The organism is Marinobacter zhejiangensis (genome assembly GCF_900114775.1).
Taxonomy (GTDB): domain Bacteria; phylum Pseudomonadota; class Gammaproteobacteria; order Pseudomonadales; family Oleiphilaceae; genus Marinobacter; species Marinobacter zhejiangensis.
On sequence record NZ_FOUE01000002.1, the window covers coordinates 685,853 to 742,102 of the forward strand.

A 56,250-nucleotide genomic window follows, 5' to 3' on the forward strand; every position below is an offset into this window, starting at 1 on the left:
TGTCAGCGGCCATCTACCTGATGATGTCCCAGGAAGTGCTGCGGATGCCGCTTATTGTGGATTTCTCACTGGACTATCTGCGAGCTGGCCTCGACCGGGAAACCTTTGCCGAATGCAGGCTCACCCGTCAGGGTAACCGGGTGGCCAACGTGATGATCACCGCCTGGCAAAAGTCCCGCAACGAGCCGATTGCCACCGCCCGAGCGCATTTCCTGCTGGAAGACTGACACGTCCATTTTGCCAGCCAGGGGCCTTGAAATGCCTGAGTGAGGCCCCACTTCTGAGTGCATGACCAAATTTAGCCGGCCAGTCCTTAAGCTGACCGGCGTAATGTGTTCCATTGCAGTCAGGAGAATTCCAAGCCATGACGGTTGAATCACAGAAAGAAACCCTGGGCTTTCAGACCGAAGTGAAGCAGCTGCTTCACCTGATGATCCACTCCCTCTATTCCAACAAGGAAATCTTCCTCCGGGAGCTGATCTCCAACGCGTCTGACGCTGAAGATAAACTGCGCTTTGCCGCCCTCAAGGACGATAGCCTGTATGAGGGTGTGTCCGACCTGAACATCCGCATCGACTTTGATGAGGAAGCCAACACCGTCACCATCACCGATAACGGTATTGGGATGAACCGTGACGATGTCATCAATAACCTGGGCACGATTGCCAAGTCCGGAACCGCGGAATTTCTTAAGCAACTATCTGGCGACGAAAAGAAAGACAGCAAGCTGATCGGCCAGTTTGGTGTTGGCTTCTACTCCGCCTTTATTGTGGCGGACCGGGTGGAAGTCTTTACCCGTAAGGCAGGTGCGTCTGCCGAGGACGGTATCCGCTGGGAGTCCAAGGGCGACGGTGAGTTCAGTATTGAGCCGGTTACCCGTGAAGCCCGTGGTACCCAGATTGTCCTGCACCTGAAGGCGGATGAAAAAGAATTCGCCAACGGCTGGCGCTTGCGCTCCCTGGTCAAGAAATACTCTGACCACATTTCGTTCCCGGTGGTGATGAAAGCCGAAGGCGGGGAAGATGGTGAGGAAGCGAAAGACGAAACCGTGAATGACGCGACCGCGTTGTGGACTCTGCCTCGTAACGAAGTGAAGGACGAGGAATACAAAGAGTTCTACAAGCACATTGCCCACGACTTTGAAGACCCCCTGAGCTGGTCCCACAACAAGGTGGAAGGCAAGCTGGATTACACCAGCCTGCTGTACCTGCCAGCACGGGCGCCTTTTGACCTGTACAACCGGGAAGCCCCGCGGGGCCTGAAACTGTACGTGCAACGCGTGTTCATCATGGACGATGCCGAACAGTTCCTGCCGCTGTACCTGCGCTTCACCAAGGGTGTGATCGATTCTAATGACCTGTCCCTGAACGTCTCCCGTGAGATCCTTCAGAACGACAGCACCGTTGAGAGCATCAAGTCGGCACTCACCAAGCGGGTACTGGACATGATGTCCAAGCTGGCGAAGAAAGACCCGGAGCAATACCAGAAATTCTGGGACGAGTTTGGCCAGGTTCTGAAGGAAGGTCCGGCAGAAGACTTCGGTAACCGTGAAAAGGTCGCCGGCCTGTTGCGCTTTGCCTCCACCCACACCGGAGAGGCCACCCAGAACGTTTCCCTGGACGACTACATTGGCCGCATGAAAGACGGCCAGAAAAAGATCTACTACATCACTGCTGACAGCTTTGTGGCCGCCAAGAGCAGCCCGCACCTGGAAGTGTTCCGCAAGAAAGGTATCGAGGTACTGATTCTGTGTGACCGCATCGACGAGTGGATGATGGGTTACCTCAACGAGTACGACAGCAAGCAGTTCCAGGATGTCGCTCGTGGTGAGCTGGATCTCGGCGATACCGAGACCGAAGAAGACAAGAAGCAGCAGGAAGAAGCCACCAAGACCCACAAGGAACTGCTGGAGCGCATCCAGAAGGCCCTTGAAGGGCGGGTTCAGGAAGTCCGGGTGACCAACCGCCTGACCGACTCTCCGGCCTGTCTGGTGGTGGGTGATCACGATATGGGCGCCCAGATGAAAAAAATCATGGAAGCGGCCGGTCAGACCGTGCCTGACAGTAAGCCGATCTTTGAGATCAACGTAGAGCATCCGCTGGTTCAGCGCCTCGAAACCGAGCAGGGCGAGGAGCGCTTTGGTGAACTGTCTGCGGTGCTGTTCGACCAGGCCACCCTGGCCAGCGGTGAACAGCTGCAGGACCCGGGTGCTTACGTTGCCCGCCTGAACCGTCTGTTGCTGGAACTGTCTCACTGATCCGGACCCGGCTCAGGCGACACTATGCAGCACATCATCGTGGACATCTCGATCACCCCTGAGGAGTGGGTAAAGCTCTATCAGGGGGTCGCACGGGATGTCCATGCCCGGGCCAGGGACGGACGCAGTGTCCGTTTCCCGGCCCGAATACTTTCTCCCTTCTTTCTCCGTGACGGTATTCACGGTGCCTTTCGTATTTCCTTCGATGCCAACGGCAAGTTCCAGACGGTAGACCGTCTGTAAGTTCCATTTCGCTTACGCCTTCGATAACCAAAAGCTTTTAAGGCGGTTTTTTTAATTAATTGTATCTCTCGTTCCGGGGGTTGCTATCGTAGTCCTGTACCGAATGAAACACAGGAGACGCACCATGCCCCTTAGGGAATCTGGCTCGTGGAACTCCAGATTCGGTGTTGTCGAGCTTCTGGCGGAGTATTGGGCAGACTATGCCGTCACCCATTAACTCTGAGCTTTGAAAGTCTTGGCACCCGTTCCAGGAAAGGAAAGTGCACGATAGCGAACAGCTATCTGGTTGGTAGGAATTCTTCAAGCAGCGATTTGCCGGTCACCTATAGTTAGTGATGCTCCGGTCTCAAAGTCGCTGACCCGTCAGGTACGAGTGACCTCATAGAAAACAGGGAGAAAGGCAATGACTCAGAATAATCAATCCGGCGGTAAATGCCCGGTCATGCACGGCGCCAATACCTCCGTTGGCTCGACCGCCATGAAGTGGTGGCCCGAAGCGCTGAACCTGGACATCCTCCATCAACACGACACCAAATCGAACCCACTGGGCAGCGACTTTGATTACCGGGACGCGCTCAAAGGGTTGGATGTGGCTGCGCTCAAGAAAGACCTGACCGACCTGATGACCGACAGCCAGGACTGGTGGCCGGCGGATTGGGGCCACTATGGCGGCCTTATGATCCGTATGGCCTGGCATGCGGCCGGTTCCTACCGGGTCGCCGATGGCCGGGGCGGTGCGGGCACCGGCAACCAACGCTTTGCCCCACTGAACTCCTGGCCGGACAACGGCAACCTCGACAAGGCCCGCCGGTTGTTGTGGCCCATCAAGAGAAAATACGGCAACGCGATCAGCTGGGCTGACCTGATCATTCTGGCCGGGAATGTGGCCTATGAATCCATGGGCTTCAAAACCTTCGGATTTGGGTTTGGCCGTGAAGATATCTGGGCCCCGGAAATCGATACCTACTGGGGAGCCGAGGAAGAGTGGCTGGCACCGACCGAGAACCCGAACAGCCGTTACTCTGGCGAACGCGATCTGGAGAACCCGCTGGCGGCGGTCATGATGGGGCTCATCTACGTGAACCCGGAAGGGGTGGATGGTAACCCTGACCCATTGAAGACCGCCAAGGACGTCCGTGAGACCTTCGCACGAATGGCCATGAACGATGAGGAAACCGTGGCCCTGACGGCTGGCGGCCATACCGTTGGTAAGGGCCACGGCAATGGCGATGCCGCCAACCTTGGTCGCGAACCGGAAGCCGCCGGTATCGAGGAGCAGGGCCTGGGATGGAACAACCACAAGTCCCGGGGTGTGGGTCGCGATGCGGTGACCAGTGGTATAGAAGGGGCGTGGACCACCCACCCAACCCGGTGGGACAACGGCTATTTTGAAATGCTTCTCGGCCACGAGTGGGAGCTTACCAAGAGCCCGGCCGGGGCGTGGCAATGGAAGCCGAAGGATATCCGGGAAGAGGATATGCCGGTGGACGTGGAAGACCCGTCGATTCATTGCATGCCCATGATGACCGATGCCGACATGGCGATGCGGGAAGATCCGGAGTATCGCAAGATCTCCGAGAAGTTCCGTGCTGATCCGGCCTATTTCGATGAAGTATTTGCCCGGGCGTGGTTCAAGCTGACCCACCGGGATATGGGACCCAAAGTTCGTTATGTGGGACCCGAAGTGCCGGCCGAGGAGTTGATCTGGCAAGACCCGGTACCTGCCGGTAATGGCAATTATGACGTCGCCGCAGTGAAAGCCAGCATTGCCGACAGTGGCCTGAGTGTTGGTGAACTGGTTGCAACGGCTTGGGACAGTGCCCGTACCTTCCGCGGTTCCGACATGCGCGGTGGGGCAAACGGTGCCCGGATCAGGCTGGCTCCGCAAAAGGACTGGGCTGGCAACGAGCCCCAGCGCCTGGCCAAAGTGCTGAGTGTGCTGGAAAGCATCGCCGCTGACACCGGTGCCAGCATCGCGGATGTGATTGTGCTGGCTGGTAATGTGGGTATCGAGCAGGCCGCCAAGGCCGCCGGTGTCAACGTCACCGTACCGTTCGCTCCGGGACGGGGTGATGCCACAGACGCGCAGACCGATGCGGCCTCCTTCGAGCCCCTGGAGCCTGTGCACGATGCCTTCCGTAACTGGCTGAAGCAGGACTACTCGGCGTCACCGGAGAAGCTGATGCTGGATCGGGCCCAGCTGATGGGGCTGACGGCGCCGGAAATGACGGTGTTGCTTGGCGGGATGCGGGTATTGGGGACCAACCATGGCGGTACTGGCGACGGGGTGTTTACTGACCGGGTCGGCCAGTTGACCAACGATTTCTTCGTCAACCTGACGGACATGGGGAACCGTTGGGAACCGAAAGGGAACAACCGCTATGACATTGTTGATCGCGCGAACGGTTCCGTGAAGTGGACCGCCACCCGGGTCGATCTGGTGTTCGGCTCCAATTCTATCCTGCGCGCTTACGCGGAAGTGTACGCCCAGGATGATAACCAGACCCGGTTCATCAACGACTTTGTCGCCGCTTGGGCCAAGGTCATGAACGCGGATCGATTCGATCTTGCCTAACCACTGAAGAATCACGGGCCCCTTTTTTGGGGCCCGGCTACCAAACGCCCGCCAAATTCCTTACAATCCCGCCCCGATTGTTTTTTGATCAACTCTTCGCTGCCATACATCTCCGGAGCCTCAATGCGAATTATCCTTGCCCCGATGGAAGGGCTGGTTGATGCACCCATCCGTGAAATCCTCACGGCGGTTGGTGGCATCGACCGCAGTGTGACTGAATTCATCCGGGTCACCCATGGCATGCTGCCTCCTCGTATCTTCTACAAGTACGCGCCGGAGCTTCACAACGGCTCGTTGACCCGGGTTGGCGTGCCTGTGGCGGTGCAGTTGTTGGGGTCGGATCCGGAAATGATGGCGCGGCACGGGGTCAGGGCAGCGGAACTGGGGGCATCTCAGGTTGATATCAATTTTGGCTGTCCGGCCAAGACCGTGAACCGTCACAAGGGCGGCTGCGTGCTGATGCGAGAGCCGGAACAAATGCAACGGATCACCGAAGCCGTTTGTCAGGCCGTGCCGTCAGCCGTACCCGTGACGGCGAAGATGAGACTGGGGTATGACGACCGCTCCATGGCAGTCGCCTGTGGACAGGCGCTGGAAGCGGCGGGCGCTGATGAAATCGTCATCCATGCGCGAAGCAAGGTGGATGGCTATAAGCCACCGGCGTATTGGGAGGAAATTGCCCGGGTGCGGAACGCGGTTCGAACCCAGGTTATTGCCAATGGTGAGGTCTGGACTGTTGAGGACTACTGGCGCTGCCGAGAGGTGAGTGGCTGCGACGATGTGATGATCGGGCGGGGCCTGGTGACCCGGCCTGACCTGGCTCGACTGATCAAGGCCAGCCAGGCAGGGGAAGAAGGTGAGCCACTGAGCTGGGCTGGCGTGGTGGAGCAGGTGGTTGCTTACGGTGCGGAGCTGGAGCAACGCCTGGAAGACCGTTACGTGACCGGTCGCCTCAAGCAATGGCTGAACTACCTGCGACGGGGTTACCCTGAAGCAGAGGCGGTTTGGTCAAAGGCCCGAAAGATTCGAGAAGCGGCGCCGCTGTATCAGTGCCTGAATGACTCCGCGCGGTACTTCCAGGCCGCCTGAGCGGCGCGTTCCTCAGACCATCGCATCGCTCTCCATATCCGGCGTGTAGGCGCCCAGTGTCGCCAACCCGTTCATCTTGGCCCGGTGGTACAGGGCCGACTGCGCCGCTGCCACCCGGTCCGCCTGCCCCATCCAGGCTTTGAGGGCGGGTTCCTGCAACGCTCGTCCGTAGGAGAAGCTAAGGTTCCAGGGGCGTTTCACCATACAGTTAATGGCGTTGAGGTTTTCGGTCGCCTCTACCGGGGTTTGCCCGCCTGACAGGAAATTGATGCCCGGGACGGCCGCCGGTACTACCCGCTGGAATACCTTCAGTGTCCACTCGGCAACCTGTTCCGGCGTTGCCTGGCCCGGATGGGCCTTGCCCGGCGTGATCATGCTGGGCTTCAGCAGCATGGCCTCGAGTATTACCCGGTGCTGGTGAAGGGCATGGAAAACCTCATGCAAGACCTGCTCTGACACCTCGGCGCAGCGCTCTATGGGGTGGTCGCCATCAATCAGCACTTCTGGCTCGACAATGGGCACCACACCTTTCGACTGACAAATCGCGGCATAGCTGGCCAGCACGTTGGCGTTCTGGGCAACGGCCAGTCGGCCAGGGTTGTGGTGGTCGATGTGGTAGACACAGCGCCATTTCGCGAACCGTGCGCCCAGGGCAATGTAGGCGTCCAGACGTTCCTCCAGGCCATCCAGGCCCCGTGTGATTTCGTCCCCCGGCGCGTTGGCCAGAGGGACTTTGCCCTTATCGACCTTTATACCGGGCACAATGCCTTGACGCATGGCGACCTGGGGCAGGGGAACACCGTCACTGCCCACTTGTGTCAGGGTTTCCTCAAACAGGATGACACCGTTGACGAACTTTCCGAGATCCGGCGTTTCCAGTACCAGGCTACGGTAACGACGTCGGTTCTCCTCCGTTGACTCGGTATTGATGGCGGCAAATCGTTTGGCGATGGTCGGGCTGCTTTCATCCGCGGCAAGGATGCCTTTACCGCCTTGCACCAAGGCGTCGATGGTGTCCCTGAGTTGTTCCTTTATGCTCATAGCGTCCTCCGTTGTCGGGCGGTTCCATGGCAAAAGTATAGACGTGACCAGGGGTGGAGGCGGCTTATAACCCGGAACTCAGTCGGAACCCACAAACTGCACGATGGCAGACTTGTGTTCCTGGTCCTTCAACCAGGTTTTGAAGGTGACGGCCTTTTCGGCGGCTTCCGCTCCCACCACGTTCTTCAGTCGTTCAACCTTCAGCGCTTCCATCTTCTGATCCCTGACTTTACGTTGCCACTGGTCGGTAAATACCTTGGGCAGCTTATGGGCAAGCTCAAGGGACTTGAGGAGGGTCCATTCACTGCCGTCCAGCCAGGCTTCGTCGCAGGAACCGCACAGGTCAATCCGATTGCGGTGGGCGCTGGAAATCGTGTACTTGGTCATCAGCTTGGCGCATTTGGGGCAGGATAGCGCGGTGGCCGTGTCCGGTTCTACGGTGATTTCTTCTGCAGCAGCCTCTGTTGCAGCAATCTGCTCATCCGGTTCGGTGGGAATGGTGCGCTCGGCCCAGTCACGATAATAGAGCAGGGACACCGAGGCGCCGTCACACTCTGTGCAGCCCATCACCGGAAGGCTGTCATCCAGCTTGGTTGGTTTGAGATCCGTGGACTTGCACTTAGGACACTTCATAACACTTTCTCCATGAACGGAATGGGCCGGGTTGGGTTGTGCAGCAGGGGATCAGAAGTCCAGATCGACTCCGCCCCCTTTGCCCGATAACAGCCTGCCGAGTAGCCGGCCAAACCATAGCAAAAGCTCTACCGGCAGTTCGACAAGAATTTCAAGAATATCCCAGAACGGGTTGTCCTGGTGCCTCTGGCCCCGCTTTTTGCTGGGCCAGAGGAGGTAAGCCAGGACAAAGCCAGCGGCGCCGATACCGAACAATACCCAGTCTGATGGCGAGGCCAACACGCCATCGACCACCAGGTAAGTGCTCGCGATAAACAGGCTAACGCCGCAAACCGCTCTGAAGATATCCATGGCTCGTTCTCTTTGGCCGCCTGGGGTCAGGCCCCGATTTTCTTCAACACTACGTCCAGCATGACCTGCATGTCGGCATCAATTTCATGGGGCTGAACCCTGGACATGATGTTGCGAAGTACGCGGGCCTCATTGTCATCAATCTGCCCATCCCGTTCAGCGATGGTCAGGAGTTGACGGAGCTCCTTTGCATCGAGTTTTCCGTCATTGCTAAAACACTCGATTGAGCGGAATGACATTTCGAGATAGTCCCGTGATTCCTTCATTTTCCCTTCCTTTGGTTAGTGGTCCTTCAGCATGCGGCTGCTTTGGTGAGGGCGACATCGTCCCACAGAATTCAGCGGGGTTCTGTCGACCGTTCGGACTTTCTGTCGCTCTGCCTTTCTGGCGAGTGTCCTCAGAGGCAAGCAGTAGGTTAAGGGATTAGCCAGACGGGACACTAGGGCGCCAGCCCGTCCTTGTCCAGACCTTGGGCAAGGCGCGAAACACAGTCAGCGCAAATGCAGGAACGCCCCCGTTTATCGGCGGGCACCAGAGCTTTCATCGCTTCAGTAAACTGTATGTCAGGGGCGAAGCACCAACAATGCTCGGGCGGTTCTCCAAGGCTGACCGCACAGTGATTCTCCTTACCGCACAGTGGGCAATGGGCGGTACCGGGAACTTGGGGGGGCTCATGGCTAAGGGTCATGAAGGGGGCGTCCAGCTACTTGATATAGAGGGAGAATACCAGATGGAAGGCGACGATTTGACCAAGACGGCATAAATTCATTCCGGAACCCTGTAAGCTTCCAACCAGAGGGTCGTCCGGCCAGCCTGCCCGGACCGGGATCCAATCCTATTTGTTGTGAGGGAACACCATGTCTGACCAGGATGCGTCACCGATAAAACTCCATGTCGCCCTTGTTGAAAAAATCAACTTTGCCTGCCACCAAAGCGCATTTGCGATCCTGCGTGAACTCAAGATTGAGAACCTGGACCGAGAGCACGCGCTGTCTGGCCTGTCGTTTGAGCTGGCGGCCTCGCCGGCCTTCCTGAAACCGAAGCGTTGGGCGCTGGACCGGTTGGCAGCCGGTGGCTTGATGCCGTTAAAAGACCGGGATCTGGAGCTGGATGGGGGCTTTCTCTATGGGCTGACAGAATCGATGCGGGCCACCGTCACCGTTCGGGTCAGTCGAGGCGAGGAAACACTGGCGGAACAGGTGATTGCTGTAGAACTTCTGGCCCGTAATGAATGGGGCGGTGTGGTCTATATGCCGGAAATGTTGGCGGCATTTTGTACGCCTAATGACCTTGCAGTGGACCGTGTGCTTGGCCAAGCCAGCCAGATCCTTCGCAAGGCGAACAAGCCGGATGGCATTAACGGGTATACCGCCCATAGCCGGGAGCGGGTATGGCTGATGGCGTCGGCCATCTATTCTGCCGTTGTCGACATGCAGCTGAGCTATGCCCTTCCGCCTGCGAGTTTTGAACGTTATGGCCAGAAAATACGGCTACCCACTCAGATCGAGAGTGGCAAAGTTGCTACTTGCCTGGACACCACGCTGTTGTTGGCCGCGGCTTTTGAACAGGCCAACCTGAACCCGCTTGTGATTCTTACCCGTGGCCATGCCCTGGTAGGGCTGTGGCTGGAACCGGAAGACCTGTCCAGCGTGGTGGTGCACGATGCCGAAGTTCTGCGCCAGCGCATTCCCCTGAAAGAGCTGATCCTGATCGAAACCACACTCGTCACCCAACACCCGGCAGTGCCCTTTTCCAGGGCTGTTGAGATGGGCAACCAGCAGGTGGTGTTGCAGAACGACCATGAGTTTGTCGCGGCCATTGATATCCGTCGGGCCAGGGCGCACCGGATAAACCCAATAAGTCTGGGCACTGTCAGCCAACAGGGCGTGGAACCGGTTAACAGAGCTGAGCCGCAAGGAACCAGTCTGGAGGAAGCACCGGACCTGCCTTCCAGTACCGTCGTGCTGAGTGAAGAGGTTGCTGAAGAAACCCCCGGAGGGCGTCTGGAACGGTGGCAACGAAAGCTGCTGGATCTGTCCGGACGGAACCCGCTACTGAACCACCGGTCCAGCAGAAGCAGTCTGCCGATCGTGTGTAGTGACCCCGGTGGCCTTGAAGATGTTCTGGCCACGGGCGCCCGCATTTCGATCGCGCCGTTTCCGCGGCTGACAAGTCTTGAGCAGGACGCAGACATTCACCGGCAACGGACCGGTGAAGACCTGAGGCAGGTGTATGCCCACGACGCTTTGGGCAAGAAGCAGGTGTTGGTGGAACTGACCCAGGAGGAGTTGGACAAGCGCGCCGTTGAGATTTACCGCAAGGCACAAACGTCGTTGAAGGAAGGAGGTTCAAACACGCTGTTTCTGGCGGTTGGCTTCCTGCTCTGGCGCCCCCGGGACCGAGGGGATCGCCGCTATCGTGCTCCGCTTATCCTGTTGCCGGTATCACTGGAACGCAAGTCCGTGCGTAACGGGGTGAAGATGCTGGCCAGTGATGATGAGCCGCGTTTCAACACCACGCTGCTGGAAATGCTGAGAAAGGACTTCGCTATCGACATATCCGGATTCAGTGGTGTTCTGCCTGAGGATGAGAGCGGCGTTGACGTTGAGGGAATCTGGACTCACATGCGTCACGCCATCAAGGATGTCCCTGGTTTTGAAGTGGTGGAGGATGTGGTTCTCGGTCATTTTTCGTTTGCCAAGTACCTGATGTGGAAAGACCTGGTCGACCGCTCTGCTGAGCTCAAGGAAAGCCCGGTGGTCAAGCACCTGATGGAGACGCCCCGGCAGCCCTATGACAGCGATATACGGTTTGTCGAACCTGGCGAACTGGACCGGGACTACACGCCTGCGGACCTACTGACACCGTTACCAGCGGACTCGTCCCAGATGGCGGCGATTGCCACGGCAGATCGCGGTAAGGACTTCGTGATCATTGGTCCGCCAGGAACCGGTAAGAGCCAGACCATTGGTAACCTGATTGCCCATATGTTGGGGAAGGGCAAGAAGGTGCTGTTTGTGTCCGAGAAAACCGCAGCGCTTGAGGTGGTGCATCGGCGCCTGCGGGAGATCGGCCTGGGCCAGTTCTGCCTGGAACTTCATTCCAACAAGGCCAGAAAAGCCGACGTCCTGCAGCAGCTTGGGGCTTCCTGGAGCAGTGCCTCCGATACCGATATCGGCGACTGGAAGGTGGAGGCGGAGCGCTTGAAGTCGCTTCGGGATCGCCTGAACCGGGTCGTCAACACGCTGCACCGGCCCCGCCGCAACGGATTAACCGCTCACTATGCCATGGGCGTGAAAGTGCGGGACGGTGAGCTGGCAACCAGCGTTAAGTTAAGTTGGCCCACCGCCGACCACCATGATGAGGCGCAACTGGACGCACTGCGCGATATGGCGGAATTGCTGGAGGTGCAGGCCTGTGCCGTTGGCAGCTTCAAGCAGCACCCACTGAGCGCCATCAGTCATCACGACTGGCACCCCCAATGGCAGGAACAGGTGGTTGTGGCGGCGCAACAGCTAAAGACCGGAACCGAGCAATTGCGGCGGGATCTGGACGCGTTACAACAAGCACTGGGGGTTGTCGTCGGCAAGGTCAGCCTGGCCAAGCTGGCGGCCACTGCGGAATGTGGTCAGGTGTTACTGGATGCTTATCGCAAGCATGCCTCTTTTGCCCTGGAACCGGATGCACCAGAAAGGCTGGAGGCGCTGGAAGAAGCGGGGTCGCATCTCAAGACCTACATCAAGCTGCAAACCAAACTGAGCTGCGCCTATGACGAGCTGGCCTGGCAGAAGCTTGACGCAGGGGTTCTTGGCACTGAGTGGAAGGCGGCAAACAGCACCTGGTGGCCCAAGGGCTGGTTTGCCCGACGTAAGGTCGTGAAACAACTGCGGCTGGGCGGCGCCCAGGGCAAGCCGAATCCGGACACCGATATTGCGGTCATCCGTCAGTTGCGTGAAACCGGCGGCCATATTGAACGACTGGAACGTGTTCTCAAAGGTCTCCGGGGTTGGGAGTCCTACGATACCGACCCGAACACCCTTACTGAGCTGAGGTTGCTTGGCTCCCGTGCACGGGCGGCTGTTGGCAAACTGGCGGACGATGCCGAGTCGCTGGTGACCTTGCGTTCGAAGATTCGAACGCTGATGTACGAAGCCAACGATTTGCTGGCGCCGGATGCTTCGGTGGGTCGCACGATCGCCGCGTTCCTCAGCTCCCTGGAGACCTTCAACAGACTCAAACCGCAACTTGAAGTCCTGGTGAGATCCACGTTGGATCGCCACCTGTCTCCGGATATGTCCGTGCTGGAGGCCATTACCCGTGAGTGTCAGGACATCGAAGAGCACCGTCATTCTCTGAAGGACTGGTGTGCCTGGGTGCGCCGCCGAAGCGAAGCCCAGGACCTTCAGCTTGGCGCGCTGGTGAACGCCATCGAAGATGGCAGCGTGGCCCCTGACCAGGTGAAAACGGTGTTTGAGGCCGCCTATTGCGTTTGGTGGTCATCCACGGTGATCGGTGAGGATGAGTTGTTGCGCACCTTCTCGTCACCGGAGCATGAGGCCGCAATCCAGAACTTCCGGGCGCTCGACGCCCGGTTCAATGAGCTGACCGCGAAGTACATTGCCGCTAACCTGGCCGGGCAGATCCCGGACCAGAACGAGATCACGCGAAGCTCCTCCTGGGGCATCCTTCGCCATGAACTGCAGAAGAAGACCCGACACAAGCCCGTGCGGGAGATGATGGAGACCATTCCGGAGGTCATCACCTCATTGGCTCCGTGCCTGATGATGTCACCGCTTTCCATCGCCCAATTCCTCTCCGCCGGCCAGGCCCTGTTCGACGTGGTGATTTTCGACGAGGCGTCGCAGATCACGGTTTGGGATGCGGTTGGGTCCCTGGCGCGCGGGAAACAGGTGATCGTCGCCGGCGACCCCAAACAGATGCCTCCTACGAATTTCTTTGCCCGCTCGGACGATGACCCGGATGGTGATGTTGATGATGAAGGGGATCTGGAGAGCATTCTGGATGAGTTAATCGGGTCAAGTATCCCTCAACGGGTGTTGAACCTGCATTACCGTTCTCGCCGGGAGAGCCTGATCGCATTTTCAAACAGCCGTTATTACGACAGTTCACTGATCACCTTCCCGGCACCGGTCCATCCGGATAGGGGGGTGTCGCTGGTTCGCCCTGACGGTTTCTATGCCCGTGGTAAGGCCCGACACAATCAGGGCGAGGCCAAGGCCATTGTTGCCGAGATCGTGAGGCGGCTTACATCAGAGGACCCGTCCGAGCGTAAACACTCCATTGGTGTGGTGACGTTCAATAGCGAGCAGCAGAGCCTGATTGAAGACCTGCTCGACAAAGCGCGTGCCGAGGACCCCTCCATTGAGTGGGCGTTTTCTGAAGAAGATACGCTGGAACCGGTGTTTGTTAAGAACCTGGAAACCGTGCAGGGGGACGAGCGCGACGTCATTCTGTTCAGCATCACTTACGGTCCCGATGAGTCCGGTCATGTGACGATGAACTTCGGGCCGCTCAACCGTTCCGGCGGGGAACGCCGCCTGAATGTCGCCATGACCCGTGCGCGAACCGAAATGAAGGTATTTTCCACCCTGGCCCCGGAACAGATTGACCTGACCAGAACCCAGGCAAGGGCAGTTTCCGACCTCAAGCACTTCCTGGAGTACGCTGAACGCGGGGCGTCCGCTCTGGGAGCTGCGGTTCATGGCTCGGTGGGCGATCTGGAGTCTCCGTTTGAGGTGGCCGTAGCCAGGGGGCTGCAACAGAAGGGCTGGACCGTACACCCACAGATCGGTGTCTCGGCCTACCGTATCGACCTGGGTATTGTTCATCCGGACAAGCCCGGGCTCTACCTGGCGGGCATTGAATGCGATGGCGCCATGTATCATAGCTCCGCCTACGCCCGTGAGCGCGACAAGGTGCGTCAGGCCGTTCTTGAGGGGCTTGGCTGGACCTTGTTCCGGGTATGGTCCACGGACTGGTGGACCAATCGGGACAAGGCCCTGGAGATGCTTCATGAGGCGCTGACCCGGCGCTATGAACTTGACCGGGAAGGCGCGAAGGAAGCTGGGGAGGCCGTGACCGAGTGAGGCCATGGCTAGCATTTCCTTTCAGGGCCTTCTGGATTTCGGACTGTTTCCAGCGGAGAAGGCTCTATACTCAAAGGGAAACCTCTCGGTAACGCCTTGAACACGCAGGGAAACCGCAATTTTTCAGGATATTTTATTCAAAGGAGTCGATTATGAACGAGTTAGTTGATCAGCTGGATATCAACCAGTACCTGCCCACGGCGCTGGACTGGGCAACGAACATTCTGCTGGCGCTGGTTATCCTGATCATCGGTATCTGGGTGGCTGGCAAGGTCTACCAATCGATAGCGCACATTTCTACCAAGCATGAACAGCTGGACGATACGCTGTTCCGGTTCTTCGGCAGTGTTGCCCGTTACACCATCCTGGCGTTTGTGGGTATTGCCGTACTTAACCGCTTTGGGGTGCAAACGGCCTCAATTATCGCCCTGCTGGGTGCCGCTGGCCTTGCCGTTGGCCTGGCCCTTCAGGGTACGCTGTCCAACCTGGCGGCCGGAGTGATGCTGCTGATTTTCCGGCCTTACAAAGTTGGCGATTTCATTGATGCGGCCGGTAAGTTTGGCAAGGTCACGGAAGTGGATATGTTCACCACGATCCTGCAAACCTTCGATAACCAACAGATCATTATTCCCAACAGCCAGATCTGGGGGCAGCAGATCATCAACCATTCCCACCATGCGATTCGCGGTGTGGATATGCGGTTTGGTGTGGCTTACAGCGAAAGCATTGATGAAGCCCGCAAGGTGATCGATTCGGTACTGGCCAATCACCCCCATGTGCTCAAAGACCCGGCACCGTTTGTCGAAGTCGAAACCCTCAACAACAGCTCGGTGGATTTCCTGGTCAGGCCGTTCTGCGAAGGCGAGCACTACTTCAGTGTGCTGTATTCCGTGCCCGAGCAAATCAAGAAAGCCCTCGACGAAGCGGGCATCGAAATCCCGTTCCCTCACCGGAAAGTTATTCTGGTTAACGAAAAAGATTGAAACCAGGCGGGTCGTTGAATGTGGCCGGGGCGGGAGCGAACGCGCTTCCGCCTTGAGGGGAAAGTATTGTCAGGCCACGCCGTGGCTGCGGAAGTGTTGGACGTAGGCCTTGTCTACCTTGAGGATGTGGTGGGTCAGCCAGTCCTTCAGTAATGCCAGCGCTTCGGTTCCAGAAGCTTCGCCACGTTCGTGGCAGTCCAGCAGGCTCAGAACCTTGCTGGTGAACTGGTTGTGCTCTGCCTTGTGGGCGTCAGTTTCAGGGTAACCCAAGCGATTGAACAGGTCCTCCTCAACAATGAAGTGGTTCATCGTGTAATCCATCAGGCCTTCGAGGATGTCACCAACCTCCTGGCTATCGGCGTCGTTTTCCAGTGCTTCGTGCAGGCGGTTGGTCTGGTCAACCAGCCAACGGTGTTGGGTATCAATCTCGCCAATGCCAACTTCGAGCTCTTCACTCCATGGCCAGAATGCCATACTGCCTCCCAAGTTATTGTTTTACCAGCCTGCTTATCCTAGGTTGTTGGGTTGGCTGGAATATTGATCTGGATCAATTGGGGGCTGAGGGAAGCGACCGGCAGGGCTTCCGGTGAGAGGGGGATCACGTGAGTGCCGGGTTAACTCAGGTTTTTCGTGATGACAAGCGAACGCTGGGCGCGCTTGTCCACCTCCAGCGTAAAGAGGTCGGGGCGTGAGTAATGCCCGGTGATATCCAGTGCCCGCTTGGCGGCAGCAGCCTGGCTACTGTCGATCTCGCAGGTAACGTAGCCTTTCTGGTTAGACAGAGGGCCAGCCACAATCTCGCCCCCGGGAGCAATGACCACGGAATCGCCGGGGTTGATCCAGGTTTCCTCCTGCGGGTACAGCGCCTGGAGTTCCGGAAGGTCGCGGGGCAGGTCCGAGCGCTCCAAGGCCACACCGCAGCCCAGTACCCAGCAACGGCCCTCTCGGGCGATGTGCTGCAAGGTTCCGATCCAGCCCTCACCACTGTCATAGGTTGGCGCGATGTACACCTCAATGCCCTGGGCATAGAGCGCATAGCGGGCCAGGGGCATGTAGTTTTCCCAGCAAACCAGGGTGCCCAGCTTTCCGGCCGGGGTGTCCACGACATTGAGTCCGCTGGCATCACCAAAGCCCCAGACCATCCGTTCCGGATTGGTCGGCATCAGCTTCCTGTGGTGGTTGATCACCGCTCCGTCGGGGCCGATCACAATGACCGAATTGAATAGAGTGCTCTGGCTGTTTGCGGGGTCGCGCTCGCTGAACCCACACACCACGGTGACCTGATGCTTGCGAGCGGCCGCCATCAAGGGGTCCAGGTCGCCGGCGCCAACACTCACCGAGTTCCTGAGCAGGCGGGTGTGCAGGGCCTCGCAGGTTCCCCAGTCGCCGCCCGGTCGCAGCCGCCAGATCCACGCTGGGTAGCCGGGGATAAACGCCTCTGGAAAGACAATCAACTCCGTGCCTTGGGAGGCAAGGTCCGCAATGATATCCACCGCCAGGGACAGGGTGTCCGTCTTATTGAGAACAATGGGAGCCTGTTGAACAAGCGCAACGTTTGCCATGATCGGTCTCCTGAGAGTTCGCTGTTTGCGATTGGACGGGCGGTTAAACCGGAGCGTCTGTAAAAGACTAGTTCAAAAAGGCGGAAGACGGCGGGGTTGGTCAGGTGCGGGTGGACGTGTAAAAAAACGCCAGCAGACGCTGGCGTTTTTTTGGGGGGGCTAGGCCCGGGCGGCTCTGGCCGCGTGGAGTTTTTTGTAGCTTTCAATCAGACGCAGGTGTTTGTCCAGGCCGTCCAGTTGCATGTTGGTGGGTGTCAGCCCATGGAAACGAACGCTGCCGTCCACCGAGCCGACCACGGCATCCATGGTCTCCTCGCCAAACATGCGCCGGAAGTTTGCGATGTAATCGTCCAGCTCCAGCTCTTCGTCCAGGGTGATTTCCAGAACCGCCTGAACCGCACGGTAGAACAGTCCCCGCTCCACGGTGTTGTCGTTGAACTGGATAAAGGTCTCAACGAATTCCAGAGCTTCTTCGTGCCACTGCAGCGCCAGGCAGATCAGCAGCTTCAGCTCCAGAATGGTCAATTGGCCCCATACGGTGTTTTCGTCAAACTCAACGCCGATGAGGGTGATGATGGTCATGTAGTCGTCGAGCTGACTTTCTTCAAGACGCTCGGCCAGATCGGCCAGTTGCTCATCATCCAGGGCGTGCAGGTTCAGGATGTCTTCCCGATAGTTCAGCGCAACGTTGGTGTTGTCTTCGATCAGATCCTCAACCGGGTAGACCTCCGAGTAGCCGGGCACCAGGATACGGCAGACTGGTGCACCCAGGTCTTCGTGAACGGCCATGTACGCTTCTTTGCCCAGGTCTTTCAGGATACTGAACAGGCTGGCGGCTTCTTCCTCGTTGGTGCCGGAGAAGTCCCACTCACAGAATTCAACGTCCTGCCTGGCGCTGAAGAAACGCCAGGAAACCACACCCGTGGAGTCGATAAAGTGCTCAACGTAGTTGTTGGGCTCCGACACCGCCAGGCTGTTGAAGGTGGGGGGCGGTACATCGTTCAGGCCTTCAAAACTGCGCCCCTGGAGCAGTTCCGTCAGACTGCGTTCCAGTGCCACTTCAAAGCTTGGGTGGGCACCGAACGAGGCGAATACGCCGCAGGTTCTCGGGTTCATCAGGGTGACGCACATCACCGGGAACTGTCCGCCCAGCGAAGCATCCTTGACCAGCACGGGGAATCCCTGCGCTTCCAGGGCCTCAATGCCTTCAACAATGTTGGGGTATTTCTCAAGTACGTGCCTGGGGACATCCGGCAGTACGATTTCTTCTTCGATGATCTGCTTTTTCACGGCCCGCTCGAAGATTTCCGACAGGCACTGAACCTGGGCTTCGTACAGGGTATTGCCGGCACTCATGCCGTTGCTGAGAAACAGGTTCTCCACCAGGTTTGATGGGAAGTACACCACTTCACCATCGGATTGGCGAACAAAGGGCAGGGCACAGATACCACGGTCCTTGCGGCCGGAGTTGGTATCAATCAGGTTGGAACCGCGCAGTTCGCCTTCCGGGTTGTAGATCGCCAGGCAGTGGTCATCAAGAATACCGTCTGGTAGCTCATCCTCTGGCCCGGGCCGGAACCACTCCTCGTTGGGGTAGTGGACAAAGTCGCTGTTGGCGATGTCTTCGCCAAAGAACTGGTCGTTGTAGAAGAAGTTGCAGTTCAGTCGCTCAATGAATTCGCCCAGCGCCGAACACAGGGCACTTTCCTTGGTGGAGCCCTTGCCATTGGTAAAGCACATGGGCGACGCCGCGTCGCGGATGTGCAGTGACCACACGTGGGGCACGATGTTGCGCCAGGAGGCGATTTCAATCTTCATGCCGAGATCCGCGAGGATAGCGGTCATGTTGGCAATGGTCTGCTCCAGCGGAAGGTCCTTGCCTTCAATAAACGTCTGGTGCTCGCTGTCCGGCTTGACCATGAGCAGGGCCTGGGCGTTTTCAGACAGGCTCTCCACGGTTTCGATCTGGAAGTCCGGGCCGGTCTGAACCACCTTTTTGACGGTGCAACGGTCAATGGAGCGGAGGATGCCCTGGCGGTCTTTTTCGGAGATGTCTTCCGGCAGCTCAACCTGGATCTTGAAGATCTGGTTGTAGCGGTTCTCGGGATCAACGATGTTGTTCTGGGACAGCCGGATGTTGTGGGTCGGAATGTCGCGAGCCAGGCAGTAAACCCGCACGAAGTACGCCGCACACAGCGCGGAAGACGCCAGGAAGTAATCAAACGGGCTGGGGGCAGAGCCATCACCCTTGTAGCGGATGGGCTGATCGGTGATTACCGTGAAGTCGTCAAACTTGGCTTCAAGCCGAAGATTGTCGAGAAAGTTGACGTTGATTTCCATTCCGAAAGTACCAGGGTTGTGGGGTTGCGCGAGCCATTGGCTGATCTTGCCGTCATTATCCAGCTTTTATCCCTCGCCGTCTCGACCGGTACGAATATTCCCATTACATTCCGGTATCAACGGAACCGCCCATCCGGGCCGTTTTGAACTAACTTAACCTAAGCCTTGTTGATCATCGTTCAGCTGTGGGGCCTTGCTTATGCGATTGCTGGTAATTTCGCTACTTGCGCTGTTTTTGAGTCTGGCATTGCTGATTTCGGGCAACGCCTTCCTGGCAACGCTTCTTGGGCTGCGGTTCGGGCTTATGGGGGTCGATGCCGGCACCATTGGTCTGGTGATGGTGGGCTATTCCATCGGGTTTGTGATTGGCGCCAGGTATGGGGGCATCGTTATTCGCCGGGTGGGGCATATCCGCGCTTTTGCGGTCTATGCGGCCGTTGCAGCCGTTGCAACACTGGTCTACCCGATGACGGACGAAGTCTGGGTCTGGTGGCTGTTGCGGGTGATTGGTGGGATAACCATTGCCGCGCTGTTTGTGACGATTGAGAGCTGGTTCAGTGCGGTTGCCTCGAACGCCAACCGCGGCACCATTTTCGCTATGTATCAGGTCGTCACCTACCTGGCTGCTGCTGGCGGCCAGTTGCTGATTGCACTGACCAATCCGGAAAGCTTTGTGCCGCTGAGCCTTGCCGCCATTTTACTGGTAGCGGCGATTATCCCCCTGTCGTTGTCGCACATGCACTCACCAGAGCTGAGCGAGCCGAAAGATCATCTCTCGTTGCTGAAAATGTACCGGATGGTTCCCTTGGGGGTTGTTGGTGCTTTCGTCAGCGGTGTTTTCATCGGGTCTTTCTACGCGCTGGTGCCGCTGTTTGCCAGTCTGACTGGGCTGAACACCGACGAAGTCTCCCTGTACATGTTTGCTGCGGTGATGGCCGCGATGGTGTTTGCCTGGCCCATTGGTTGGCTGTGCGATCGTTTCCAGCGCAGTCACATCCTGCTGGCATTGAGTGTGTTGGGGAGTATTGCTTGTCTGGCCAACGACTGGCTGGCGGAGGACGCGTTTGTATGGCGGGTTATCGCAATAGCAGTCTGTATGGGGTTGTCGGCGGCCATCTATCCAGTGGCTGTGGCTATTACCAATGACCTGATGGATGCCACCCAGATCATCGCAGCGAGTACTGGGCTGTTGCTGAGCTACAGCCTGGGGGCCGTGGTTGGGCCGCTGGTATTCTCGTTCGTGATGGCGGAGCAAGGGCCCTCGGCCCTGTTCCTGGGGCTGGCGGTGGCCCTACTGCTGATGGCGTTTTACACCCTTCTCCGCCAGCAACGTCGCCCACCCATACCAGTGGCGGAGCAAGAAGACTTTGTGTCCGCTATCCCGGATGTGAATCCGATTCCGGATATTGACCCGCGGAACGAGGCGTTTGTCGAGACGCCCATCGAAGAGCTGTTCAAGGACAGCTCCGACACCGAGACCTGATAGGCGCCATAGGGACAGTGGTCAGGAAGACCCGTGTCCCTATGGGCACGGATGAATCAGTCGGTCTTCTGGAAGGACAGCAGCTCGTTGCCTTCGCCATCCAGCAGGTACAGCTTGAGTCCGTCGCGGGAGTAGCCGCGGACCTGATTCATATTTTGCTGGAAGCTGTCGGGAACGGTCATGTCGAAGCAGGCCTTACGGGTTGCGGCGATGGGGCCGAACTCGATGCTTCCGGTATCAACGTGTTGGATGCTGCCCCGCAGGTTATTGCAGCCGTCAAAGCCGGACACGGTCAGGTTGCGGTGATCGATCTCCATGCGGGGCCGTTGCGCCTCTGAAGTCAGCTCCAGTGCTTCCCCGTTCATGGTTTCCAGTACCCAGATATCGTGCAATTGCATCAGGCCCTGGTCAGGGGTTTGTGTGGCGGTCGTGTCTTCGGTCTCCAGCGCTGAACAGCCTGCCAAAATGGATGCAGTGATCGCCAGGGATCCTGCCAGCCGAGTCATTTTTTTACTTTTCATCGGTAACCTCATTTTTGGGACGTGTATTCCGTGTCTTGAACCAGGGGTTAGTAAGCTAGCTAGCCATTATCGGGTGAGCTTGACGATAAACCACTGCTGTTTGTACGTATGGATTGAATCATCGGTGGTGAACCTTCCGCTTAGATACCCTGCCTGCCACGACGCTGTGCGCGCCATTCACTGGGCGACAGCCCGGTCCATTTCTTGAAGCTTCGGCTGAAGACGGCGAGATCGCCAAACCCCAGATAGAAGGACAGATCGGTCAGTGAAAGCTCGCTGTGTGCCAGGTATTCACAGGCCAGGCGTTCGCGGGTTTTACGCAGGATGCCCGCAAAACTGTAATGGTCTTTTTTCAGGTGTTTCTGCAATACCCGAGGGTGTAAATCCACCATACGGGCAACGGTACCCAGGTCGCAGTCTCCGGTAGGAAGCAACTCAGTAACGGCCCGCTCAACCTGCAGGTGCAGGGCAAGTGGCAGTCTTTCGGGCCCATCAAGACGCCAAAGGTCCTGCAAGGCGTTTTTCAGGTGAGCTTTTGGGGCGACAAGCTGGTGGGTGAGGGTGTCGGGATAGCAGATCTGGTCACAAGCCTGGGAAAACTTGACTGGCGCTGAAAAAACGTCCGAGTACAGAGTGGTATCGGGGGGTGCTGGCTGACGCAGCTCAACCTGAACCGGTGTTACTTCGCCACCACTAAGTTGACTCAGGCTGCGTTTGAGCAAGCCCAGGCTCAACGCGATCAACTGTGTACAGTCGATGAGACCGGAAAAAGCAAAATCTATCGAAAGAATGAGCTGATGATCTCGGTTGGTGGCACTGATCAGACAACCTTGGGCATGAAAGTCGATATGACGCTGAAGTAAGGCAAGGGCGTTGCCAATCGTCTCCTGAAGGCAAAGCTGGTTGCCCAGCGCCCCTGCTATTTCCAGACCTTGGTGGGAGGCCAGAAGTACCCCGAAATCTGGTCGCGCGCATTGAACAGCCGCCAGATTCAACAGGCGTACCACGGCAATGTACGAGAGGTAGGTGTTCGACTTTTTCAGCATCACCGGAGAAATGCCGGCGGCCTCAAGCAGCGGCACCGGGTCTTGCCCCAGCGACGCCACCAACTCTGGAAACCCATGTAAACCTTCACCACGACAAATGTAACGCATTCGTGAATAGTCAAGTGGCGTTCGTAAAAGGTCAAGCTATTTGGAGGCAAATTGTCCAACAATAGCGCAGCGTAAAAATAACAAGCAGCCCCTTGATCGGCTGCGAAAATAAAACGAATGCTCCCAAAGACCACAGGAATGTCCATGAATAATCATAAGAATGACATGAACCAACTTCGCCAATATTTCGACCATCGCGGATATAAACTCTCCTATCTCGACACTCATCCCGGTGATGCGTCCCGGCCAGTGGTGCTTCTGATCCACGGTTTCCCCGACACTGCGGTGATGTGGTCAGAACAAATCCGTTTCCTTGTAGACGCGGGCTATCGATGTCTGGCTCCAGACACTCTGGGTTGTGGTGATTCGGAGTTGGGCAGGAAGCTTGATGACTACAATGTGTTCAATATCATCGCCCACCACATTGCATTGCTGGATCACCTGAACATTGAGCGAGCAGATGTGGTCGGGCATGACTGGGGAGCTGTGCAGGCCTGGTTCCTCGCGGCGTATCACCCCACGCGCCTAAAGACCTTGACCGTGGTGTCGGTTGGGCATCCCACTGCGTATGCCCGGGCTGGGTTGCGCCAAATGGTGGCCGGCTGGTACATCGCTTACTTTAACCTGAGAGGTATCAGCGAGCGTTTGCTCGCGGGCAAGGGACGGCTTTCCCTGCGTTCGGTGTTTCGTTCCCACCCCGATATGGATGAAGTGATGGGGCGTTTCTCCGAACCTGGACGCCTGGTCGCGGCTCTGAACCTTTATCGTGCAAACCTCATTACGGTACTGACACGCAGTCACCCAAAAGTAACGGTACCGACGTTGGGTGTCTGGAGCGAAGGGGATGATTTCCTGGTGGAAAAACAGATGCGGGATTCGGAAAAATGGATGGCTGCCGATTGGAGCTACCAGCGAACCGGTGGCGCGCACTGGGTGCCGATCACTGAGCCTGGTTGGCTGAACTCACAGATTCTGGAGCACCTGGCCAAAGGTGTGGCCTGAGCTGAGCCTGGATGGGCCAGGGCGATCTATGAAGGCGAGTTGGGAGCCTGGCGTGTAGCCCAGACTTCCATCTCAATAGTGTTCAGTACACTTTCGAGTCCTTCGTCGAAAATGGCTTTGCGCCAGTTGTACGCTTTTACCAGGCTTTTCATGGTGGGCTTATCAAGAACGGCGCCCTTGAAATTCGCATTGTTGATATCCGCCCGTTCGAACCGTGCGCCACGCAGATCGGCTCGCTGGAACAGGGCGGACTGCAGCGGTGCTCCCTGGAATTTCACCCTCCTCAGATCGGCGCTCCTGAAATGGACCCAACGTAGATCTGATCCTGAAAAGCGGGCATCCACCAGCACTGCATCGTCGAAATTTGCCTTTCGAAGATCGGCCTGAGGCAGCTGGGCGCCGGTCAGGTCGGCGCCCTGGGCATTCAGCCGCTGAAGGCACGCTCTGCGGAAGTGGGCAGAGCGCAGATTCGATTCCCTTATATCGGCCCAGCTCAGGTTTAGAGCCGCAAGATGGGCGCCGGGCAGATCGCAGTGACTCAGGTCCAGAATGATTTTTTCGTCTTTCTCTTCAATTTCTGCATTCAGGGCCTCAACGGCGATTGCCTTCTGGCGGATGGCTTGCTCAAACCCGCGAACCAGCAACGAACGGGTGATGTTATCATGGGGAAGCTTGAGGTTGGCTAGCAAAACAAGGAAAACTTGCTCGTGGAAACGCGCGTGCTCAGGATTCAGGTAAGACAGTATCGACACCGCGGCGCCAGCTCGAATGGTGGCGCCTTCAGAGCCTAATCCTTCGATAATTTCATGAAAGCGTTCATCAAAACGCCGGACCTGTTCACTTTCCAGCTGACGCCGGTCCACTTCACGCTGTCGGCTTGATTCGGTCATTTGCCGCCACACGGTAACAAACACACCGAGCAACGCGATGATTGCGGTAATGAAGGGCGCGGACTGCACAAAACGTCTCCACCCACCACTGTTGAGAGCGATTTCCTGCTCCAGCCTGGCGATTTCTCGCTCCAGCTTCATGGCCTCAAGCTGTTGGACCGGAGCCGGCGGCGGATCTTGGTCTTGTGCTCCCCAAGCTGGATTTAACGCCAAACAGACTAGCACCATAACCACAAGAGCCGTCATTCGTACGATCATTGGTGGCTTGAACTGCCATTCCGTGACCATAACCTGAGCCTCCACTGTCACTGATACTCAAAGCCTAGATCAGGAATCGGGGCCGCCGGATGTTTTTTGTTCAGGTCTGATAAAGCAGGCAATGCCAGAGCCCAGCTGGAAAAGCACCTTTCGTTGGCTATTATTTGATCATCTTTATGGTTTCGTATAACGCTTTCAGGGAGGAGTTGTTATGAATACCTATATTCGCTTGGTTGTGAGCCTGTCCTTTGCCGGGGGAGCTGCCTGTGGTTATGCGGAATCCCACCCCAATCAGGTTTTTTTTGGCGACTCCCATGTCCATACCGGCTGGTCTGCCGATGCGGGTATGGACGGTGCGGTGCTGACGCCGGACGATGCCTATCGTTTTGCCCGAGGGGAGGAGGTGACCTCCAATTCCGGCCAGAAGGCGCAGCTATCCCGCCCGTATGACTGGTTCATGGTGACCGACCATTCCGATGGCATGGGGGTGATCAACGAGATTGTTGCGGGTAACCCGGAAATGATGGCGAACCCGATTCTTCAGCGATGGCGCGATGCGATCAGTGAGGGCGGAGAAGCAGCCGCATCGGCCAAAAGTGAACTGATCATCATGCAATCGAACGGGGAGTTGCCAGCCACGGTTATGGACCCCAAGTGGATGGTCTCCGCCTGGGAGAAAACCATCTCTGCGGCAGAGAAATACTACGACCCCGGTGAATTCACCACGTTCATCGCCTTTGAATGGACGGTTAATTCCGATGGCGGTGATAACCTCCATCGCAATGTGATTTTCCGCGACGGTGGAGACCGTACCAGTCAGATTCGCCCATTAACCACCTTTGAGACCCAGGACCCGGCTAGGCTCTGGGCCTGGATGGCCGAATACGAAGCCAATACCGGTGGCCAGGTACTGGCGATTCCCCACAACGGAAACATGTCCAACGGCCGTATGTTCGAAGAGCAGCAGTTTGATGGCTCACCCATGACGACCGAGTGGGCCACCCTTCGTGCCCGTTACGAGCCGCTTTACGAGGTCACCCAGATCAAAGGACAGAGTGAATCTCACCCCATGCTGTCACCAGACGATGAGTTTGCTGACTGGGATCTGTGGGACCGGGGCAACCTGATCCTCAAGCCCAAGCCGGAAGGGGCATTGGCGTTTGAGTATTGGCGGGAGGCACTGAAGTCCGGCCTGCGCCTTGAGGACGAACTGGGGGTAAACCCGTTCCAGTATGGGGCTAACGCCGCGACCGATACCCACACCGGCCTGTCGACCCCGGAGGATGCCAACTTCTTTGGCAAGTTCAAAACCCTTGAGCCCAACGCCACACGCTGGAATTTCCCGGTCATTGAAGGGCCGACTGGGGACTATATGGGCTGGGAACAGGCTGCGTCTGGGGCGATGGGTGTCTGGGCGACGGAAAACACCCGGGAAGCCATCTGGGATGCCATGAAGCGTAAGGAAACCTACGCAACCACCGGACCAAGGATGACGGTACGCTTTTTCGGGGGCTATGGCTTCAACGCAGAGTCGCTGGAAGGTGACTGGGTGGCGTCGGGTTACCGCGATGGCGTGCCGATGGGCGGGATGATGGCGTCCGCGGCTGACGGTCAGGTGCCATCGTTTGTTATCGCGGCCATGAAAGACGCCGAAGGTGCCAACCTGGACCGGGTACAGGTGATCAAAGGGTGGGTGGATGCTGAGGGCCAGACCCATGAACACGTCTACGATGTTGCCTGGGCTGGCGACCGTGAACCTGATGACGAAGGCCGGCTGCCGCCGGTAGGCAACACCGTGAATATGGAAACCGCCGAGTACACCAACGACATTGGTGCAACTGAGCTATCCACTGTCTGGACGGATCCGGATTTTGATCCGGCCCAGAAGGCTTTCTATTACCTGCGGGTCCTGGAAATCCCAACACCACGATGGACACTGTACGACGTCGTGCGTTTTGGTGCGGAGATGGACGACAACATACCGCTGGTTCATCAGGAACGGGCGTTTACCTCACCCATCTGGTATTCGCCTCGGTCCTCATCCTGAGTGTCCAATAAGGGGTGGCGGTCTGAAGCCACCCCTTACAACCGCCGTCAGCTGACGAAGCCGATAATCACCCGCTCAAGGGTCCAGAAGGCCGCGAGTGAGCCGATGGTGTAGGGGGGCAGGTAGCGCACCCAACCAGACCAGCTGAACTTCAGCGAGCGCCATACCCAGACCAGGGTGAAGACCGCCAGTACAAACGCCAGTTGGCCTAGCTCTACGCCCACGTTGAACATCAACAGGGCCAACGGGACGGCTTTCTCTGGCAGCCCCATTTCGGTGAGGGCACCGGCGAACCCGAAGCCGTGCAGCAACCCAAAACTGAATGCGACAACCCAGGGCGCCCGTTCGGTCAACCCTGACCGCCCCCGCAGGGACTGAACCACTTCTGCAGAGACAAACACGATGCTGAGGGCAATGATTGCTTCCACCGGCGGGCCTGGCGCGTAGATCCAGCCCAGCGTTGCCGCGACCAGTGTGATGCTGTGGGCCACGGTGAACGCGGTCACGGTGGCAACGATTCGGCGGCTGCCTTTGACGATCATCAGCAGGGCGAGCACAAAGAGCAGGTGGTCGATGCCCATCAGGATGTGTTCAAACCCCAGCCCCAGGTAGGTCAGCGCGACCTGCCACCCGGCCTGTGGTGGCTTGACCCTAAAGCTGGGGCTTTCTGGCAGCAGGCGCTCTACCTGAGTGCTGCCATCCAGCCTTACCACCCTGGCCACCACATCGGTAATGCCGCCAACCAGCCCGTTGATCCGGATGGTTTTCCCCTCAAGCCCCCCGGTTCGCCGGATCTGCCACTGCTCGATATGGGTGTTACCCACCATCGTTGTGCGGGGTTGGCTTACGGCTTCGGTATCGCCGGGAAACTCAACATAGACACCAAGGCGCCTGTCGCCGCGGGCGGGTACTCGCCAGACGACGTCATACCGGTTGTCATCGAGTTCAGACAGCTGCAGGAAGGCAGGGCGAAACACGTCGGCCTGTCCAGGGCTGGCGACCACCAACCCCAGTAGTAGCAATAGTGAACAGCGTAACCAGACTCTCATTCGGCCTCGGGCTCCCTGTCGCTGAACATCCGATCGTCAACGGCGTACTCGACGCTGTACCGGCCCCGGAGTGATTCATAAAGCTGCTGCTGGACCTGCTTTGCCTGTGCGTTGAGCCAGTCCCGGGCAACGGCCTGACGAACCTCTGCCAGAACTGCAGGTCGCGCGGGTGAGTGTGCTGTCAGTAGCACCAGGTGCGCACCCAGTCCGGAGACGACAGGTCCGCTCCATTCCCCAACCGGGAGAAGCCCCAGGTTAGATTGGAACGCATCGCCAAAGCGACGCTGAACCTCGTAGGCGGTTACGCCGTCGAAGGTCTGGGGTAGCAACCGTGAGTCACCGGTAATGCCGCCCTCGCCGGATTTAAGGCGTGGCAGGAGCTTGTCCGCCACCTCTGTTAACGGTTCGTCGTAGTGGTCAGGGTTAAGAAAAACCTGCCGAAAACTGTAACGCGGCTGGATGAGGTAATCGTCCGGGTGGTTGTCCAGCCATAACCGGAGCTGGCTGTCGGTGGGTTCGGCCGGTAGTGCCGTCTCCGCAAGGTAGGTCATTTTCTGACTGACCCGCCGGCGGACAATGGGGTCGTTTTCAGCGAGCCCCATGGCCATGCCTTCGCGGAAGAGGATTTCTTCTCGCAACCAGCCCTGTACAAGTTGCTCCAGCTCATCTGCAGTTGGCGTCCGCTGCCAGGTCTGGCTGTGTTGCGCTTTCAGGTTGTCGATGACCTGCTGCGTGACGTAGATGGTATTGGGCTGAGCCTCGTCGTTACTGACGGAAAGGTAGAGGGCAAAGAGCAGGGCGCCCAGCATGAAGAAGTGCAGCAGTGGTTCTTTCACGAGGTTTTTCATAGGACAACACGTTCCTTGTACGTTGCGACCAGATTCGCTTTTGGACGAGTGGTTACAGAGTTCGACGCACCCCTTTAAAAGTAGCAGGTGGTGAGTCATTCACCTGACTTCCCGCCACGATAGAAAATGCTCAGGGCTTTAAGGTATTGAATGTGCTGTTGGTCTGGAAATTCCGGAAGGGGCTCAGGCTATAATGCGCTTCCCGATAGAGGGTTCCTCACTACCACGGTCAGCGAGAGGGCATGGACGCACTATGACTATTATTGGAATTGATCTCGGCACCACCAACAGTGCCTGTGGTGTCTGGACAGAAGATGGCGTGAAGCTGATTCCCAACCGCCTCGGACACGTCCTGACCCCGTCGGTGGTTGGTTTGGACAAAAATGGCGAGGTCATTGTCGGACGGGCTGCCCGTCAACGACTGATCAACCACAGCAATCGCACGGTTGCCGCATTCAAGCGATTGATGGGGACCAGTCACCAGGTCTTCCTCGACCGGCAGAGCTTTACCGCGATTGAATTGTCCTCCCTTGTGCTGCGGTCCCTGAAAGAAGATGCCGAGGCCTATTTGCAGGAGCCGGTGAACCAGGCGGTGATCAGCGTTCCCGCATACTTCAACGACAACCAGCGTCAGGCAACACGCCAGGCGGCGGAGTTGGCCGGGTTGCAGGTTGCCAGGCTTATCAACGAACCCACCGCTGCCGCTGTTGCCTACGGTCTCCATGACCGGAAAGAAGGCATGTTCCTCATCCTGGACCTCGGCGGTGGTACCTTTGATGTGTCCCTACTGGAGTTCTTCGACGGCGTTATGGAGGTGCATGCCAGCGCGGGGGACAACTACCTGGGTGGCGAGGACTTTGTCGATGCGATGGTGGCCGATGTGCTGCGGGAGCATGGGATTCGCAAGGAAGACCTGGCCCCGGAAAAACTCCAGAACCTTTACCTTCAGATGGAAGGCGCCAAGCGTAAGCTGGGCCCGGCGGATCAGACGCTGACGCTGGATCTGGGGAATAAAACCGTTGACCACGTTGTCACCAATGACTGGTTCATGCAGGTTGGCACCCCCTTGCTGCTGAAGGCCAAACAACCGATTGAACGTACCTTGCGCGATGCCAATGTGGGGCAGGGCTCCATCGACGATGTCGTGCTTGTGGGTGGCTCAACGCGCCTCGCAGCATTCCGGTCAATGGTTGGACGAATGTTTGGACGCTTGCCGTCGTGTCACCTGGACCCGGACACGGTGGTGGCGGTCGGTGCTGCGATTCAGGCGGGCATGCTGATGCGGGGTGAGGGACTTGATGATGTGGTGCTTACGGATGTGTGTCCGTTTACCCTGGGAACCTCCGTTGTAAAGGACCACAGTGCTGATAACGGCGTCCGGTTCCTGCCGATGATTGAGCGAAACTGTGTGGTGCCGATCAGTATCGTGCGCCGGGTTTACACGGTGCACGATAACCAGAACATGGTGGATGTTGATATCTATCAGGGTGAAAGCCGTGATGTCAGCAAGAACGTTTTCCTCGGCAAGCTGAGCGTTCCTGTGCCCCGGGGCCCCAAGGGTACCGAAGCGTTAGATATCCGTTACAGCTACGACATGAACGGCCTGCTGGAAGTGGACGTAACCGTGGTCACGACCGGGGCAACGCATTACAAGCTCATCGAAAACGCACCGGGTTCACTCACCGACCAGGAAAAACAGCAGGCGCTGGAAAAGCTCTCGAAGCTGAAGGTCCACCCTCGGGACGGCGAAGAAAACCGGGTTTTGATGGCGCGTGCTGAGCGGCTCTATGAGTCGAGCCTGGGTGACCAGAGGGAACACATTGGCGACTTGCTGAATAAGTTCGAGAGCATACTGGACCGCCAGGACCCGCTGGAAATTGCCAAGTATCGTGCCCGGTTTGAAGAACTGCTGAACCAGCTTGAATCCGGTGACTGGTTCTGATGTGGCCCTGGTCTGAGCTGGGTATTGAGCCGACCGGGGATCTTCGAGCGGTTAAGCGGGCCTATGCCAAACGTCTCAAGACAACCCGTCCGGACGAATGTCCGGAGGCATTCCAGCGGCTTCGCAAGGCCTATGAGGATGCCCTTGGTCAGGCCGGTGGCCCTAACCGGAATCAACATGTCCCTTACCCAAACTATGAGCAGGGCCCGACGGAACCGGTTGTTGAGCTGATCGTCCCCCAGCCGCTCAAAGAATCAGAACCGCCACCGGTTCCTGAACCCCATGATTCTGATGAGGGGGGGAGCAGTCTTCCCCTGAAACTTATGAACGAGCCACCGCCGGAGCTTGATGGCGGTGGGCCGGAACAGGCGGAAGATGAGCCTGACAGTGTGCCGCTGAAGCTTGCGGACGAGCCTCCTCAAGGTCTTGATGACATTGACAAGGAAGGCGACGACGAGTCCAGCGTGAGGCCGGTTCGGCCGGGAAATATCGAATACTGGAATAACCCTCCCACGCCACAGGACCATTACGAGGTCGCTCTCCACGAGCAACACGACGAGTCGGGTGCGGAGCGCTTGCTGCAGGAGCTGATTGAGCAAAGCCACGCTTTGCTGGCCAAGGGCCAGGGCGCCAGCGATGTTGATTGCTGGCGTTTTCTCAGTCGCGACGGCTGGATTATGGATGAGGGATTCAACCGGGCACTGGGATTGGCTGTGTTCACGGCATTGGCTGAGCACCAACGTGCCCATCCGGGCACCCTGTCGGTTGCCGTTGCCCGTTATCTCACCGGTCTCTTTGACTGGGAGGGGCAGGCGCCACGTTTAAGGCATCAGCTTGGGGATTCGCTCTGTGACCCAGTGCTTGAACTGATCGAGGCACCGGAGCCTGGTGAGACGGCTCTGATGGGGGTAAGGGGTGGCCGTCGCAGGACTTTGCGCGAGGCCCCAGGGCAAGCGGGCGCTCAGGAAAATTCGCCGCCCGAAATACCATTGGCCGGTTACCCGTTGCGATGCCTTGCCGGGCTGCTGGACTGCTTCATTGTTTGGGGTGTGCTACAGGCGTTTGCGGTGGTATTGCCCCGACTTGTGACCGGAGCCAGTCTTATGAGCGGCTTTACGGTTATGCTCATCACCCTTGTGTCGTACCCCGTAATGACGTTGATGCTTGAAGGCTCAAGCTTGCAGGCGACTCCGGGAAAACGGGTGTTTGGGCTGAGGGTGGTGAACCGAAAGCTGGAGCGGCTGCACCTGTTGCACAATATTGGCCGGGTTGTTTCGTTTTGCCTGACCGGACTATTGTGGAAGGTGATATTTATCCTGAATGCCTTTATGAAGGGACGGCTGCTTCATGACCGTCTGAGTGGCAGTTATGTGGTCCACCGGAGGAACCTGCCGTAACGGGGTTCGCCAGTTTCATTAGATTATGGGGCACGCCCAACGGCGGTCAGCACATCGACGATATCGAACAGCCGCCCCATGTATTTCTCCCTCAACGCAAATGTAGAGTCTTCACTGCCCTGAAGATCGTTATTGATGGCGGCAATCAGCTTCCTGAGCCGCTTATGGTGCAGTCCCAGCCTGGCCTGGATCGGGTCGGTGATGATTCCTATAAAGGTGGACATCAGCGCCATGGCGAGGGCGAGAACCGCCGTGACCACAATGATCAGCCGGATCGAGACCGCAACCGGGACAAGGGCATAGTAGTAGGCCCCAATGGTCGAGCCGAGCCAGAAATTCGACACCGCCACCGAGTGGGCGACTACGGCTGAAACTGCCGAGCCGGCGCTCAGGGCACCGAAGGATGCCTGGCCCAGCACCGCCTTACTGGTGATCAGCAGCGTGACATTGCTGACCAGGTCTGCCGATCCAGTGCGGGTTGCACCGTACTCTGCGAGTTTTGTCTGCAGCTTGCTCCGGAAGTCCGGGTCCCCTGAGGGGCCTTGGAACGCCTCCAGTTTCTCATTGAGCAGCTGTTGCAGAGCCGGGTCTTTGACGATCTCCTCCATCAGTGCATCCCGGTCGCTGGTTTTGCCTCCATGCTGATAGGGAAGCTGAAGCAACTCCGTCACCACCAGCCAGCTGATCTGGCGATCCATGTCCGTCACCAACCCAGGGGGAATACGCCTGATCCACTGCTGGAGTTTCCGGAGGCGAGCCAGCCCCGCCAGAAAGCCCAGCAGTGCGAGCAGAAGGTTGACGACGGACCAGAGGATATTGAGCGGCACTCGCACAATGTCCCAGCCGATGGCATGGGCATGAATACGCAGGGCGCCTCGCAGCGAGTAGTGCTCGCGGACGAAATCGTTGACCCTGGACTCGCACCCCTCGACATAACGGGCTGCACCGCGACTGATGGCCTGCCGGATGATGGCTCTGGTCTCGGCTTCGGCCGGATCTGGAGGGGTGGCTGCTGAATTCATGGATGGCCCGTGGGTGTGCAAATCTGTGGTGGTAAGCCTACCGTACTGAGAAAATGGCGCCTAGGGGCTGGTATACTCTTCGCAGGTTCCTATCGAGAAGCAATGGAAATGCTGTTTATTATTGCGTTTGTTCTTCTGCTGTTATTGATCTATGGCCCGCACGTCTGGATTCGACAGGTGATGCGAAAGCATGGCGCCCACGACGATGACATACCGGGTACGGGCGGCGAGTTGGCGCAACACCTGATCAACCGGTTCGAGTTATCGGGGGTCAGCGTTGAAGCCACCGATCTTGGTGATCACTATTCGCCGGTGGACAAGGCGGTTCGCTTGTCTGGTGATATCTACAATGGCCGTTCAATCACCGCGCTTGCGGTTGCCGCCCATGAGGTGGGCCATGCCATCCAGTACCACCGTCAGGAAGCGATCACGCATTTAAGGCACCGTTACCTGCCTCTTGCCAATAGCATCCAGAAACTGGCCGTAGGTTTCTTTTTTGCGGTTCCCCTTGTTTTGGCGATATTCAAGGTGCCTCATGCGGCCATTGTGATGGGGGTGGTTGGTGTCGCAGCCATGCTGGCCTCGGTGCTGATCCAGTTCATCATCTTGCCCATGGAGTTGGATGCCAGCTTTAACAAAGCGCTACCGATTCTGGTGAAAGGTGACTACATTCGGAAGGAGCAGTACCAGGCCGCGAACAGCGTTCTGAAAGCGGCAGCCTTTACTTATGTTGCCGCCGCCCTGGTGGACATCTTGCGGCTCGGCCGCTGGCTCACCATTTTGCGTGGCGCCATCCGCTGACACGGCCCGGAGCGCCCGTCTACCCAAGGGCGCGTACCAGCGCTCCGACCAGCTCGGCCTGACGGCGATACCCGTTTTTCGCCAACAGGCTTTTGATGTATTCACGAACCGTGTGAATCGACAGATGCTCTTCCCGTGCAATTTCATCCGCAGTGAGCCCCTGCATCAAATGTGATGCCGTTCGGGCTTCGGCCTGGGTGCAATCGAACAGCTGAGTCAGTTTGTCGAGGTCTGGTGGGCTGGAAGCCTGGAATGCAATGATTTCCCCCAGTGCCCCAAAGCTCCCGGACTGCTCGTTGGCCAGTGGCGTGATGCATACCGCAATGCGCTCATTCCCGGCCTGGTCGAACAGGGTAATCACTTCCTGAATGCCATGGCGGGCGTTAAAGATACTGGTGAGAATGGCGTCGTTCAGCTTCCGGTTGAACTCGGCGCTGCGGCTTCTGAGCCGGGATTCCCCATTGCCAGAGACGAACAGCTTGGGGTGAGTGACTACAATCGCTTCCGCCGCCGAGTTGCACTGCACCACTTGCGCCAGTTCGTTAAATACGATCATTGGCTTGCTGACGTGATCCAGCGCCATGGTCAGGGTTTCGTTTTCCGTGCGTGACTGATAGAGCGTTTGAAACAGGCTGACTGCATTTTCAATATGCGGCGCCAGCAGGTTCATTTGTAGCAGCTCTTTGGGGGTGTAGTGCCCTTCACTCCGGTGTCGGTTGGCAAGAAACACCACCTGGGAGTCATCACTGCGACTGACCAGCATGCCGGCGCTGTCGCCGAGCCCTGCCTGTTCCGCCCAGGCACGGGTTTTCTCGCCCACCAGGTCCAGAATATCAACCTCGGGATTGCAACCGGTTAACGAGTCAAACTGTCGGGGGGGTAAGGCGCTGAAATGCAGGAGCGCGGCGTCCTGTTGGGGAAGATCACTGTTGAGGAACCACTGCTCAAAACCTTCTGGGTACCCGAAGGTCCAGCCAAAGATCATCCTGATGGGGCGGTGGGTTAACCCAAGTATGCCGCCTTGCAGGCAGCGGAACTGCTTCTGAAATTCCTCGAAAAATGGCTGGAATCCCTGGTTGCTGTTAAGGCAGCGATAAAGGGTGATGATCAGTTGGTTGTAGCCAGCAAAGTCCTGGATGTCGATGGCTGTATCGTCACCGGAAAACGCCATGGATGGCTCTGGCGGGTTTAGAGAGTGGTTGGATACAGGATTTTTGTTCACAGCAGCGTTCGTGGCCCAAGTGTTTAAGTGGTCATTGGGTAACTTTCGAAATCTGTACGAAAGCTAACTTAAAATAATGAATAACAAAAGGCCAATCTGCCATTCCCTGCAACCTGATTACCTGCCGGTCTGTTGGCAGGGAACCTCGAAATCTACATGGTAATGTTCATCATGCCTCACCCAGGACCGCCGCGCTGAAAACTCGATGTTTTGCCGCAGGTAATCCGAATACTGAGTGTTGTAGAGCGGTGCTTGCAGCTCTGGGTCAAAGATCACCCTCCAGACATCGAAGCCACGGCTGATGGCCTGTTTATGCAGTGCTACGATGTGGGCTGCCATAGCGTCGTAGTCAATGCTCATGCCCTCGTAGTGGCCAATGTCATCGAATTCGATGTTATAGCCGAACTTGTTGAATGGTGTGGTAGGCAGGTGCACCGAATGACCCGCGTCATCCACCACCGGTGTCATAAAGTCGACCGAAAGGCCATTGCGGTGGGTTTTGTGGGGGCTGAACTCACCGCCTTCACGGAAGCCCGTTTCCGCGTATTTGTAGACCTTTTCGGGGTGCTCAGCCTCTAGTGTTTCGTAGGCGGCCACGACGATATCTCGCACGTCTGAGTGCACATAGGTTCGGCCTGCCCACCTGGCGAGTGTGCTGTATCCGGTGAAGTTCTCGCCACTGGCAGGAAGCTGCACACCGGCTTCCAGGTGACCAGCCGAGGTGGTTCCGAAACAAGTGCTCCCCTCTGCCTGGACGGCGGAGGGAAACAATGCGGTAATCAACAGCGCGAGTTTCAAGGCATTAGCTGCGGGGGCTGGCTTCATGCAATGCACCTGAAGGCCCTACAGGCCCGCAAATGGAAACGGTGTGGCATCCTCGAAACTGTCGAGCGCGTTGCCGGTATAGATTTGGTGATTCTGGAGCAGGAGCCGTTTGACGGCTGTGTTTTCACTGAAATCATGCCTCTTCAAGTCCACCCAGAATGTATTGGGAGTGAGTGCGGTCTCGAAGAAATAGATCAGGTTCTTCTGGTCAGACACGGACCGCCAGCGGGTTGAAGAAATGTTCGGTTCCTCTTCGGAGGAAATTCCGAAGGGAACAGAGGCGTTGCGGATAACGCTGAACGCACTGGCCACGGCGATCCGCGGGTCACTGGTTTGAGGGATGGCGTTCATATAGAACGACGCCCGTACATAGCGGTCTGCGGCGCGGTTGGTTCCCGGAAGCATGGTCAGGCCGCCAATCTGCTTCCAGTATTCATTCAGTGCCAGCTGCTGCTCAAAAATCGGGGAATTTGTCATCACGGTATACGACATGCCGTGGTGGATAACGAGCTTGCCGTCGATGTATTCCAGTATCGCGTTGTCGCCCTTGGCATCGGACAACGACAGGTGAAGCGTGGCAAACCTGGCGGTCCCCGGAATATTTGCCGAAACCACCACAAAGGGCTCATCGCGCAGTGCTTCCACCGCTTCTTCGACTGTTGCGAAATTGTCGAGCACGTATTGCACCCAGGCGGCAACGCTCAATCCCGTTTGACCGTGGCCAAATTCCGGATACGTGGATTCTGCGAGCCACAACAGATTGGCAACCAGGCCCTTCTCGTTCATGCCGTCAGTGCTGGCGATATCGAATGCACTTGCGACGACGCTCCCATACCGGGAAGTCCAGGTGACAGAATTGGGGCCAACGGCACCGTGCCGTTCCATTCCCCGTGGGAACAGCCAGAGGTTGGCAGGAATCTCATCTTTCCAGTCCATGGAGCGGGCTGTGACGGTCATGCCATCGGGGCCTTGATAGACCGCTCGTGTACAGGCTATCGCGGACGTCCAGACCATTAATGAGCAGACGAACGCGAGGATGGAGGCACCGATTTTCTTTTTCATGACTGATCTCCTTTTTCAATCATCTCTAGACCCTGCAGGCACGGGCTACCGCCTGCGCCTCAAGGGCCAGCTAGGTTGCCTTGATGGCAAGCAGGCTTCTTAGCATTGCCACCATGGGGTGAATAATGAGTCGGTAGACCCAGCTGCCGATGAAGAGCACTGGCAGCAGTATCAGAAACCAGCCGAGGAACTGCACCAGCATAACCGGGTAGCCCAAGACCTCAGCCAACTCGGCCAGAACATCGCTGATAACACTGGGGTGTGAGACGACCAGATAACCAATGCCTACGACCGCTGGCCATTTGGCGTATCGGGCGGAACTCAGCAACAGGCGACCGCTATTGGCAAGCCGGGTGGTCAATGCGGCTGAGCGGGTACCCAGAGTCGCGCCACGGGAGGAAAAGGCAACGGCCCGGCCGACCTTGAGCACTTTCAAGGTACTTGCGAAGATGACGACATCCACCGAAGCCCAGCCAATGTCACCTGCGGACAGGTCTTCGCCAGTACGGTGCTTGATTTCAAGGTTGCGGATGCCGCTGGCAAAAAACTGATTGATATTCTCCAGCACCCGTTCCGTTCGTACCCAGGTGACCTCACCCAACGGGCTGACAATAAACTGCCCCAGGAAGTCGTGACCCTCTTCCTGAATGAAGCGGACGGCATACCAGCCGCGGTCTTCCGGACTGAGCTGGGTGGCTTCGACGGGTACGGCACTGTCGTTACGGGTGACATAGTCCCAGGCCCGTTGGTAGGTGTTGGTCAGATCGTTCATCAGCTCTATGGAGCCGATCGGCCTGCTCAGAAAGTAGTGGATGGGAGGAAGAACGTTGTCGCCATAGCGCCGCAGGATGTCCCGGAACTCTGCTTCGGATCCGTAAAGGGGAAAAATCTCCTGACTCATGAGCGGGTAGCGCAGATACGCGGCACGGGCTTTAACCAGCAGTAACTCGTCATCCGCCATATCAAGCAGGGTGGCCTGAAACTCGGGCGAGGCGTCTTCGATATCAGGAAAGTCGCGCAGGGTATCGGTCGCCTGAATCCGGATCAGCCGTTCCTCAATAGGCATCGGGATGGAGCTGAGGGTAACGATTAACGCTACCAGCAATGCCATGCCGGTTATGAGCAGAAGTCTTTTCACCGCTTTACCTGTTGAAGGCAGAGAACCCAATGAGCGAGAGCCGAAAGGTAGTTATAAATCAATCTGATGTCTTTTACACGACACCGATACAAAGACACACCACTCTCTCATACGGCGAAATAAAAAGCCCGCGGGAACGCGGGCTTTCAGACAGAGTATCGAGGCTAAAAGCGGTACATCACCCCCAGACTCAGGCTGCCGGCATAGGCATCATAAAAGGCGATCGAATCCGCGGATGACTGGATGTAATGGGCCAGGACCATGCCGCTCAGGTGGTTGACGCCGAACAGGTTGTGCCAGAAAAACGACGAACCTATGCCGAACTGGTCGGAGTCCGCATCAGTGCCAAAAATGGGATTGACCTCATCGTATTGGGTCTGGCCGTAGAAGGCATTGGTTGCCAAAGACCAGCGCTCAGAGTTGTAACCATAGGTGACCTGAAACCGGGTACGGTCATAGCTAACGGCTTTACCGTCGAGATCGGCCCGGGTGTAGACCAGTTCTGGCCGTAGCACGTGCCCCGGAGCCACCACCCAGTCATAGGAAACGTTATACCGGTGGCTCTGTCCGTTCCGATCGAGCAGTGTCATCTCATCGGCACTGAGCCCCTGGCTCAACCCGCTTTGTTCGTTGTCGAGGTCGATATCACGGTAGGTGTATGAGGCGTTGAACCTTGTTCCCCAAATCTGGTCCCAGGAAAAACGTGCCCCGTCGGACTCCACATCGGATTCGGTACGGTTGCCGACCTGGTAGGGGTCTTCCCAGGTTTCAGCGTCCTGAAGACTGAACACATAGCCAATGCCGACAATACCCCGGTCTCCGATTTGCTGACGAACACCGAGCTGCTGGGCGTAGTCGAAACGCACGGCATCCTGGATCATGTTCCCCAGAAAGACCTGGGTTCGGGTTTCGGCAAAGGTGTAACGCACGTCGCCGCCGAGGATAGGGCGGGCCATGGTGTTATTGTCCGGTGAATTGGTGAGCCCGTTGTGGAGGTTGTTGTCGGTGTCCGGCCCCTTGTAGAAATTAGACTCGTAACCAAGATACTGGGCTCCGGCCATAACGTGTCCCGAAAATCCGGATTGTTCAGGAATCTTGATGATCTCTGCCTGAGCACCGGTCGCCCCCGCCAGGGCTAATGCAACCAAGGATAGTCTTTTCACGGGTTCCTCCTGTGGAGTTCTTGGGCAGGGCTGGCTAGTGCCAACGGTTCCACCATAAATTAGGAGGCTAACGATTATCTGTATTAGAAAGGTGATAACTACTAGCGTTTGTACGTACCCCGGCCCAGTTGATCCGAGATCGCTGGCACAATGGGCCCATCGTGACGTATTTGCTGAGGCGTGGATGAACGGCCTGATGCCTGCAGGCCAATCCCGAAAGGAGACTCAATGCTAAGTTTTAACATTGGACCACTTGCGCTGCCGCTGGGGCATGTGTTGTTGGTTCTGGGGTTTATCATGGCGTTGGTGGTTGGTGCCATCGTTGGCCGCAAGGAGCGGATCCCCATTGGCGGGCCATTGTCGGACATCTTCCTGGCCGCCATGCTGGCGGCCCGTATCGGATTTGTGGTCCGTTACTTCGATCATTATCAGAACGACCTGTTGGGCATCATCGATATCCGCGACGGCGGCTTCGACATCATCTCCGGAGTGAGCGGCGCCCTTGTCGTGCTGGCCTGGAAGCTCTGGCGCCAGCCAGCGATCCGGCGCGCGCTTGGCAGTGCGGCCACCGCGGGTCTGCTGACCTGGGGTTCGCTGACCTTGCTCATTACTCTGGTGGAAGGTTCGGCCAGGGCGGTTCCGGCGACAGCGCTCGCCGATCTCGACCGCCGTCCTGTTACCCTGGCCGACGTCGCGGGTGGCCGGCCGATGGTGGTGAATCTCTGGGCCAGCTGGTGCCCGCCGTGCATCCGGGAAATGCCGGTGCTGGAAAAGGCCCAGCAGGATCACTCGGACATCGCCTTTGTGTTTGTCAATCAGGGGGAGCAACCGGAGACCATCCGGCAGTTTATGAGCCAGCAGGGGTTATCACTGGATAACATGCTCACCGACACCAACGCGAGCCTGGGGCAGGCGACGGGTAGCCATGGGCTACCAACCACCCTGTTTTACGACGCCCAAGGCCGGCAAGTGAGTGCTCATATGGGAGAACTGTCGGCGGCCTCACTGGCGCATAACCTGGGGCGTTTTGACTGAGCCTGTTGCTGCTTAGCCCACAAACATACGTTTTGCCAACGGCAGGCCTTTAAGGCCACTGACCGCTACGGTGGTCAGGAGTCCGCCGATCATGGCGCCCACTACGCCACAGGTCATAATGTCCTGCCCGGTCAGGTAAAGGCCGGGGATGCGGGTCTTCGGTTTGAGCCAATCCTGCTCAAAGCGCTCGGGGGTATGGTCCAGACCATAGATCTCGCCATGCTCGTAGCGGCAGAAATAGTCCGTGGACAACGGGGTGGACAGTTCGTAGTAGTCCACCTTGCCCCGCACCTGAGGCATCTTTTCGTAAAGTTTTTCCAGCAGTCTCTGGGCGTAGGCCTCTTTTTTGGCCTCGTAGTCGTCGCCCCGCTTGCCCCAGGCTTTGTCAGCCCAGGCTTCGTACCACTCGTAGGGGCCTGGCGCGACGATCTCAATGGTGGCCCGGCCTGGGTAGCGCTCGTTGAAGCTGGGGTCCTTGGCGCTGGGGAAGGAAATATAGGTCAGCGGAATATCGGTGTGTTCCGGGTCATCCAGGAATCGTTGAACCTGGCCTTCGTAATCCGATCCGGGATAGATCCATAAGTTGGTTTTTGGCAGCTCCAGGTTCTCGGCGGTGTCCTGAACCCCGACATACAGGCACACGCTGGCCATCGAGCGCTTTACGTGTTTCAGCTTCTGTTGGTAGTAGTCCAGGTGTGGCGCATTGGCCGGAAGCAGTTTGCTGAAGGTATTGAACACACCGGCATTGCTGATCACCAGTGGTGCCCGCACCTCTTCGCCGTCTTTCATGCGGACGCCTGTGGCTTTGCCGCCCTCAATCAGAATGTCGGTCACATCGGCATAGGTGAATACTTCACCACCGCTCTGTTGAATGACTGGGATGATGGTTTTGGCCATTTCCGAGGCCCCGCCGATAGGGTAGTAGCCGCCGTACAGGTAGTGGCGGGCGATCAGGGCATGGATGATAAAACTGGATTCTGCGGGGGGCAGGCCGTTGTCGCCCCACTGCCCGGCGAGAACGGCTATCAGCTCCTGATTGTCCGTCAGGCTTTCCAGCACTTCCCGCGTTGTTCGGTTCAGGAACTCGGGTGCCTTGCGTTTGGCCAGCGCCCGGAAGGGGCTGGATAAAAGGTTGGGCAGCACTTTTCCGAGCACAACGCCGGGCATCGCACTGGAGACCTGCTTGAGGTAGAACAGGTAGGTGTCGATCGCCTGTTCCTCACCGGGAAACGCAGCCTTAAGCTCGGCGGTAAAGGCGTCTGGGCCGGCCACCAGGTCAACGTGTTTGTCGCCAAGGAAAATGCGATCGTAATGGTCGTCCATGGGAGCCCAGCTCAACTGACCATCGGTAATGTGGTCAAACAGGCGCTTGCCCAGGGTGTGATCCGACCCCATATCGCCGATGTAATGTACACCCACATCCCATTCGTAGCCGTTGCGATCGTAGCTGTGGGTGAAACCGCCTGCGGTGTAATGCTGTTCGAAAACCACCACCTTCTTGCCCAGTTTACTCAGGCAGGCTGCAGCGGTGAGACCGCCAATGCCGGAACCGATGACAATGGCATCGTAGGGGCCGTTAAGGCGGTTGGCCCGGTAACGATTGCCGACTCGGATGGTACTGGGTTTGGGACTGCTCATGGGTGGTTTCCTCTTATTGGTTTTGTTGTTCGTTCCTGGAGCCATCTAGGAGTAGCGTAAGAACGCTCTCCGCTAAGGTTGGTTCAATATCTGCGCCGGGGAGGTGGCCGTCGATGGTCAGTTCGGAAAGCCCGTGCACCATCGACCAGGCGGTGGCAGTCATCAGTGGCAAGGGGAGGGGCTTGAGATACCCCACGCTCTGTCCCCTGGCTACGGTGTCCTCGAGTACCCGAAAAGCCTCAAGCCCGGCCTCGTCCAATCTAGGGTGTGCGCCTTTGGGCAGTATCCGCCCGCCGAACATCAGCCGGTACAGATTGGGTTCGTCTTCCGCAAAAGATATGTAGGCCAGCCCGATATGGAGCAGCGCGTGGCGGGAATCGGCCTGATCCACCTGCCGCAACCGATCCCTTAGCCGGTCTCTTAACAACATGAACCCGGTAATCGCCAGCTCGGCCAACAGGCTTTCACGGTCTGCAAAATGGCGATAGAGCGCTGGGGCGCTGACACCGATGTGCTTGGCGATGGCCCGCAGGCTGATGGCGGTATCGCTCTCTGCCCGCAGGGTGTCCAGTGCCTGCTGGAGTGCCTGCTGGGGGAGGTCGCCATGGTGGTACGCGGGTCGGGACATAAATGTTATCGCCGTTAACAAAGTTAACGGTGATAACATCAAAGGCTGTGATGGATGTCAATCAAAAAGACACCCCGGGATGCGTCCGGGGTGTCTGGATGGGGTTGGCAGTTGACGTGTTGGGGTCAGTCGAACCTCTGAAGGTTGTCGAGTGCGATGGTGTATTCACCGCTCCCGACATTGAACCCAATCCGGTAGGTCGCCGGGTACCACCCGGGAAAGCTGTATCTCTCAGGCCGGGGCACCGTTGCGGTTATGTCTGGCAGCGACTTGAGTAAAGCCAGGGACAGCATGGGTTCTATAAAGATCAGCTGGCCTTTGTAATAGCCATAGATGATGTTGTGGCTGAATGGCTGGCCCTGGAACTCTTCGCCGCCAGGGTCGAGGGCATGCACGCCCATCTGATCCACGGCGGTATCGGGCGGAATGACATAACCATCGGGCAGCAGTTGTGGGTCCGGAGCTGACAAGGCGGGTTCATTGCCTTCTCCCTGAAAGGTGATCGCTTCACGCTCTTCATCGCCGATCAGGTAGAAATGCACGTCAAAGTGAGGGACTGAATAGACGCCTTCTGGCGGGTGCCCGACAGGGTTCCAGTCAAGAACGACGTTTTGGTAACCGGTATTGGGGCCGTTTTCCGGCAAGGGAAGCGTGAATTCCCAAGCTACCTGGTCGCCTTGGATTTCGGGAAGTCCCTGGAGTGCGTTTTTGGTCAGGACCACCGATACGGACGCCGGTTCGTTCATGTCGTTGGTTGTCACCATGACATGGGCGGTACCGTCACCTACGGCAACCGGTGTGCCGGTGAACGTCGATGGCTCGGAGGCAGACGCCAAGCCGGAAAGAGCCAGAAAGGCCAGGGTATGAATGGACCGAGTGATGCGAAGCTGACAAAGAACCGTGTTCATGAGCTCACTCCTCAATGACCAATGCCGTTCGGCACGCTCAACGGCGGATATGAACAGGAAGCCAGCGAACCAGTGTGTGGTCGCATCTGATCAATATATCACCAGATTCGACGGCGGGAGGAGAATTTGATGTGTCGTTGCGTCAGGTTCGGCAGTGAACCCGATAGAAGTTACCTGAGGCGGGACAGACCCGACGGTCAAACGGCGTGTGCCGCCTGAACATCAGGTTTGTCACGATCATCGCCATCCGGCTTACCGGATGCTCAGTCCTCTACGGACAACGACGACATATCCATCACATAGCGGTGGGCAATATCGCCCTTGGTCATCACCTCATAGGCATCATTGACCTGATCGGGACGGATAATTTCACAGATTGGGTGAATGTTGTGCTCGGCGCAGAAATCCAGCACTTCCTGGGTTTCTTTGATGCCGCCAATCAGTGAACCGGCAACACGGCGCCGCCCCATGATCATGGGCACAGACATGAACCCGCTCATCGGGCCGACCTGACCGACGATCACCAGGGTGCCGTCCACATCCAGCAACGGCGCATAGGGAGTGACATCGTGTTTGACCGGTACGGTATCGATGATCAAATCCATGGATGCCTTTGCCTTGGCCATGGCTTCTGCATCGGTTGAGGCCAGAATGCCCTTAGCCCCAATTGCCTTGGCTTCGTCTTCTTTCTTGGTGGAGCGGCTCAGCACGGTGACTTCCGCGCCCATCGCCACCGCCAGTTTAACGGCCATGTGTCCCAGACCGCCCAGACCAATCACACCAACCCGGCTGCCTTTGCCGATATTCCAGGTCCGCAGTGGCGAGTAGGTGGTAATACCGGCACAGAGGATGGGCGCTGCGCGTGAAAGGTCCAGTCCATCGGGGACGCGCAGAACGAACTCTTCGCGCACCACAATGTGCTTGGAGTAGCCGCCCTGGGTAATCTCGCCGGAGATACGATCGGGCGAGCCGTAGGTCCCGGTCATACCATGACGACAATATTGCTCTTCGCCGTGATCGCACTGATCGCATGCCTGGCAACTGTCGACCATACAGCCTACGCCGACGTGATCACCGACCTTGTATTTGGTGACGTCTGGGCCAACCTCCAGCACCCGGCCAACGATTTCGTGGCCTGGGACCAGCGGGTAGGGCTGTGGCCCCCAGTCGCCGTTGACCGTATGCAGATCGGAATGGCAGATGCCGCTGTAAAGAATTTCAATGGCCACATCATTTGCCCGCAAGGCGCGACGCTCGAAATGGTAAGGCACCATTTCCGCATCGGAGGAATGCGCTGCATAACCAACCGTTTTCATAGAGACTCCTTACAAGTGGTTCGGATTAAAAAACACCATCAGCATGACCATCTTCACACCAGATAAGTTCCATTATGTTACCAGCTCAGTGATTGGGCCTGGACATGTGCGTCGTTGTTTGCGAAAAAAGTGGATCAGCTTTCAAAATTAACCAAAATTCCAATAGGGTGCGAGTCAGGGAAGTCCCTACCTTTCGAGGGACGGCAGCCAGGTGGCAGGACCATGATTGAGATCGAAAAGCCAAAGGATCTGGCGAGACTACGTCGCCTTGCCCTGAGTGCCCAGGGGTTGTTACAGAGCCAGCCCTTTGGCCGAGGCCTGGCGGGTGCACGCAGAGCCGTCAACCACATAGGGTATGTCCAGATCGATACCATCTCGGTGGTGGAACGGGCTCACCATCACGTGCTTCATACCAGGGTGCCCGGGTTTGAGCCGGTGATGATCGACCGCATGTTGCGCAATCGCGACATCTTCGAGTACTGGTCTCACGCGGCCGCATTTCTGCCAATCGACGATTTTCGATACTCCTTACCCTACAAGCATGCCATCAAGAGTGGGCAAACCCACTGGTTCCGAACCCCGGACAGAAAGTTGATGGGGGAACTGCTGGCCCGCATCCGCTCCGACGGGCCTATAAGGTCCCGGGATCTGGAAGCCGGCACCCGCAAGCAGGCTGGATGGTGGGACTGGAAACCCGCCAAGAAAGCCCTTGAACAGTTGTATATGGAAGGCGAACTGATGGTGAGCAGCCGGGAGGGCTTCCAGAAAGCCTACGACCTGACCGAGCGGGTACTGCCCGCCCACGTCAATACCGACATGCCCCGTACGGACGAGTTTGCCACGCATCTCATCGATCAACAGCTGCGCTGCCACGGGCTGGTGTCGCTTAAGGGATTGACCTATCAGCGCCGTAACACGGAACTGCGCGCGGCGGTAAAGGCACTGGTCAATGACCGGCTGGCGCAGGGGACGTTGGAACAGGTCAAGGTGAGTGGTGGTGACGTCTTCCTGGTGGAAGCCGGCGCCCTTGAACAGGACCTTCCGCGGCTGAACCACCGGTTAAGGATTTTGTCGCCCTTTGACAACAGCGTTATTCAGCGAGACCGGCTCAAGACCCTGTTCCAGTATGACTACCAGATAGAATGTTACGTGCCTGAAGCCAAGCGCCAATACGGATACTTTTGCCTGCCACTGCTGTACCGGAACGAATTTATTGGCCGCATGGACTGCAAGGCCCACCGGAAGATCCGGCAGCTGGAAATCAAATCTCTGCACCTGGAACCGCACAGCCATGACGACGACGAGGTCATCTCGGCCCTGGTGGATGCGGTTGCGCAATTCCGCCAGTTTCAGAACTGCGATACCGTGAGGGTGTCTGAGGTCTACCCGAAGTGTTTGGCAGACCGTCTAGTTCTTGAGGATCCCCTGTGATCGCAATGCCTCTTCAAAAGCGACCGCACGTTTTACATCGTCTAACGTGACGTCATAACAACTGATGGAGTTAAAGTTGAACTCCACCGTATTATTCGACGTACCAACGGTTACGTAGGCGGGGAAACCAAAGCACTCAAAGCGATTCTCATACTCCAGCCACAAGGTTTCGCCCCCGATTTCCAAGGGCGGGGGGCACCAACACTCTGGCTTTTGTTTGTGGAGGGTATGAGGTACCCCAAGGATGCCCAGAAGTGCCAGTAATTCTTCCGCACTGCCAGTCTCAATGACCCCAAGCAGTTCAAATCCATCGTTGTAATGCCCGCCTCTTGGGTGCTTCAGATAGAACACCTGGCATTTTTCAAGTTCATCCCTGAACGCCTGGCTTTGGTATAGATCGTATCCTGATGACATCTGTGGTCCTTCCATGAGAGTGGGGTAGGCAAAGTGGGTGATCCGATTCACGACCCGTTTGAATAGCTATTGGCTATCTCATTAAACTGGTGAGTATGTTTTTCAATTTTCTTGGTATCACAAACCTGGCACATCCACGGCTTGCCTTTTCCTGTCGGTAATACCATTTTTTTCTCACCGCATTTCTTACAGGTGACAAGGTTAAGGGCCCCGGATACAGGCTTGAACAAGTCACACTCCATATCAGGCCTTGCTCCCGCCAGAGCTGCTATATCTTCCATCTTGTATTTGTTACTGATGAATAGGTATTTAAGTTTTTTAAGCTGTGCGAGGGGGGCAAGTCCATCCTGTTCAACCAGTAACGTATAAAGCGATAGCCAGTAAAGGTTTTGTAGGGCCGTTAGTGGCTCAAGCGTTTTGGCTTTCAGGTACTTTATGCTGTTCCCGTCACCCGCGATAGAAAGACCCTTTAATCCGGTCAGTTTTTTGGCAAATGACAAATCTGAACACGCTCTTATGTTTTCCAGTTCGAGCCATTCCAGATTGGGTAACTGGGCCAGAGGGTCAAGGGGGGCCAGCGATGGCGAGCTGCCAATATGCAGGTATTTAAGCCCTTTAGCCTTAACGATGTTGTCTATGGATGTAATGCCGCTCCACTTTATGTAGAGACCTTTTAAAGACTTCATATCGCACACAGCGTCAAAAAGCTCTTGAGTTGTACGAGATGAAAACCAAACGTATTCGACCGCATCCAGGCTTGGTAATGCCTCGCACCAGGCCTTAACCAGCTTTTTCTGTTCGCTGGGTTTCAGCTCTGTTTGAGTGCAGACGATATGAATACGATCACTGCCATCATAGTCTGACGGGTACCGTATCGATTTTGGTGGGAAGTCATTGTTCGGGCGCCAATACCAGAAACTGTGGGACGGCTTTACGTCTTCACTTCGGAGATGCCCTTCCTGCTTCATCAAATCCATGAAGCCCTGAACAACCCCTTCTGATTGTCTGGCGATCGCTTTCTCGCGATAGAGCGTGAACTCGTCTTTGTTGTCTGTCATAGAGCAGTCCCTGCTATTCACATTGGCAGTGGTTTAATCCAGCTTAATCCTGATAAAACCGGGCGACCCACTCCCGAAACGCCTGCTGATGGGTAGCCTGGGCGCTGGCGACAATGGCATCGGCATCGTCGATCACGCTGATACCGAAGTGGCATTGCAACCAATGATGATAGGTGTCGCTTTCGGCGCTGGGTTCAAAATCATCCGGGTCTTTGTAATAGCAGACTTCGTCCCAGTCGATCATCGCTTCGCTATCAAAGGTCAGCAGCTGCATTAATTCATCGAAGTTGTGGGCAACCACATGATGGCCTCCTTCACTGCCAAACACCACCACTGGAGCCTGTTCCAGATTGGTATTGCCGTCTTTCAGCCAGAAGCAATAACCGGAGCCGGTGCCGTCTGCAGTCGCAAATTCATAGAGCGAATCCAGAAAGGCCGGGTCTTCAGAGTAGGTTTTCAGTCCGGCTTTGTCGTTATCGATGCGGAACTCGAACCCCTGGGAAAAGAAGTCATTACCGGCGGCGTGTCGGTCAAAGCGGATTAACGGCAGCAGTTTTTCCGGTAACGTCAAACCCTGCAAATAATCCGTCATCTGTTGTTCTGTGTTCATAACCTTGTTGTCCTGTTTGCCAACCCCGCACCAGGCAGGGTTGGCTGATGGGTTGCTGTGTACCGTTCGGGCTTAGATAAAGCTCAGGAACGTTTCCCTGTGTTCCTCTTCCAGTAACTCAACGGCAGCGCTGAGCTTGGCCGCGATCTTTTTCTCCCGCGCCGCGAACATGGCAGGGTCATCGGGGTCAACCTTGTCCTTGTCGCGATAGATGTTGAGCAGGGGTACGTACAAGCGTTTCAGGCCGTATTCGTCGCTGAACTCCACCAGCTCCTCACAGAAAGCCGCGATCAACGGCTTCAGTTCTTCATGGGCCAACGCATGCTGGAACACCAGCATGTGGGAGAAACGCAGGTAAACCGCATCCCCGCCCAACCTTTCCAGTTGCTCATCCGTCAGGGGGTCCACCGGATAGGACTCGAATTCGTGGTCAGGGTGCAGCAGGAAGATCGCCTTGAACTGGGCGGGGTCCAGCAGGTCGCCCGCCTGAAGAGCCGGGGAGGGGGTAACCAGGGGGCTTAAATCGGGGCGCAAGAAACAATCATTCCTTTAATTGAAAAGCGCACTTCTGATTGGAAAAACGGGCGCCCCGAGCGGGGGCGCAGACATAGTCAGCAGCTTACAGGGGCCGCCAACCGTTCTCAGTATCAACGAAGGTGATGGAGGTGGAGTCTTCCATCGTATCGCCTTCCTCAAAATTTCCCACAGCCATCTTAAGCATGCCAAGTGCCATCCGTTCCATGCCGGACGCTTCAGTGATCAGTTCGTCCAGATCCTGAGTGAAGGTGATCTCATAGTTCACTTCAACCACGTACCTATGCTCGCCTTCAGGGTAACCATTCACCTTTTCAAAGTCTGTTACCTCGGTAAAACTTTCCGAGTTGAGTGCGTTCAGGGCGTCTTCGATGTCGCTGTTGCTCGGCGCATCGGAACATCCCGCCAAAAGGACTGCTGCCAATAGCGCACCCGCCAGTTTTACTGCTCTGGCCATCATGATCGTGTACCTCTAAGTAGGTTATATAAGGTGAAAAATTACTGCGGGGCCATGATAGAGCATTGGGCTGTCATAATGGGTCAGGGGATCACTAAAAAATTGTAAAATAAGGATATTTCCATACTTTGAAAAGTGCTGAAGCGAACCTTTTTTAGACAATTCGCTCGTTTTTCCACCAGAACGAAGCTGGCTGAGAGATATTCACGAGAGAAATCGACATTAACCCGCTCGCTTTAACCCGCTCCCTTTAACCCCCCAGATGCTGCCAAGCCGAGCAAGCGACGAAATGTCGGGCACTCCATGTGGCTTGGGGCAGAGCAAGCAGCAGCATGCCGGAGCCCGTCCCGGGTTGCGGTGAGCTGCTGAATGGTCCTGTCCAGCTCATCGGCCTTGTTCAGCAGCAACGCTCTGTCGATATTCGGGCTGCCTTTAGGCCCTAGCATGCGACCAATGTCATCCAGCGAAAAGCCGGCGGTGCGGCCCAGTCCGATCAGCGCCAATCGCTCAAGCACATTGGCGTTGAATACCCGGCGCAACCCGTGCCGGCCAATAGAACGGATTAATCCTTTCTCTTCATAAAAGCGCAATGTCGATGCGGGTAAGCCAGAACGTTTGGCTACTTCAGCGATGTCCATAAACCCCTTGACCTCAAGTCGACTTTAAGTCGTACGCTAACACCGGTTCGGTATCCAGACAAACAAAGGGGGAAGGATGAACGACCTGTTAGCCGTAGTCGGTATCGGTGTTGGAGCAACCGCAGTGATGGACATCTGGGGGATCGTGCGTAAACCGCTGCTCGGGGTCCCACCGCCAAACTATGGGATGGTGGGGCGCTGGATCGCTTACATGCCCCGCGGCCAATTTCGCCATGACGCCATTGCTGCGTCTTCTCCGATGCGTGGAGAAAACGTCATAGGGTGGGGGGCTCATTACCTGATAGGCATCGCATTTGCAGCCATGTTAATCGGGATATCGGGGACGTCGTGGATTCACAACCCGACGCCTGGACCTGCGCTCGCGGTTGGTATCGGCACCGTGGCCGCACCGTTCCTGTTAATGCAGCCTGGTATGGGGGCGGGAATAGCAGCATCCAGAACACCCAACCCTGCTACGGCCCGCCTGCACAGTCTCCTAACCCATGCAGTGTTTGGACTGGGGCTGTATGCATCAGGCTGGGCACTGCGATTGTTGAACTAATCTGAAATCAGATCAGGAATTAGGGGGGGCGAGTTTGGATGCAAAGCGTTTTCGGTACTCTGCGGGTGTAACTCCAACGAGCCGAACAAAAGCGCGCCTGAACGTATCAGAATCAGCAAACCCGCAAAGCGCCGCTACCTGTTTAGGTGCAAGCTGTCCCTGCTCGAGCATGTGTCGTGCGGCATTAACTCGCGCCTCCTTGATCCATGTTGCCGGAGTGACACCAACTTCACTCCGAAACATTCGTGAAAAGTGGCGTGGGCTAAGATTCAGACGCTGGGCAAGGGTAGAAATACTATGGTCAAGATGTGGATTAGCCGCGATCCATCGTTGTAGCTCTTGGAGCGCCATATGGCCTGCCAGCGCGGCTTCACGATTGCGGCTAAATTGCATCTGGCCGCCCGGGCGTTTGAAGAACATCACTAGCTGGCTCGCGACCCGTTTCGCGATACTGCTCCCTAGATCCTCCTCCACAAGCGACAGTGCGAGATCCAGCCCGGCTGTTACGCCAGCCGCGGTGCGAAGAGGGCCATCGCTAATATGAATGGCATCTTTCTCAACGATTAATTCGGGGAACTTTTGTGCCAGCTGGTCAGCGACTGCCCAGTGAGTCGTGACTCGCCGCCCATGAAGCAACTCCGTCGCAGCAAGGAAAAATGCTCCGCTACAGACGGAACCATAACGCCTTACCTTGGGGATCACCTGTTTAAGCCAGTTGGTTGTTGCATCGCCAGCGCGATACTCGGCTGCGTTTGGGCAACCAGCAACCAACAGCGTATCAATGGACGGCTCAACGCCGTGGGAGATGATCAGGTCCGGCTCAAGACGTACCCCTGAGGAGCTGCATATTGGCCCTGGCTGTTCTGCCGCTACGACGAGTCGGTATGCTTGATATCCAGCCTGCACATTTGCCTCAGCGAAGACATCCAAAGGCCCGGATACGTCGAGGAGTTGTACGCCGGGCACGGTCACTACAACGATTGTTTTTGTCTCTATATCCATTTGCGGCTGTTTTAGTCTGAAAATGTCCTTAATTGAAGCACTAAGTTTGTTGAGGTCATGGTATCTCGTTTTTATCCTGTTTGTATATTAAAAAACTTATGGGAAATGCTGTATTTTCAGTGATACTTTTGGTGTATTTATTTGTTGTTATTAATATTTTTTTGATAGTAATCAGGGTTAATTTTTTATTTATTGATTATAGGTGGTGCGCATTATGATTACTGCTATAACAAAGTTTAGGCTTTCGAAACCGGTTTCTTTGGATGAGGCAAAGCGTATTTTTCAGACCACGATTCATAAATACAAGGGATTAGAAGGTCTGTTTATAAAATGCTATGTCATTTCTGATGATGGATATACGGTTGGTGGCATTTATCTCTGGAGATCTCGTAAGGATGCCGAGGCAGTTTACACCGAGCATTGGAAGAAGTTTGTTTTAGAAAAATATGGGTCGGAGCCGGAAATAACGTACCTTGAAACGCCTGTTGTGGTCGATAATTTTTCACCGGATTTTATGAGTGATTGAGTTCTTTATGAACTCTTTCGATTGGAGGGCCTCGCAAGCCCGGATCAAGCACAACCCTTGACGGCTTGCTCAGCCTGAATATGTCTGTTATAGACGTATCAAGTCAATTGAGGACATGGTGTCTCCCCCTCTATTCTATCTGTACACGCAAAATCGAAAGGAGATACACATGTCGTTAATCAGTAAAGGCGCTTACATTCCTGACTCCAGGCTGGCCAGGGCAGTAACTGAATATGTCCGGGATACTGAAACAGAGTTACTGTTCAACCATTCGAGCCGGGTGTACTGTTTTGGCGCGCTAGCCGGCTTACAGCGGGGGCTGCAGTTTGATCGCGAGTTGCTGTATGCCGGGGCCATGTTCCACGACATTGGCCTGATGCCGAGCCACAGTAGTAAACAGGAGCGGTTCGAGGTGGATGGAGCCAATGCTGCTCGCGATTTCCTCCGTAGCTATGGCATACCTGAAGAAGACGTCTACACCGTCTGGACGGCAATTGCGCTGCATACCACGCCAGGTATTCCGGTCCATATGCATCCTGTTGTCGCGCTTGTCACTGCAGGTGTTGAAATGGATGTTCTTGGGCTGACCTACCAGGACTACAGCGATGATGACAGAGAGGCCGTCGTCAACGCCTTTCCACGTAGCCCTGGCTTTAAAGAAGAAATTATTCAGTCGTTTTATGACGGCATCAAACATAAGCCGGACACCACGTTTGGTAACGTGAAGGCCGATGTGATCTCTGATAAGGAACCGCATTTTCACGGCGGAAATTTTTGCAGTGTGATCCGTTGCTCGGCCTGGCACGGTTGAGTGTATCTGTGAGGCAGGGCAGACTGCTGGTGTGCCCCCATAATGCCGTGTTTTGAAGGAGCGTTCATTGTGACCTTAACGACCATCCTACTGTTCATACCTGCGTGCTTTGCTTTGAACATGGCGCCGGGTCCAAACAACCTTCTTTCTATGGCAAACGCAAGACGTTACGGGGCAAGGGCGGCCTGCTGCGCAGGAGTAGGTCGTCTTTTAGCCTTCGTGGGTATGATTACATTGGCTGCGACGGGACTCGCAACCGTGTTATACACATCTGAAACGTTGTTTCTCACAATAAAGGTTGCTGGCGGGCTCTATCTACTTTGGTTGGCATACCAACTATGGACTGCCGACCCTTCCGACAGAGAACAGGACGCAGTGGGTGGAAAAAGCCTGTTTCAGCTAGCGAGACAGGAGTTCTTTCTGGCGGCTGGAAATCCCAAGGCTATCCTGATTTTTACCGCATTCCTGCCCCAATTCGTTGACCCGGCAGGTTCAATTGAAATGCAATTTTTGATTCTAGGTGGACTGTTTATAACCCTTGAATGGGTAGCCATTGCGGGGTATGCCTTTTTTGGAAAAGCAATGGGCCACTGGTTTTCCCGCCCCTCGTTACGGAAATTGTTCAACAGGCTTTGCGCGGGGTTGCTTGGCTGCGCCGGGGTTGGGCTTCTACTCGCCCACCGTGAATGAACGGGCAAGCTTGCGGGTAGACTAATCGCTGCGCTCCAATGATGGCGGTGTTGCGGGTGTTAATTTAAGGAAGAAATAATTTCATGAGTGATCTATTTGAGTTTGGTAAATCTATTTTAGAGTCGCAACCTTTTAGCAAGTTAATTGGAGCAGAGCTAACTCTTTTTGAAGAAGGTAGCGCAGAAATCAGTTTGGTGGTCAAAGACGACTTAAAACAGCAGCATGGCTTTGTTCATGGCGGTATAGTGAGCTATTTGGCCGATAACTGCCTGACTTATGCCGGAGGTTCTGTACTCGGTGATAGCGTAACGTCGGAGTACAAAATTAACTATGTTCGACCAGCAATTGGTCAGAAGTTAATTGCAAAATCCAGTGTGATATCGCACGGTAAAACGCAAGCTGTATGTGACTGTAAAGTCTATGCACTCAACAATGATACTGAGGTTTTGGTCGCGGTAGCACAGGGGACAATCAATAAAGCAAATAAGCCCAAAAATTGATTGGATATTTTAACTTCTCTACAAACTACGTCTATGCAGAAGTTTAATGGTCCTCGGGGGGCATTTCATGAGCGACTAGCAATGCCGCAGCGTTTCCGGATTCGCGTATATAGACCGGATCGTGATGAACCAGCATCGTGGATAATGCCCCCTCTAGCAAGAGAAAAACGTACCGGGCCGTAACTTCTGCATTTTTAAGACTGCCGTGACAGAATTCCTCGGATAACCAACTTTCAACATTTTTCTTGTGTAGCGACGCTGCTTTGATAGCCGGGTGACCTGGTTTATTGGCAAGTTCGCCCGCAGTACGCTGAAACCCGCACCCCCGCCATTTGGGGTGGCTTGTGATTTCGGCAATGCCATTAAACACCGCTCGAATTTTATCTGTGATATCACCTTCCTGCTCATCAAACCATTTCTTATATACGTGAAGGTTTAATTGATCTCTGGAGCTTAGGTACTCAGTAATCAGTTCATCCTTGCTTTGAAAATGATAGTACAGAGTTCGCTTGGTGATACCGGCTTTTTCTGCAATTGCGTCAACGCTAGTTGCCCTGATTCCTGTCATATAAAACAGAGAGTTAGCAGCTTCTATGATGCGCCTTTTGGTGTTGTTTTTTGTATCAGTCATTTGTGTATACCGTATAGTGAGTGTACAAAATCCTAGTCCACGAATATCCTTTTTTCAACAGCCAATAACCTGTGAGGATTACGTGATGAAGCGGATTATTTTTTACGAAAGAATAGGTGAAATAGCGCTGCTGATATTAAATCGTCCAGAGAAACTAAACGCATTAAATTACGCGATTAACGATCGGCTGATGGAACTGCTTGATGACATTGAAAGTGACCCTTCCATTCGCGCCATAATTTTAACGGGAGCGGGAGATAAGGCCTTTTCAGCAGGCGGGGATATTCACGAATTCACTGAAAGCATCAAGCAAGGAGGCGATGTTGCGGTTAGAGAGTTCGTGCGTCGAGGGCAATGCATGACATCAAGGATCGAGTCCTTCCCAAAACCAATTATTGTTGCGGTGAATGGCATTGCATTTGGTGGCGGGTGTGAGATTACCGAAGCAGCACATTTGGCTGTTGCCAGTGAAAATGCTGTGTTCGCAAAGCCTGAAATTAACATAGGGATTCCCCCTACGTTTGGCGGAACCCAGCGCTTGCCCCGGCTGGCCGGACGAAAGCGTGCTTTAGAACTGTTGCTAACCGGCGACAGTTTTTCGCCTGAGCGCGCGTATGAAATGGGCCTGGTCAACCAGGTTGTTCCCCATGACGAGCTGATACCAACAGCTATTCAACTGGCTAATCGTATCTTGCAGCATTCCCCTTTAGCTGCCGCCCGCATTATTTCCGCAGTAACTCGGGGCCTAAATACGACTATTGGGGAGGGGCTTGAAATAGAGAAAGAGCAGTTCGCACGTATGGTCCAGACTGAGGATGTTATTGCAGGCCTGGAGGCCTGGATTGAGCGCCGAAAGCCCGTTTATACGGGGCAATAAGGGTCGCGCTGAACCTTGGGGGCAGGTGCTGTCTTTTGCTTTTTTCTCTTCTGTCCGTGAAGCCGGGGAGGGCTTGACGTGCAAGGCAGTGCCTACCCCGGGTCTGTTTGTGCATCCTCTCCGCCCTAAGAGCCTTGTGCTCCATTCCTTATGAAGGCTTCAGGACTAGTACTCCCTGATTTCAAGGCACTCTATTACCTTATTGCCGTGCTCCGGCCCGACCTGACGGACAATGGTACTTTTCATGGCCTGCACGTACTCAGGCTGAATAGTAAAGTCGTCGTCGTAAAGCTGGTCGCCGGCATCAGCGACTATGTCGGACAGTTCGCCAAAACACCGGAGCATGTCACCCAGGCTGGCAAACAATAAAACGGGGTTCCAGCCACCCGCGCCATGGCGGTCAAACAGTACCTGGTGGTTCTCAGCGCTATAAATCAATGGGTCCGCATTTGAGGCGCCAAACACGATCCAGTGTTCCTTCCAGTTCTCTGAACGCTCTCCCGTTAACCCGTGCCATCGATAACCTTCCTGGAAGCGGGTCAGCTGTTCAGCATCAGGAAATTCGAATAGCTCGAAGCCTATGTCGATCTGTCGTGATGGGGGGATGTTTTGGCTCAAAAATGCCTGAAGTTCTCTTGGTATATCCATAGCGTTACGCTCGATCGTTGTTGGTCAGGGGCAGGGGTGCGTAGCGGGTTTGTTAGCGGCGGCTCTACAGATTTGGTCTGCACGCTTGAGCAGAACCGGAATGCGGTGCTTCCCAAACATACCTGAAACATGGCGCTTGGCCGCGTCCAGATCTCCCGTTGTCGTGACATACAGCGGGTTCTTGCTCTCGCCTCTGTGTATCTCATAATTTGGCTCTATACCCGAAAACGCTTTCTTGGCGACCCCAATAACTTCAATGTCGTTCGAAAGAGCATCGAAGAGCCGTTTTCCCAGGCCGGGTTTCTGGTTGCCATCAAGGTAGACATAGCCG

The 56,250-nt window shown here is 56.2% G+C and carries 54 protein-coding genes (2 of these 54 only partly in view); 21 read left to right on the forward strand and 33 right to left on the reverse strand.

All coding sequences use genetic code 11. The features are described from left to right. The 5 genes from BMZ67_RS08485 to BMZ67_RS08505 all read left to right on the forward strand — a co-directional run. A protein-coding gene (locus tag BMZ67_RS08485; protein ID WP_092021599.1) for a PaaI family thioesterase crosses the window boundary here: on the forward strand, positions 1-227 show its 3' portion. Its footprint begins 208 nt before the window's first position; the window shows 227 of its 435 coding nt (coding positions 209-435); its start codon lies beyond the left edge, outside the window; it ends in the stop codon at positions 225-227. A 137-nt stretch (positions 228-364) separates the two neighbouring features. Continuing rightward, entirely contained in the window at positions 365-2,257 is a 1,893-nt protein-coding gene (gene htpG / locus BMZ67_RS08490; RefSeq protein ID WP_092021601.1) for a molecular chaperone HtpG, read from the forward strand. 24 nt (positions 2,258-2,281) lie between these two features. Then, the gene (locus tag BMZ67_RS08495; protein WP_092021603.1) at positions 2,282-2,500 is read left to right on the forward strand and encodes a DUF2835 domain-containing protein; all 219 of its coding nucleotides are present in this window, start codon (positions 2,282-2,284) and stop codon (positions 2,498-2,500) included. 403 nt (positions 2,501-2,903) lie between these two features. After that, complete coding sequence (gene katG / locus BMZ67_RS08500; RefSeq protein ID WP_092021605.1) at positions 2,904-5,075, forward strand: catalase/peroxidase HPI; 2,172 nt, start codon at positions 2,904-2,906, stop codon at positions 5,073-5,075. 123 nt (positions 5,076-5,198) lie between these two features. Continuing rightward, complete coding sequence (locus BMZ67_RS08505) at positions 5,199-6,164, forward strand: tRNA dihydrouridine synthase (protein WP_092021607.1); 966 nt, start codon at positions 5,199-5,201, stop codon at positions 6,162-6,164. Positions 6,165-6,176: 12 nt separating this feature from the next. Here the strand turns inward: BMZ67_RS08505 and BMZ67_RS08510 are convergent, their stop codons facing one another. The 5 genes from BMZ67_RS08510 to BMZ67_RS18830 form a co-directional block, all read right to left on the reverse strand. Beyond that, positions 6,177-7,205: a class I fructose-bisphosphate aldolase gene (locus BMZ67_RS08510; RefSeq protein ID WP_092021608.1), complete on the reverse strand. Its 1,029-nt coding sequence runs from the start codon at positions 7,203-7,205 to the stop codon at positions 6,177-6,179. A gap of 78 nt (positions 7,206-7,283) precedes the next feature. After that, the gene (locus tag BMZ67_RS08515; RefSeq protein WP_092021610.1) at positions 7,284-7,838 is read right to left on the reverse strand and encodes a TFIIB-type zinc ribbon-containing protein; all 555 of its coding nucleotides are present in this window, start codon (positions 7,836-7,838) and stop codon (positions 7,284-7,286) included. A gap of 51 nt (positions 7,839-7,889) precedes the next feature. After that, positions 7,890-8,189, reverse strand: coding sequence for a hypothetical protein (locus BMZ67_RS08520; RefSeq protein WP_092021612.1), 300 nt, complete (start codon positions 8,187-8,189; stop codon positions 7,890-7,892). Between the two features lie 26 nt (positions 8,190-8,215). Further along, on the reverse strand, positions 8,216-8,455 hold the full coding sequence (locus tag BMZ67_RS08525) for a hypothetical protein (protein ID WP_092021613.1): 240 nt from the start codon (positions 8,453-8,455) through the stop codon (positions 8,216-8,218). Between the two features lie 173 nt (positions 8,456-8,628). Next, complete coding sequence (locus tag BMZ67_RS18830) at positions 8,629-8,877, reverse strand: cysteine-rich CWC family protein (protein WP_092021615.1); 249 nt, start codon at positions 8,875-8,877, stop codon at positions 8,629-8,631. A 169-nt stretch (positions 8,878-9,046) separates the two neighbouring features. Between BMZ67_RS18830 and BMZ67_RS08535 the strand changes: the two genes are divergently transcribed. Both BMZ67_RS08535 and BMZ67_RS08540 read left to right on the forward strand, forming a co-directional pair. Beyond that, positions 9,047-14,296: a DUF4011 domain-containing protein gene (locus tag BMZ67_RS08535; RefSeq protein ID WP_092021617.1), complete on the forward strand. Its 5,250-nt coding sequence runs from the start codon at positions 9,047-9,049 to the stop codon at positions 14,294-14,296. 152 nt (positions 14,297-14,448) lie between these two features. Next, the gene (locus tag BMZ67_RS08540; RefSeq protein WP_092021619.1) at positions 14,449-15,279 is read left to right on the forward strand and encodes a mechanosensitive ion channel family protein; all 831 of its coding nucleotides are present in this window, start codon (positions 14,449-14,451) and stop codon (positions 15,277-15,279) included. 69 nt (positions 15,280-15,348) lie between these two features. Here the strand turns inward: BMZ67_RS08540 and BMZ67_RS08545 are convergent, their stop codons facing one another. The 3 genes from BMZ67_RS08545 to BMZ67_RS08555 form a co-directional block, all read right to left on the reverse strand. Then, the gene (locus BMZ67_RS08545) at positions 15,349-15,753 is read right to left on the reverse strand and encodes a bacteriohemerythrin (RefSeq protein WP_092021621.1); all 405 of its coding nucleotides are present in this window, start codon (positions 15,751-15,753) and stop codon (positions 15,349-15,351) included. Positions 15,754-15,893: 140 nt separating this feature from the next. Continuing rightward, entirely contained in the window at positions 15,894-16,841 is a 948-nt protein-coding gene (locus BMZ67_RS08550; protein WP_092021623.1) for a carbon-nitrogen hydrolase family protein, read from the reverse strand. Between the two features lie 159 nt (positions 16,842-17,000). Next, on the reverse strand, positions 17,001-19,181 hold the full coding sequence (locus BMZ67_RS08555) for an OsmC domain/YcaO domain-containing protein (protein ID WP_092021625.1): 2,181 nt from the start codon (positions 19,179-19,181) through the stop codon (positions 17,001-17,003). 199 nt (positions 19,182-19,380) lie between these two features. On the opposite strand from BMZ67_RS08555, the gene BMZ67_RS08560 reads away from it, so the two are divergent. Next, the gene (locus BMZ67_RS08560) at positions 19,381-20,664 is read left to right on the forward strand and encodes an MFS transporter (RefSeq protein ID WP_245749915.1); all 1,284 of its coding nucleotides are present in this window, start codon (positions 19,381-19,383) and stop codon (positions 20,662-20,664) included. A gap of 56 nt (positions 20,665-20,720) precedes the next feature. Here the strand turns inward: BMZ67_RS08560 and BMZ67_RS08565 are convergent, their stop codons facing one another. Further along, positions 20,721-21,185, reverse strand: a complete 465-nt coding sequence (locus BMZ67_RS08565; protein ID WP_175481872.1) for an META domain-containing protein — start codon at positions 21,183-21,185, stop codon at positions 20,721-20,723. Between the two features lie 140 nt (positions 21,186-21,325). Then, positions 21,326-22,339 (reverse strand): AraC family transcriptional regulator, encoded by a 1,014-nt coding sequence (locus BMZ67_RS08570; protein ID WP_092021629.1) that lies wholly within the window; start codon positions 22,337-22,339, stop codon positions 21,326-21,328. Between the two features lie 144 nt (positions 22,340-22,483). Here BMZ67_RS08570 and BMZ67_RS08575 point away from each other — a divergent pair, with 144 nt between their 5' ends. Continuing rightward, positions 22,484-23,341 (forward strand): alpha/beta fold hydrolase, encoded by an 858-nt coding sequence (locus BMZ67_RS08575; RefSeq protein WP_175481873.1) that lies wholly within the window; start codon positions 22,484-22,486, stop codon positions 23,339-23,341. A gap of 26 nt (positions 23,342-23,367) precedes the next feature. Here BMZ67_RS08575 and BMZ67_RS08580 read toward each other — a convergent pair whose 3' ends face one another. After that, positions 23,368-24,372 (reverse strand): pentapeptide repeat-containing protein, encoded by a 1,005-nt coding sequence (locus BMZ67_RS08580; protein WP_175481874.1) that lies wholly within the window; start codon positions 24,370-24,372, stop codon positions 23,368-23,370. A gap of 328 nt (positions 24,373-24,700) precedes the next feature. Here BMZ67_RS08580 and BMZ67_RS08585 point away from each other — a divergent pair, with 328 nt between their 5' ends. Then, entirely contained in the window at positions 24,701-26,536 is a 1,836-nt protein-coding gene (locus BMZ67_RS08585; protein WP_092021634.1) for a DUF3604 domain-containing protein, read from the forward strand. A gap of 47 nt (positions 26,537-26,583) precedes the next feature. Here BMZ67_RS08585 and BMZ67_RS08590 read toward each other — a convergent pair whose 3' ends face one another. Together BMZ67_RS08590 and BMZ67_RS08595 are read right to left on the reverse strand one after the other, a co-directional pair. Beyond that, on the reverse strand, positions 26,584-27,585 hold the full coding sequence (locus BMZ67_RS08590) for a HupE/UreJ family protein (RefSeq protein ID WP_092021635.1): 1,002 nt from the start codon (positions 27,583-27,585) through the stop codon (positions 26,584-26,586). Continuing rightward, positions 27,582-28,433, reverse strand: a complete 852-nt coding sequence (locus tag BMZ67_RS08595; protein ID WP_092021637.1) for a peptidyl-prolyl cis-trans isomerase — start codon at positions 28,431-28,433, stop codon at positions 27,582-27,584. Before BMZ67_RS08595 ends, BMZ67_RS08590 begins: the two co-directional genes overlap by 4 nt. A gap of 253 nt (positions 28,434-28,686) precedes the next feature. Here BMZ67_RS08595 and BMZ67_RS08600 point away from each other — a divergent pair, with 253 nt between their 5' ends. Both BMZ67_RS08600 and BMZ67_RS08605 read left to right on the forward strand, forming a co-directional pair. Continuing rightward, complete coding sequence (locus BMZ67_RS08600) at positions 28,687-30,375, forward strand: molecular chaperone HscC (protein ID WP_092021639.1); 1,689 nt, start codon at positions 28,687-28,689, stop codon at positions 30,373-30,375. Beyond that, a complete protein-coding gene (locus BMZ67_RS08605; protein WP_092021642.1) occupies positions 30,375-31,772 on the forward strand; it encodes an RDD family protein in 1,398 nt (465 codons plus the stop codon). The genes BMZ67_RS08600 and BMZ67_RS08605 overlap by 1 nt, the downstream gene beginning before the upstream one ends. 23 nt (positions 31,773-31,795) lie before the next feature. Here the strand turns inward: BMZ67_RS08605 and BMZ67_RS08610 are convergent, their stop codons facing one another. After that, positions 31,796-32,794, reverse strand: a complete 999-nt coding sequence (locus BMZ67_RS08610; protein ID WP_092021644.1) for a DUF6635 family protein — start codon at positions 32,792-32,794, stop codon at positions 31,796-31,798. A gap of 108 nt (positions 32,795-32,902) precedes the next feature. Here BMZ67_RS08610 and BMZ67_RS08615 point away from each other — a divergent pair, with 108 nt between their 5' ends. Next, a complete protein-coding gene (locus tag BMZ67_RS08615) occupies positions 32,903-33,595 on the forward strand; it encodes a zinc metallopeptidase (RefSeq protein ID WP_092022131.1) in 693 nt (230 codons plus the stop codon). Between the two features lie 19 nt (positions 33,596-33,614). On the opposite strand, the gene BMZ67_RS08620 is transcribed toward BMZ67_RS08615, so the two are convergent. The 5 genes from BMZ67_RS08620 to BMZ67_RS08640 all read right to left on the reverse strand — a co-directional run bounded on the left by BMZ67_RS08620 (position 33,615) and on the right by BMZ67_RS08640 (position 39,005). Further along, on the reverse strand, positions 33,615-34,817 hold the full coding sequence (locus BMZ67_RS08620; RefSeq protein ID WP_139214344.1) for a helix-turn-helix transcriptional regulator: 1,203 nt from the start codon (positions 34,815-34,817) through the stop codon (positions 33,615-33,617). Between the two features lie 117 nt (positions 34,818-34,934). Then, positions 34,935-35,642, reverse strand: a complete 708-nt coding sequence (locus BMZ67_RS08625; RefSeq protein WP_092021648.1) for a penicillin-insensitive murein endopeptidase — start codon at positions 35,640-35,642, stop codon at positions 34,935-34,937. Positions 35,643-35,660: 18 nt separating this feature from the next. Next, complete coding sequence (locus BMZ67_RS08630; RefSeq protein WP_092021650.1) at positions 35,661-36,704, reverse strand: linear amide C-N hydrolase; 1,044 nt, start codon at positions 36,702-36,704, stop codon at positions 35,661-35,663. A 70-nt stretch (positions 36,705-36,774) separates the two neighbouring features. Next, positions 36,775-37,842 (reverse strand): hypothetical protein, encoded by a 1,068-nt coding sequence (locus BMZ67_RS08635; protein ID WP_092021652.1) that lies wholly within the window; start codon positions 37,840-37,842, stop codon positions 36,775-36,777. Positions 37,843-38,006: 164 nt separating this feature from the next. Further along, positions 38,007-39,005: a DUF2860 family protein gene (locus BMZ67_RS08640; RefSeq protein WP_217642472.1), complete on the reverse strand. Its 999-nt coding sequence runs from the start codon at positions 39,003-39,005 to the stop codon at positions 38,007-38,009. A 228-nt stretch (positions 39,006-39,233) separates the two neighbouring features. Between BMZ67_RS08640 and BMZ67_RS08645 the strand changes: the two genes are divergently transcribed. Continuing rightward, entirely contained in the window at positions 39,234-40,040 is an 807-nt protein-coding gene (locus tag BMZ67_RS08645; RefSeq protein WP_092021654.1) for a TlpA disulfide reductase family protein, read from the forward strand. Positions 40,041-40,052: 12 nt separating this feature from the next. Here the strand turns inward: BMZ67_RS08645 and BMZ67_RS08650 are convergent, their stop codons facing one another. The 4 genes from BMZ67_RS08650 to BMZ67_RS08665 all read right to left on the reverse strand — a co-directional run bounded on the left by BMZ67_RS08650 (position 40,053) and on the right by BMZ67_RS08665 (position 44,530). Continuing rightward, complete coding sequence (locus BMZ67_RS08650) at positions 40,053-41,678, reverse strand: phytoene desaturase family protein (RefSeq protein ID WP_092021656.1); 1,626 nt, start codon at positions 41,676-41,678, stop codon at positions 40,053-40,055. A gap of 13 nt (positions 41,679-41,691) precedes the next feature. After that, positions 41,692-42,306: a TetR/AcrR family transcriptional regulator gene (locus BMZ67_RS08655; protein WP_092021658.1), complete on the reverse strand. Its 615-nt coding sequence runs from the start codon at positions 42,304-42,306 to the stop codon at positions 41,692-41,694. A gap of 125 nt (positions 42,307-42,431) precedes the next feature. After that, positions 42,432-43,214, reverse strand: coding sequence for a DUF5602 domain-containing protein (locus BMZ67_RS08660; RefSeq protein WP_092021660.1), 783 nt, complete (start codon positions 43,212-43,214; stop codon positions 42,432-42,434). Between the two features lie 263 nt (positions 43,215-43,477). Further along, complete coding sequence (locus BMZ67_RS08665; protein WP_092021661.1) at positions 43,478-44,530, reverse strand: NAD(P)-dependent alcohol dehydrogenase; 1,053 nt, start codon at positions 44,528-44,530, stop codon at positions 43,478-43,480. Positions 44,531-44,752: 222 nt separating this feature from the next. Between BMZ67_RS08665 and BMZ67_RS08670 the strand changes: the two genes are divergently transcribed. Continuing rightward, complete coding sequence (locus tag BMZ67_RS08670; RefSeq protein WP_092021663.1) at positions 44,753-45,961, forward strand: winged helix-turn-helix domain-containing protein; 1,209 nt, start codon at positions 44,753-44,755, stop codon at positions 45,959-45,961. Here the strand turns inward: BMZ67_RS08670 and BMZ67_RS08675 are convergent. The 6 genes from BMZ67_RS08675 to BMZ67_RS08700 form a co-directional block, all read right to left on the reverse strand. After that, positions 45,938-46,375, reverse strand: coding sequence for a hypothetical protein (locus BMZ67_RS08675; RefSeq protein ID WP_092021665.1), 438 nt, complete (start codon positions 46,373-46,375; stop codon positions 45,938-45,940). The two genes, BMZ67_RS08670 and BMZ67_RS08675, sit on opposite strands and share 24 nt — an antisense overlap. 47 nt (positions 46,376-46,422) lie before the next feature. Next, the gene (locus tag BMZ67_RS08680; RefSeq protein ID WP_092021666.1) at positions 46,423-47,433 is read right to left on the reverse strand and encodes a leucine-rich repeat domain-containing protein; all 1,011 of its coding nucleotides are present in this window, start codon (positions 47,431-47,433) and stop codon (positions 46,423-46,425) included. Positions 47,434-47,476: 43 nt separating this feature from the next. Continuing rightward, positions 47,477-48,043 (reverse strand): hypothetical protein, encoded by a 567-nt coding sequence (locus tag BMZ67_RS08685; protein WP_092021668.1) that lies wholly within the window; start codon positions 48,041-48,043, stop codon positions 47,477-47,479. A 72-nt stretch (positions 48,044-48,115) separates the two neighbouring features. Next, positions 48,116-48,577 carry a hypothetical protein gene (locus tag BMZ67_RS08690; RefSeq protein ID WP_092021670.1) on the reverse strand — a complete coding sequence of 154 codons (462 nt, stop codon included), beginning with the start codon at positions 48,575-48,577 and terminating at the stop codon, positions 48,116-48,118. An 85-nt stretch (positions 48,578-48,662) separates the two neighbouring features. Then, positions 48,663-49,037, reverse strand: a complete 375-nt coding sequence (locus BMZ67_RS08695; protein ID WP_092021672.1) for a hypothetical protein — start codon at positions 49,035-49,037, stop codon at positions 48,663-48,665. Positions 49,038-49,270: 233 nt separating this feature from the next. Next, positions 49,271-49,672: a helix-turn-helix domain-containing protein gene (locus BMZ67_RS08700; RefSeq protein WP_092021674.1), complete on the reverse strand. Its 402-nt coding sequence runs from the start codon at positions 49,670-49,672 to the stop codon at positions 49,271-49,273. A gap of 76 nt (positions 49,673-49,748) precedes the next feature. Between BMZ67_RS08700 and BMZ67_RS08705 the strand changes: the two genes are divergently transcribed. Next, a complete protein-coding gene (locus BMZ67_RS08705) occupies positions 49,749-50,234 on the forward strand; it encodes a DUF2938 domain-containing protein (protein ID WP_092021676.1) in 486 nt (161 codons plus the stop codon). 12 nt (positions 50,235-50,246) lie between these two features. On the opposite strand, the gene BMZ67_RS08710 is transcribed toward BMZ67_RS08705, so the two are convergent. Then, positions 50,247-51,236, reverse strand: a complete 990-nt coding sequence (locus BMZ67_RS08710) for a GlxA family transcriptional regulator (RefSeq protein WP_092021678.1) — start codon at positions 51,234-51,236, stop codon at positions 50,247-50,249. Positions 51,237-51,450: 214 nt separating this feature from the next. On the opposite strand from BMZ67_RS08710, the gene BMZ67_RS08715 reads away from it, so the two are divergent. The 4 genes from BMZ67_RS08715 (at position 51,451) to BMZ67_RS08730 (ending at position 53,763) form a co-directional block, all read left to right on the forward strand. After that, on the forward strand, positions 51,451-51,762 hold the full coding sequence (locus BMZ67_RS08715; protein ID WP_092021679.1) for a monooxygenase: 312 nt from the start codon (positions 51,451-51,453) through the stop codon (positions 51,760-51,762). A 169-nt stretch (positions 51,763-51,931) separates the two neighbouring features. Continuing rightward, positions 51,932-52,573: an HD domain-containing protein gene (locus BMZ67_RS08720; protein ID WP_092021680.1), complete on the forward strand. Its 642-nt coding sequence runs from the start codon at positions 51,932-51,934 to the stop codon at positions 52,571-52,573. A gap of 69 nt (positions 52,574-52,642) precedes the next feature. Then, positions 52,643-53,263: a LysE family translocator gene (locus tag BMZ67_RS08725; RefSeq protein ID WP_092021682.1), complete on the forward strand. Its 621-nt coding sequence runs from the start codon at positions 52,643-52,645 to the stop codon at positions 53,261-53,263. 83 nt (positions 53,264-53,346) lie between these two features. After that, positions 53,347-53,763, forward strand: coding sequence for a PaaI family thioesterase (locus BMZ67_RS08730; RefSeq protein WP_092021684.1), 417 nt, complete (start codon positions 53,347-53,349; stop codon positions 53,761-53,763). A gap of 43 nt (positions 53,764-53,806) precedes the next feature. On the opposite strand, the gene BMZ67_RS08735 is transcribed toward BMZ67_RS08730, so the two are convergent. Further along, positions 53,807-54,394 (reverse strand): TetR/AcrR family transcriptional regulator, encoded by a 588-nt coding sequence (locus BMZ67_RS08735; RefSeq protein WP_092021686.1) that lies wholly within the window; start codon positions 54,392-54,394, stop codon positions 53,807-53,809. 85 nt (positions 54,395-54,479) lie between these two features. Here BMZ67_RS08735 and BMZ67_RS08740 point away from each other — a divergent pair, with 85 nt between their 5' ends. Then, positions 54,480-55,271: a crotonase/enoyl-CoA hydratase family protein gene (locus BMZ67_RS08740; protein ID WP_092021688.1), complete on the forward strand. Its 792-nt coding sequence runs from the start codon at positions 54,480-54,482 to the stop codon at positions 55,269-55,271. A gap of 165 nt (positions 55,272-55,436) precedes the next feature. Here the strand turns inward: BMZ67_RS08740 and BMZ67_RS08745 are convergent, their stop codons facing one another. Further along, a complete protein-coding gene (locus BMZ67_RS08745; RefSeq protein ID WP_092021694.1) occupies positions 55,437-55,919 on the reverse strand; it encodes a hypothetical protein in 483 nt (160 codons plus the stop codon). A 24-nt stretch (positions 55,920-55,943) separates the two neighbouring features. After that, positions 55,944-56,250: the 3' portion of an endonuclease V gene (locus tag BMZ67_RS08750; protein WP_092021695.1), read on the reverse strand. It continues 218 nt past the right edge of the window; 307 of the gene's 525 nt are visible here — the last part of the coding sequence; its start codon lies off the right edge, out of view — the gene reads right to left on this strand; the stop codon is at positions 55,944-55,946.

What these genes read in the sequence shown, in the direction of transcription:
- BMZ67_RS08730 (WP_092021684.1), top strand. Translation starts at nt 53,347, where the DNA reads ATGAGTGATCTATTTGAGTTTGGTAAATCTATTTTAGAGTCGCAACCT.
- BMZ67_RS08535 (WP_092021617.1), top strand. Translation starts at nt 9,047, where the DNA reads ATGTCTGACCAGGATGCGTCACCGATAAAACTCCATGTCGCCCTTGTT.
- BMZ67_RS18830 (WP_092021615.1), bottom strand. Translation starts at nt 8,877, where the DNA reads ATGACCCTTAGCCATGAGCCCCCCCAAGTTCCCGGTACCGCCCATTGC.
- BMZ67_RS08655 (WP_092021658.1), bottom strand. Translation starts at nt 42,306, where the DNA reads ATGTCCCGACCCGCGTACCACCATGGCGACCTCCCCCAGCAGGCACTC.
- BMZ67_RS08740 (WP_092021688.1), top strand. Translation starts at nt 54,480, where the DNA reads ATGAAGCGGATTATTTTTTACGAAAGAATAGGTGAAATAGCGCTGCTG.
- BMZ67_RS08570 (WP_092021629.1), bottom strand. Translation starts at nt 22,339, where the DNA reads ATGCGTTACATTTGTCGTGGTGAAGGTTTACATGGGTTTCCAGAGTTG.
- BMZ67_RS08670 (WP_092021663.1), top strand. Translation starts at nt 44,753, where the DNA reads ATGATTGAGATCGAAAAGCCAAAGGATCTGGCGAGACTACGTCGCCTT.
- BMZ67_RS08540 (WP_092021619.1), top strand. Translation starts at nt 14,449, where the DNA reads ATGAACGAGTTAGTTGATCAGCTGGATATCAACCAGTACCTGCCCACG.
- BMZ67_RS08610 (WP_092021644.1), bottom strand. Translation starts at nt 32,794, where the DNA reads ATGAATTCAGCAGCCACCCCTCCAGATCCGGCCGAAGCCGAGACCAGA.
- BMZ67_RS08650 (WP_092021656.1), bottom strand. Translation starts at nt 41,678, where the DNA reads ATGAGCAGTCCCAAACCCAGTACCATCCGAGTCGGCAATCGTTACCGG.
- katG (WP_092021605.1), top strand. Translation starts at nt 2,904, where the DNA reads ATGACTCAGAATAATCAATCCGGCGGTAAATGCCCGGTCATGCACGGC.
- BMZ67_RS08545 (WP_092021621.1), bottom strand. Translation starts at nt 15,753, where the DNA reads ATGGCATTCTGGCCATGGAGTGAAGAGCTCGAAGTTGGCATTGGCGAG.
- htpG (WP_092021601.1), top strand. Translation starts at nt 365, where the DNA reads ATGACGGTTGAATCACAGAAAGAAACCCTGGGCTTTCAGACCGAAGTG.
- BMZ67_RS08675 (WP_092021665.1), bottom strand. Translation starts at nt 46,375, where the DNA reads ATGTCATCAGGATACGATCTATACCAAAGCCAGGCGTTCAGGGATGAA.
- BMZ67_RS08495 (WP_092021603.1), top strand. Translation starts at nt 2,282, where the DNA reads ATGCAGCACATCATCGTGGACATCTCGATCACCCCTGAGGAGTGGGTA.
- BMZ67_RS08705 (WP_092021676.1), top strand. Translation starts at nt 49,749, where the DNA reads ATGAACGACCTGTTAGCCGTAGTCGGTATCGGTGTTGGAGCAACCGCA.
- BMZ67_RS08595 (WP_092021637.1), bottom strand. Translation starts at nt 28,433, where the DNA reads ATGAAAAACCTCGTGAAAGAACCACTGCTGCACTTCTTCATGCTGGGC.
- BMZ67_RS08615 (WP_092022131.1), top strand. Translation starts at nt 32,903, where the DNA reads ATGCTGTTTATTATTGCGTTTGTTCTTCTGCTGTTATTGATCTATGGC.
- BMZ67_RS08630 (WP_092021650.1), bottom strand. Translation starts at nt 36,704, where the DNA reads ATGAAAAAGAAAATCGGTGCCTCCATCCTCGCGTTCGTCTGCTCATTA.
- BMZ67_RS08575 (WP_175481873.1), top strand. Translation starts at nt 22,484, where the DNA reads ATGAATAATCATAAGAATGACATGAACCAACTTCGCCAATATTTCGAC.
- BMZ67_RS08550 (WP_092021623.1), bottom strand. Translation starts at nt 16,841, where the DNA reads ATGGCAAACGTTGCGCTTGTTCAACAGGCTCCCATTGTTCTCAATAAG.
- BMZ67_RS08580 (WP_175481874.1), bottom strand. Translation starts at nt 24,372, where the DNA reads ATGAAGCTGGAGCGAGAAATCGCCAGGCTGGAGCAGGAAATCGCTCTC.
- BMZ67_RS08735 (WP_092021686.1), bottom strand. Translation starts at nt 54,394, where the DNA reads ATGACTGATACAAAAAACAACACCAAAAGGCGCATCATAGAAGCTGCT.
- BMZ67_RS08695 (WP_092021672.1), bottom strand. Translation starts at nt 49,037, where the DNA reads ATGATGGCCAGAGCAGTAAAACTGGCGGGTGCGCTATTGGCAGCAGTC.
- BMZ67_RS08720 (WP_092021680.1), top strand. Translation starts at nt 51,932, where the DNA reads ATGTCGTTAATCAGTAAAGGCGCTTACATTCCTGACTCCAGGCTGGCC.
- BMZ67_RS08525 (WP_092021613.1), bottom strand. Translation starts at nt 8,455, where the DNA reads ATGAAGGAATCACGGGACTATCTCGAAATGTCATTCCGCTCAATCGAG.
- BMZ67_RS08645 (WP_092021654.1), top strand. Translation starts at nt 39,234, where the DNA reads ATGCTAAGTTTTAACATTGGACCACTTGCGCTGCCGCTGGGGCATGTG.
- BMZ67_RS08555 (WP_092021625.1), bottom strand. Translation starts at nt 19,181, where the DNA reads ATGGAAATCAACGTCAACTTTCTCGACAATCTTCGGCTTGAAGCCAAG.
- BMZ67_RS08585 (WP_092021634.1), top strand. Translation starts at nt 24,701, where the DNA reads ATGAATACCTATATTCGCTTGGTTGTGAGCCTGTCCTTTGCCGGGGGA.
- BMZ67_RS08600 (WP_092021639.1), top strand. Translation starts at nt 28,687, where the DNA reads ATGACTATTATTGGAATTGATCTCGGCACCACCAACAGTGCCTGTGGT.
- BMZ67_RS08515 (WP_092021610.1), bottom strand. Translation starts at nt 7,838, where the DNA reads ATGAAGTGTCCTAAGTGCAAGTCCACGGATCTCAAACCAACCAAGCTG.
- BMZ67_RS08605 (WP_092021642.1), top strand. Translation starts at nt 30,375, where the DNA reads ATGTGGCCCTGGTCTGAGCTGGGTATTGAGCCGACCGGGGATCTTCGA.
- BMZ67_RS08745 (WP_092021694.1), bottom strand. Translation starts at nt 55,919, where the DNA reads ATGGATATACCAAGAGAACTTCAGGCATTTTTGAGCCAAAACATCCCC.
- BMZ67_RS08665 (WP_092021661.1), bottom strand. Translation starts at nt 44,530, where the DNA reads ATGAAAACGGTTGGTTATGCAGCGCATTCCTCCGATGCGGAAATGGTG.
- BMZ67_RS08520 (WP_092021612.1), bottom strand. Translation starts at nt 8,189, where the DNA reads ATGGATATCTTCAGAGCGGTTTGCGGCGTTAGCCTGTTTATCGCGAGC.
- BMZ67_RS08590 (WP_092021635.1), bottom strand. Translation starts at nt 27,585, where the DNA reads ATGAGAGTCTGGTTACGCTGTTCACTATTGCTACTACTGGGGTTGGTG.
- BMZ67_RS08625 (WP_092021648.1), bottom strand. Translation starts at nt 35,642, where the DNA reads ATGAAGCCAGCCCCCGCAGCTAATGCCTTGAAACTCGCGCTGTTGATT.
- BMZ67_RS08660 (WP_092021660.1), bottom strand. Translation starts at nt 43,214, where the DNA reads ATGAACACGGTTCTTTGTCAGCTTCGCATCACTCGGTCCATTCATACC.
- BMZ67_RS08680 (WP_092021666.1), bottom strand. Translation starts at nt 47,433, where the DNA reads ATGACAGACAACAAAGACGAGTTCACGCTCTATCGCGAGAAAGCGATC.
- BMZ67_RS08510 (WP_092021608.1), bottom strand. Translation starts at nt 7,205, where the DNA reads ATGAGCATAAAGGAACAACTCAGGGACACCATCGACGCCTTGGTGCAA.
- BMZ67_RS08700 (WP_092021674.1), bottom strand. Translation starts at nt 49,672, where the DNA reads ATGGACATCGCTGAAGTAGCCAAACGTTCTGGCTTACCCGCATCGACA.
- BMZ67_RS08505 (WP_092021607.1), top strand. Translation starts at nt 5,199, where the DNA reads ATGCGAATTATCCTTGCCCCGATGGAAGGGCTGGTTGATGCACCCATC.
- BMZ67_RS08715 (WP_092021679.1), top strand. Translation starts at nt 51,451, where the DNA reads ATGATTACTGCTATAACAAAGTTTAGGCTTTCGAAACCGGTTTCTTTG.
- BMZ67_RS08565 (WP_175481872.1), bottom strand. Translation starts at nt 21,185, where the DNA reads ATGAAAAGTAAAAAAATGACTCGGCTGGCAGGATCCCTGGCGATCACT.
- BMZ67_RS08685 (WP_092021668.1), bottom strand. Translation starts at nt 48,043, where the DNA reads ATGAACACAGAACAACAGATGACGGATTATTTGCAGGGTTTGACGTTA.
- BMZ67_RS08710 (WP_092021678.1), bottom strand. Translation starts at nt 51,236, where the DNA reads ATGGATATAGAGACAAAAACAATCGTTGTAGTGACCGTGCCCGGCGTA.
- BMZ67_RS08560 (WP_245749915.1), top strand. Translation starts at nt 19,381, where the DNA reads ATGCGATTGCTGGTAATTTCGCTACTTGCGCTGTTTTTGAGTCTGGCA.